Origin of the sequence: Porphyromonas bobii, from assembly GCF_943169685.1 — a bacterium.
GTDB lineage: Bacteria > Bacteroidota > Bacteroidia > Bacteroidales > Porphyromonadaceae > Porphyromonas > Porphyromonas pasteri.
Map to the genome: position 1 here is coordinate 230687 of NZ_CALPBU010000001.1, position 57671 is coordinate 288357.

Genomic DNA, 57671 nt, shown 5'->3' on the forward strand with positions numbered 1-57671 from the left:
CGAGGATGAGCATGACCGTCAGAAGCGTGTAGCCAAGCGCCTTGATGATCGTACCTTCGTCTTCAGCGGACGTATGGAGATCGATGATATCAACGAGAAGTTTGGTCTGACACTCCCCGAGGATGAGGACTTCATGACTATCGCTGGCTACATCTTGTACCACCATCCCAGCATCCCTTCGCAGGGGCAGATCCTTGAGATCGGTGACCTGCGCTTTGAGATTCTCCGCTCCACATCGACGAAGATCGTCTTGGTCAAGATGACCCTCCCCGAGGCATAGTGCCTCCCTCCCTTCGCAAGGGAAAGCCATCACCCTACCGCTCACATAATCCTGTGGCGGTAGGGTGATGGCTTTTATTATTGACTGCTTGAGGGGGCGATCAATGCATTCTTATGAGGAGACCATTGCGCAAGGCCATCTCTTCACAGCTTGCACTTTTCTCCTTCGAACTTCTCAGCCTAAAGCCTCCGATTTTTGAGGGAGGGAGGTACGAGTAATGAAGAGGAGGCCTTGCGCAATGCTCCCACATATAGGTATATGAGTACGTGGGTAGAGCTATATAGGATGGCGAAGAAAGCTATATAGCTTTGGATCGATCCTTATATAGCCTTGTGAAGTGACCTCTATTGGGTTGTTGCTCCACGTATGGATAAAAGTTGCGGACGAGTGGCAGATAAGTTTGGGCTACGTACGTAGCTCTAATATCTACGTACGTGGATATTTAGATTTGCGTGCATAGTCTTTAAGACTACGTGCATAGATGCGGAAAAAGCACTACGTGAAGATGCTTTTTCTTCGCAAAAACAACACTTTTCCTTCCGCTGGATAAGAAAAATACTCGCGATGAGGCGAAGGGCTTGCTTGACCACTTCGGAGAGGTATATCGGGGAGCTGGGCGTGCGACACCTTAGCACAATTAATAGCGGGCAGGACTCTCGGCAACAGTCTTATGAGGCCGTATTGTATGAGCTGGTGGAAGCTATATAGCTCTTCTTATATTTCTATATAGCTTCGTGAGCGTTCCTATATAGGATTGAGTTGATTCCTATATAGCTTCGTGATCATTCCTATATAGCTTTGCGCGCATTCCTATATAGGATTGCGCTGATTCCTATATAGGTCTACTTGTATTCTTATATGAGTCATAGTGCGGATCCGTATCGGTAGGGAGCCTGTCTATCGGTTGACTTTGTCTGATCCTCGGAGCTCTATGCTCACGGTCTATAGCGAGGAATAGGGCCTTTCAGCAGAAGGGTCATGCCTCCTTCTAAGCGGGGATGGGACTGTATTTGCCTGCAACGTGCCTGATATTATACCGTCTGCAGGGTTGCGGTATTGATGGAAATCACTATTTTTGCCGTGTAATCGATTTATTTATAATCAAACTACAATCAAAAATGATGGACCTTTTTAAGAAGCTTCAGGGGCTTTTCGGGGGAGATAACTCTGCCGAAGCTATCGAGAAGCAGATGCAGAAGATGCAGGAGCAGATGCAAGCTGCTTTCGGTGGTGAAGAGACCAAGCGCGGCTGGCAGCCCGATGAAGGCGTCTACTATGCCAAGGGTGAGTACGACAATGCCGTCGAGTACAACAATGAGCTCATTTGCCTTTCCAACTATGGTCTCGACCAGATGGCGAAGATGAATGATGCGATGGATGCCAAGGATTACAACCGCGCTGAGTGGGTTCGCCTGGAGTGGATCGAAGATCTCAAGGGCTTGAGAGAGCAGGCTGCTGCGCTCGGTGCCTATGATGGTGATGACCGTATGCTCAAGGCGCTCTATAAAGTCTTCGATGGCTGGGAAGCTCTGATGAAGGATGGCTACAAGACCCTCATCAAGATGCGTCTCGATGGTCTCCGTGGTACGCCTGAAGAACAGGCACAGCTCAAGAAGAATAATACCATCTTGGTGCGTCTCATCGACAACCTCAATGATGCGAGCGAGGAGTTCCTCGATGCTCACGGTGTCGGTGACTACGACTATGATGATGATGACGACGAGGATTAATCGTCGCTGAGCCACACGCTCACTTTCCTACTTTACTATATAAGAGCAGCCTACTGCATCCCCTCACTGAGGGCTGTGCAGTAGGCTGCTCTTCTTGTATCAAGGATAGCTTGGCTACCCCTTCACTTGTAGAATCTTGGGCGCTGGCTCATGGAGGTAGCAGAGATAGCCCGATACCTCTGTGTAGCCCATCTGACGAAGAAGCTCCATATACTCACGGACTTGGCGGTGGTGACCCTTACGCTCCTCCCCAGACTTATAGTCTACGACCTCGATATGGCCATCGGGGTAGAAGATCACTCGGTCAGGACGGCGGCTGGTCTCCAGCTCTCCACCGATGATCGCACGCTCGTTGAAGATCCTCCCTGTGCCGTCAAACCATCGGGCTGCTTCGGGGTGCTCTACGACAGCACGGAGCTGGGTGGAGAGTTCCTCCGCATGCTCTGCCTTGATATATCCATGATGTACGGCCTCGCTGATGGCAGGTGCTACATCGCTTGCGGTCTCGATCTCAGAGAGGATGAGGTGCAGGGTACGCCCATAGGCCCGCTGGCTATCCTCGGAGAAGTACTCGAGACCCTCACGAAGGATGGCTAAGCGCTGGTCAATAGGGTAGGAGCTTAGTGCACCTACTTGCAGAGCCGTAGCGCTATCCTCTCCGGAGTCGGAGTGCTTCTTCTTTGGTGCAGAAGTACTGTCACCTATGGGATCCTCCTTCGTCGTCTGATGAGCGGGGAGGATCTCATAGAGAGCCTTGTCTTCTTCTACGGTGGCCAGGAAGAGGTCTTCTATCTTGGAGATCTTCTCCTCAGATGTTTCTTTCTTCTTGGACTTCTTCTTCCCAGACTCCTCTTCCTGTCCCTTCTGGGCTTCCTCTCGGATCCAGATATGAAGCTCTTGCTTGGGGCGCGTGGTGGCGACATAGAGGAGGTTGAGCGAGTCCATCATGTTCTTGAGCTTTTCCACAAAGTAGGGCTTAGCGAAGTAGCTCATCTGCAGCGTGGCAGTGTACTTCAGAGGGACGCTCGTCACGTGCGTTGCCATAAGCTCTTCGGTCTCGCTGATATGGGGGATGGGGCACCATAGGATATTCTCCTTGTTGCCGCTCAAGGCTTCATCCAGCTTCCAGCTGATGTCGGGGAGTAGGACGACGGGGAAGCCAAGCCCCTTGGACTTATGGATGGTCATCAGGGTGATAGCATCCTCGGCTGAGTTGTTGACGATACTCTGCAGATGGCCTTTATCTTGCCAGTACTGGAGGAAGGTCGAGATATCTGCAGCCTCCTCTTGCTCCCAGCTATAGAGCATGTCGAGGAGCTTGACGAGGTAGGCGCCTTCGCTCTCGGGGAAGAGCTTCCCATAGCGTGAGTTGATGATCTCGACGACTTCGTAGAGCCCTTGGCGCCCGAAGTCACGCAGCTCTTGTAGCTCGGCTTCGGATAGGTCTTCTTCCGCTTGCCCCGAGAGGGCGAGGACTTGGTGATAGGCTTCTTGGAGGACTGCTAATCGTAGTGGGATGCTGGTATCTGCCAGATAGCTGAGGGCTGCGATGATGAAGCGTACGGAGTATGCGCGGTCGACGTGTAGAGCTTCCTCTGAGAGGAAGGGTAGGGAGTAGCCCTCCAGTACGTCATCGGGAGCGTTGAGGAGAGTCTCCGCTACATTGGCTGCATGCGCCTTCGTACGAACGAGGATAGCGATGTCGGAGCAGCGATAGCCTCGCTTGAGTAGGTCGACGAGGACAAGCGGGAGTTGATCTAAGGCACCGTTGGGTACTTCCTCTTCGGTGTCTGAAGTCTCTTCGCTGTCCTCTCCCTCTGTGGTGCTATCATCCTTCTTTTTGGGGGGAGCATAGCGATGGAGTACGACTTGCCCGAGGCCTCGCTGTTGCTTTGGCTTAGGAGTATTCTGCTCCACGTCTTCATAGGCCTTGAGGAGGATGTCCAGCTCTGCATCCAGTCGGCTCTTGACTTCCTCTTGCCCTTCGGGGAAGCCGTAGCCCCTGACCTCGCCCCAAAGTGAATCGAAGACACTGCGGATGAGTGAGCAGAGCTGTGGGTAGAGAGCGTTGTTGAAGTCTACGATCTCGGGGACACTACGCCAGTTGTCCTCAAGGTTTTTGCGCTCAGCGGAAGACTTAAAGTCCTCGGTGAGCTGTGTGGTCAGTAGGGTGCTGTCGGAGTTGCGGAAGCGGTAGATACTTTGCTTGGCATCACCGACGATGAGGCAGTCCTGACCTTGGCTCTGGGCATTATCAAGGAGAGGCTTGAAGTTCTCATACTGCATACGACTCGTGTCCTGGAACTCGTCGATCATGTGATGCTCGATGCGCGCCCCGATCTTCTCGTAGAGGAAGGGTGCATCATTATTGTCCTTCAGTAGCGCTTGGATGAGCGAAGGTGCATCAGAGATGAGCATGAGCTTACCCTCTCGCTTGAGCTCTTGGAGGGCATTGTCGATGTCGATCAGTATGCCATAGAGCCCCGCATATCGGTTGATCTGCTGGGCTGTGACGTAGATGGGGAGCTGCTGGAAGTTGTAGTCGCTGAAGGCTTTGAGGGCATCATAGATGCTGCTGAGGTGGGGCTCGATCTGCTCACGGATAGAGTGTTTGCCTTTACTTCCTACTAGCTTAGCCAGCCTCGTTTCTGTGTCTGTAGCAGCAAGGAACCCTTGTAGGTAGGAGCGCTCTGCAAGAGGTACTCCGTCTATGGTAAAAGCTCCTTGCACTCTTTGACAGGCATAAGTCGCTCCAAAGACTCCAGACCTCTTGTTGCTTAAATCTTCTATTGCTACCCCAGACCGCGCCAGTACATTGAGTGCTATTTCAGCAAGGGCGCTGAGCGCTTCCCTCTTATCCTTGATGATCTTACGAGCTGCTTCACGTAGCTTCTTGACCTGCGCTTGGGAGGGGAATTCCTTGCCCGCACGTAGCTGCTTGACGGCTTCGTTCTCGAGTTGCTTGGCGAACTTGCTGAGCTGGTCTTCGATATTGTAGCCCTTCCCATCTTCGATCGCCTCGGTAGTTAGCTCTTGGAGCCAAGCTTCGATCTTTTCGTCGCTCTTCTCTTGATCCTGTCGGGCTAAGACTTCGAGGACGGCCTGATGAAGGAGTTGGTCCGAGTCAAGCTGTACACGGAGGGCCCCAGCATGGCCCAGCTCATAGGCGAAGGAGCGGACGACCTCTTGGAAGAACGAGTCGATGGTACGCACACGGAAGTTCGTGTACTCAAGTAGCAGGGCATGCAGCGTCGCATTGGCTCGCTCCTGTAGCTTCGCCTCAGAGATACCAAGCTCCCTGCATAGATCATCTGTGAATAGGGACTCCTCTGGGGTGCGTGCGAGGGTAGAGAGCTCAGCGACGATACGCCCCTTCATCTCAGCGGTGGCCTTCTTAGTGAAGGTCACCGCTTGGATAGTCGAGAAGTATCTGGGGTCGCCATTGCTGAGCATCAGACGCAGGAACTCGCGTGTGAGCGCGTGCGTCTTCCCCGATCCCGCCGAGGCGGTATATATCTTGAGGGACATGAGCTTGGGGGGCGAAGCGTTAGTATTCGTCTGGGGTACTGGTCGTGTCGAGCTTCTCGTCGTCTCGCCCTCGATTGTGGTAGTGACGGCGGAGAGGATTGCGCGTAGCCTCGTCGTAGCTACGACGGTGGCGGTAGATGTCCAGTGCGCTGTAGATAGCCTCTCGCATCGAGGTGGGGTCAGCGATACCCTTACCAGCGATATCGTAGCCTGTACCATGGTCGGGGGATGTGCGTACGAAGCTGAGTCCCAGCGTGACGTTTACCCCTTCGTTCATATACAGCGCCTTGAAGGGAGCTAAGCCCTGATCATGATACATGGCGAGGATGCCGTCGAAGGAATCTACACGCCCGCTGCCCCAAAAGCCGTCCCCAGGGAAGGGACCAAAGGTGATGATGCCCGAGGTGAAAGCCTCCTCGATAGCGGGACGGATAATCGTATCCTCCTCGTTCCCCATAAGCCCCTTATCTCCTGCGTGGGGGTTAAGGCCAAGTACGGCGAGGCGTGGCTTCGTGATACCGAAGTCTCTCTGTAGGCCAGCCTCGAGGAGGCGGAGCTTGCGGAGGATCAGTTCGCTCGAGAGTCGTGAGGCAATAGCACTCACGGGGATGTGTGTCGTAGCTAAGGCCACACGACAGTCGCCCGAGGCGAGCACCATCAGTGATTCGCCAGGTGTGCGTGCTGCGATCGCCTCGAGGTAATCTGTATGCCCATTGAATGGGAAGAGGTCGCGTGGCATCACGGCCTTATTGATGGGGGCTGTGACGAGGACGTCGCAGAGTCCCATGCGGATATCTGCCGTAGCACGCTCAAGGGCTTCGAAGGCAGCGCGCCCAGCCGCGTCGGTGGGCTGGCCGATCTCTACCTGCTCACGTCCCGTGGTACAGTCGAGGATATTCAGCACGCCGTCCTTGGCTTCGCTTGCCTGACGGATGACCTGCCAAGAGACATGCTCGAGGCCGAGGTGCGCCTTCCAGAAGTTTGCTACGTGCGAAGAGCCGTAGAGAATAGGGGTGAAGAGCTCAAGGATGCGCTCATCCTCAAAGATCTTTAGTACGACTTCATAGCTGATGCCATTGATATCGCCGTGGGTGATAGCTACCCGTATCTTGCGTGTACTCATTGTCAGACTATGGATTAGAAGCCCTTGGTGTAGCGAGCCTTGAGTATGATCCCAGGGTCAAAGACCTTGATAGCGCTGGGGCGGAAGGAGTAGAGCGAAGACTCCATCATGCGGATGAGGTGGAGCTTGTCCTCGTTGGGGCGGTAGACGAAGCCCTCGAAGATGTAGACCTTGCCTGCAGCCTTGTCGACGACAGCATGGCTGACGAAGGGGCCACCCATCATCGCACCGCCTTCCATCTTCCACAGACCACGGAGTTCAGCACGCGCTGTCTCCTCTTCGGGGAGCTGTACACGGCGGTAGAGGAGGCCATAGTTCTGCTCGGTGCAGGGGTAGGAGCCTTCGAATTCCCCCGAGATATTAGCCTTGAGTACGGAGTCTCGCTTGGCGACCAGAGCATCGAGGCTGATATCCTTGGGGCTGTGGTAGGGGTAAGTGTAGACGAGGATGTCGTGGCGAGAGCGCATAGAGGAGTTGGACATCCAGAGGAAGTCCTTGCCGACACGCTTATTGCGAATATCCTCAGGGACATTGACGCGATGAGCGAAGAGGCTATCAACAAGCTCGGTAGCCTTCTGGCTGTAGGTCTTAGCGATAACCTCGCCGTAGAGGAAGAGTTCGTGGCGAATGAAGAGATTCATCAGCCCTTCACCCTGAGTCTTGAGGTAGTTCTGTACCGAGTCGGCGCTGGGTGAGGTCATACGCGCGACGATCTGCCCCTTGGCCCAGTCGTCATAGCTGTACTTCAGCGAGACCTTTGAGTAGCGCTGAGGGTCGATGTCGAGGAGGAAGACATTGCGTACGAGCTTCAGCGAGCCTTCGAAAGATGGGGTAGGGACGCGCGAGATGCGTAGAGAGGGCTCGCTCTGAGGAAGGGCAGGGGCATCTTCCTCGAGTAGGTCATAGAGCTGCATCGCCATAGGGGACTCGAAGTAGTCCTTCTCCATGACGAGCATCAGCTCGCCTGGCTTCCCGATGGCGCTCTGCTGGAGTACGGAGGAGTTCTTGGAGGACGATTTGCAGGAGCCGAAGGCTAATATGCTTGCGATGAGGGCGGGTAGGGCGAAGCCCATCCGATAGTTGATCTTCATAAGGCGTATGTTGCTTTGTCTATCGTGCTTATTTACAGTAAGGCAAAGATAACCAAAGTGGCACAGACTACCGCAGGGAGTAGCTCTGTGCTATGGGGATCCTTTCCATCCAGTACATGGGGCGGCTATACGTCGATTTTTATGATCACGAAGGGGCTATCCTATGTGTAAGTATATCCGTGTCTTATGCAAGGTGAAGAAGTGAACCTCCATAGCTGGGTAAATGAACCTATATAGGTCAGACCTCCGACCAATATGGGTACGGGGTCGGGCTATATAGGGATGGTGAAGCAAGCTATATAGCTTTGGACTGATCCCTATATAGCTTTGTGAAGTGACCTCTATTAGATTATTGCTCCGCGTAGGGACAAAAGTTGTGGACGAGTGCTAGAAATGTTTGGACTACGTACGTGGATTTAATATCTACGTACGTGGATATTTGGATTTACGTACCTGGTCTTTAAGACTACGTACATAGACAGAAGAAAACCACTACGTGAAGGTGCTTTCTCTTCACGGGAATGACGCTTTTCCCTCCGCAGGATAAGAGGAATACTTGCGATAAGGCGAAGGGCTTGTGTATCACTTTGGAGAGGTATATCGGGGAGCTGGTCGTGCGATGCCTTAGCACTCTAAATAGAGGGCAGGACTCGCGGCAACAGTCTCAATATGGGTCGCGAAGGGGGACAGTATAGCGGTGGTATGCACTCCCCATTGCGACGAAGAGATTCTCGATAAGGCTGCTTCCCCTCGCGTGCGTACATTCTCTCTATATGTGTAGAGGCGGGTAGTAAAGAGCTCTTGTGTGGTAGGGCTTCTACACTACCTATAAATACCGTACCTTTGCGGGACAAATAAAGTATCATATAATAGTAAGCAACAACGACACAATGACCTCTAAAGAGATTCGCGAGTCATATAAGTCTTTCTTCCAAAGTAAGGGCCACACGATCGTACCATCAGCTCCGATGGTGGTCAAGGGCGACCCTACCCTGATGTTCACGAACGCAGGGATGAACCAGTTCAAGGATATCATCCTCGGTAATGCCGAGATCAAGCATAGCCGCGTGGCGGACTCACAGAAGTGCCTTCGCGTAAGCGGTAAGCACAACGACCTCGAGGAGGTGGGCCATGATACGTACCACCACACGATGTTTGAGATGCTTGGGAACTGGTCCTTCGGGGATTACTTCAAGCACGAAGCTATTGACTGGGCTTGGGAATACTTGACGGAGGTACTTCACCTCTCCCCCGAGCGTCTCTATGTGACGGTCTTCGAGGGGGCTCCTGCTGAAGGCCTTGAGCGTGATGACGAGGCTGCTGCTATCTGGGCAAAGCACCTACCAGCTGAGCGCATCATCAACGGGAATAAGCACGACAACTTCTGGGAGATGGGTGATCAAGGTCCTTGCGGCCCTTGCTCCGAGATCCATATCGACATTCGCTCTGACGAAGAGCGTAAGGCTGTTGATGGCCTCACGCTGGTCAACCAGAGCCACCCCCAGGTCATCGAGATCTGGAACCTCGTCTTCATGCAGTACAACCGTAAGGCCGATGGCTCTCTCGAGCCACTGCCTAAGCGCGTCATCGATACGGGGATGGGCTTTGAGCGTCTCTGTATGGCTATGCAGGGGAAGACGTCGAACTATGATACCGATATCTTCACCCCGATGATCCAGGCTATCGCCACGCTCACGGGGATCGAATATGGCGCTGATCAGAAGTCCGATGTCGCTATGCGCGTCATCGCTGACCACATCCGTACGATTGCCTTCGCTATCACCGACGGTCAGCTCCCCTCCAACGCTAAGGCGGGCTATGTCATCCGCCGTATCCTGCGCCGTGCAGTCCGCTATGGCTATACCTTCCTCGGTCGTCGTGAGGCCTTCATGTATAGCCTCCTGCCCGTACTCATCGAGACGATGGGCGATGCTTACCCCGAGCTCATCGCTGGTCGCGAGCTCATCGCTAAGGTGATGCGTGAGGAGGAAGAGAGCTTCCTGCGCACGCTGGAGACGGGTATTCGTCTGCTGGATAAGCAGATCGAGGAAGCAAAGAAGGCTGGTAAGACCGTTCTTGATGGGCACGATGCCTTCGTCCTCTACGATACCTACGGCTTCCCCCTTGACTTGACCGCACTGATCCTCACTGAGCAGGGGCTGAGCGTCGACGAAGCGGGCTTTGACAAGGCTATGCAGGAGCAGAAGGAGCGTGCACGTAATGCCGCTGCTATCGATGCTGGTGACTGGCAGGTCGTCAATGATGGCTCTGCTGTACGCTTCGTCGGCTATGATACCCTCGAGTGTACCACGGAGATCCTCCGCTATCGTGAGGTGAAGCAGAAGAATGCTACCTTCTATCAGGTCGTCCTCTCTGAGACTCCCTTCTATGCCGAGATGGGGGGGCAGGTAGGTGATAAGGGCTTCCTCATCGCTACCGATGGCACGAAGTACGAAGTCTTTGATACCAAGCGTGAGAATAACCTCGCTATCCACCTGATGAAGAAGCTCCCCGCTACGCTGGAGGGTGACTTCCGTGCCGTGGTTGACGAAGAGCGTCGTCATCGCATCGAGGCTAATCACTCTGCTACGCACCTCCTGCATGAGGCTCTGCGTGAAGTCCTCGGCTCACACGTTGAGCAGAAGGGGTCATTCGTCTCTGATGAGGTCCTGCGCTTCGACTTCGCTCACTTTGCGAAGGTCGAGCCCGAGCAGCTCCGTGCTGTCGAGCGTATCGTCGCAGCACGTATCCGTGCCTGCATCCCTCTGCAGGAATATCGTGAGGTGCCTATTGACGAAGCTCGCGAGATGGGGGCTATGGCTCTCTTCGGTGAGAAGTATGGGGATCATGTCCGTGTCATTCGCTTTGGCTCTTCGACTGAGTTCTGTGGGGGGACGCACGTCGCCTCTACGGGTGTGATCGGTACGCTGCGCATCACGAGTGAGTCCTCCGTCGCCGCAGGTGTGCGTCGTATCGAGGCTGTCACGGGTGCAGCTGCTGAGAACTACCTCTATGAGCAGGCTGATATGATCGATGCTATCCGCCAGCTCTTCAATAATAGCCCCCAGCTGAAGACGGCTATCCGCAAGACTCTTGAGGAGAACGCCGAGCTCGGTAAGCAGGTAGGGGAGTACATCCGTGAGCAGATCGCTGAGAAGAAGCGTCAGCTGCTGGAGAAGCGTGTCGAGGTCGGTGGTGTCCGCCTCTTCCTCGTTGAGAGGGAGGCCCCTGCTGAGATCGTGAAGGATATCGCTTTCCAGATCGCAGGTGAGCTTCACGAGCCCTTCGTCTTCATCGCTGCTTGCGTAGAGCCCAGCTCTTCTAAGCCCAGCCTGACGCTAATGATCAGCAAGGATCTGGTAGAGTCAAGAGGCTGGAATGCTTCACAGCTCCTCCGTGCTGCTGCCAAGCATATCCAGGGCGGTGGCGGCGGTCAGCCTCACTTCGCTACGGCTGGTGGTAAGAATGCCGATGGACTCAACGCTGCTGTCGAAGAGCTCCTCACGGCTATGGAGCTGAAGGCATAAGCCTACCCACTGTCCGGATGATCATCGGTACACAGATACTCGATCGCAAGCTCCCCTCAGTCGCTGAGGGGCTGGCTTGCGATCGACTCTTTTTAGTCCTGGAGGAGCGTGTCGCAGAGCTCCATCCCGACCTCCTTCCACAGCTGCAGTCCGCACTTCCCGAGGCTATATGTCGTACGTTGCGAGGTGGCGAGGAGTGCAAGACGACGGAGTCGCTGGGGCTCCTATGGACTTGGCTCAGTGAAGAGGGGGCTACCCGCCGTAGTGCCCTCGTCCTCATCGGTGGGGGAGCCCTACTTGACTTAGGGGGCTTAGCTGCCTCGACCTATATGCGTGGCATAGCGACGGTCTATGTGCCGACGACACTGCTGGCGATGGTCGATGCCTCGGTAGGGGGGAAGACTGCGATTGACTTCCTCGGGGTAAAGAACCTTATTGGTTCCTTCCACCCTGCCCGTGAGGTCATCGTTGATATTGACTTCCTGCGTACCCTTCCCTTGGAGGAACTCCTCTCTGGCTATGGTGAGGTCGTCAAGCATGCCACCCTTATGGGCGGAGAGGCCTGGCGAGGGGTCTGTCATATTGGCGACCCGGTTGGCCTCATGGATGACGAATGGCAGGCCCTCATTGAGAAGAGTATTGCCTACAAGACTTCCGTTGTGGAGGCTGATCCTACGGAGCGAGGGCTTCGTCGTATCCTAAATATCGGGCATACGGTAGGGCATGCACTGGAGGCCTACTCGCATCAGAATGAATTTCGCCGCACACTCCCACATGGTGAGGCTGTAGTCTTTGGACTACTTATCGAGAGCTATATCACGATGTGCCAGCGTGGGACGAGCAAGGAGTACATCCGCCAGCTGATGACCTTGGCCCGTGAGCTCTACTCGCCCTTCTTCTATACCTGCAAGGATTATCCCGAGTTGCTGCGCCTTATGCGGCATGATAAAAAGAACTCTGTAGGCACCATTACGCTTATGGGCGTCATCGAGCCTGGAAATATCGAGGCGGTAGAGGTTGCGGATGAGGGAGTTATTAAGGAGGGGCTTGATTTTCTTCGCGAGACATTTGGTAGTTAGCCACCTTCTCCTTATCTTTGCAGCGCAAAAGGGACAAAGCCCAAGTGGTGAGTCTCCAAGAGCACTCGGGATGTAGCTCAGCCCGGTTAGAGTACTCGTCTGGGGGGCGAGTGGTCGCTGGTTCGAATCCAGTCATCCCGACTGAATATGATGCGAGTAGAAGTGAATCCACTTCTACTCGCATTGCTTTTATAGTCCCCTATACTAAGGTATAGCTATGGTGCTTCGCTCTGGGTGGAGGATCATGCTATGGTGCCTTACTCTTCTCTATCTATTACCTGCGCTATAAATCCCCCGTAATCTTTTGTATTTTTGTAGAGAGAACAAGCACTTATCACTCGGTGTGCAGGCCTCTGGCTGGCTACCGATCAAGGAAAAAGAATATATGTATCGCACTACTACCTGTGGCGCCCTGCGCCTCAGTAATGTCGGGGAGCAGGTGACGCTCGCTGGCTGGGTCCAGAAGGCACGCCGTATGGGCGGGATGACCTTCATCGACCTTCGTGACCGCTATGGTATCACTCAGCTCGTCTTCAATGAGGCTCACGTAGGCGAGGCTCTCGTCTCAGAGGCTGAGAAGCTCGGTCGTGAGTACGTCATCCAGATCACGGGTGAGGTCACTGAGCGTGAGAATAAGAATCCTAAGCTCCCTACGGGGGATATCGAGATATCGGTCAAGACACTGCGCGTACTCAATCCCGCAGAAGTGCCTCCCTTCACTATCGAAGATGATACCGATGGTGGGGACGACCTGCGTATGAAGTACCGCTACCTCGACCTGCGTCGTAGCTGCGTACGCTCCAACCTTGAGCTGCGTCACCGCTTTGCTCTTGCTGTGCGTCGCTATCTTGATGGTCAGGGCTTCCTCGAAGTAGAGACGCCTGTCCTCATTAAGTCTACGCCAGAGGGTGCTCGTGACTTCGTCGTGCCCTCTCGCATGAACCCCAACCAGTTCTACGCTCTGCCCCAGTCTCCTCAGACCTTCAAGCAGCTGTTGATGGTTAGTGGCTTTGACCGCTATTTCCAGATCGTCAAGTGCTTCCGTGACGAGGATCTTCGTGCGGACCGCCAGCCTGAGTTCACTCAGATCGACTGTGAGATGAGCTTCGTCGAGCAGGAAGATGTGCTGACGATTTTCGAGGGTATGACCCGCTATCTCTTCAAGGAGTTGCTCGATCTCGATATCCAGACGCCCTTCCCTCGTATGAGCTGGCACGATGCGATGAAGCGCTATGGCTCTGATAAGCCGGATACACGCTTCGGTATGGAGTTCGTCGAGCTCAAGGATGTGCTCTCGGGTCATGGCTTCTCTGTCTTCGATGATGCAGCCTATATCGGCGGTATCTGCGCTGAGGGTGCTGCAAGCTATACGCGTAAGCAGCTCGATGCTCTGACTGACTTCGTCAAGCGTCCGCAGATCGGTGCTAAGGGTATGGTCTATGCTCGTATCGAAGCTGATGGCTCTGTCAAGAGTAGTGTCGACAAGTTCTACAGTCAGGAGACGCTGCAGGAGCTGGCACGTGCGATGCAGGCTAAGCCCGGTGACCTGATCCTCATCCTCTCAGGTGATGACGCGATGAAGGTGCGTAAGCAGCTCTGCGAGCTTCGTCTTGAAGTGGGCAATCAGCTTGGTCTCCGTGATAAGACGAAGTTCTCCTGCCTCTGGGTGGTTGACTTCCCCCTCTTCGAGTGGGATGAAGAGACTCAGCGCTTCTACGCTATGCACCACCCCTTCACTTCTCCCAAGCCCGAGGATGTACCTATGCTCGAGACGAATCCAGGGGCTGTGCGCGCGAATGCCTACGACATGGTCATCAATGGTGTAGAAGTCGGTGGCGGCTCGATCCGTATCCACGACAGCAAGCTGCAGGCACGTATGTTCGACCTCTTAGGCTTCACTCCCGAGAAGGCACAGGAGCAGTTCGGCTTCCTTATGAATGCCTTCAAGTATGGTGCACCTCCTCATGGTGGTCTGGCCTATGGCTTGGACCGCTTTGTCTCCCTCTTCGCAGGGCTGGATAGCATCCGTGACTGCATCGCCTTCCCCAAGAATAATGCTGGGCGTGATGTGATGATCGATGCGCCTTCGCTGATCGATCAGGAGCAGCTTGATGAGCTTTATCTCAGCCTTGTAACCCCGACGAAGTAGCCTAATCCCTTAGACTTATGGTATATCGCCTATTAATGCTCTCCGATGAGAATGACTTCTTCAAGAGAGAGCTTCAGATCGACTCCGAAGCCACCTTCCTTGAGTTGAATGACTTTATCCTCGACTCGCTGGGCTATGCTCGCAACGAGCTGACGACCTTCCACATCTGTGATGAGGAGTGGCAGAAGGAGCTTGAGATCACGATGATGGATATGGGAGCTTCTTCGGATGAGGATAGCTACCTGATGGCCGACACACGCTTGGAAGATCTGCTGGATCATAAGGGACAGCACCTCTTCTTTGTCTTCGATATGCTGAGCGAGCGTGGCTTCTTCATTGAGCTGGCAGAGCTAATCCCAGGCAAGAGTCTTGATAAGCCTGTCGTCACGAAGGCTGAGGGTAAGGCTCCTAAGCAGCTGGAGAGCATTGAGGTAGCAGCCTCCCGTCTGGCAACGCCCGCTACGGGTGAGCCATGGGATGACGAACTCTTCTCCGACGAATCCGTCGATGAAGGGGATATCGACCTCGAAGGCTTCGACATCGCTGATGCAGAGAGCCTCTACTAAGCAGGAGGATCTCCCTACACTTATCGTGCTTGTTGGCCCCACAGGGGTAGGCAAGACGGCGCTTAGTATTCACCTCGCGCAATACTTCGGTTGCAGCATCCTCTCGGCAGACTCTCGGCAGATCTTCCGTGAGATCCCTATAGGCACAGCAGCCCCCTCCGATGAGGAGCGGGCTGCTGTGCCTCATTATTTTGTCGGGACAAGGTCGGTCACAGAGCCATATAGTGCCGCTACCTTCGAGAGTGAAGTCCTGGAGCTCTTGCCCCAAGTCTTTGCTGAAAGTTCTTCTTCCACGGCACTTCTCTCCGGAGGCTCTATGATGTATGTCGACGCTATCACGAAGGGAATTGATAGTATGCCAGATGTGCCCGAGGAGGTTCGCTCAGTCGTCTGGGAGCGCTATGCCGCGGAAGGGCTTGACGAAATCCTTGCGGAGCTGCATCTCTTGGATCCAGTCTATTATAAGGCGGTTGATCCGAAGAACTATAAGCGTGTGCTCCATGGCTATGAGGTGTGTCTTGCTACAGGGCGCCCCTTCTCCTCTTTCCATACGGGGCAGCAGAAAGCTCGTCCCTTCCGTATTGTCAAGGTCGGGCTCACCCGAGATCGCGAGGAGCTCTATGAGCGAATTGATAAGCGCGTCGAGCTGATGATCAAGGCGGGTATGGTGGAGGAGGCCCAGCGAGTCTATCCGCTTCGTAGCCTTAATGCGCTCAACACCGTGGGCTACAAGGAGCTCTTCTCCTACTTTGATGGCGATATTGACTTTGCCGAGGCGGTGCGACTTATTCAGCGAAACAGCCGGCACTACGCTCGCAAGCAACTCTCTTGGTGGCGACGTGATCCCGAGATACGGTGGTTCCATCCCGATGCCTGGGAGGAGATAATTGCTTACATCCAGCAATAGGGGCTTTGTTCCAATATAAGTATGGGGTGCGTACCACTATTGGTGTGCACCCCATACTTATATTGCTTTAGTGGTGAAGCAATAGGGATCAAGATCCCATACCAATAGGAGGCTGTTGCCGCGAGTCCTGTCCTCTACTTATTGTACTAAGGCATCGCACGCCCAGCTCCCCGATATGCCTCTCCGAAGTGATACACAAGCCCTTCCGCCTTATCGCTAATATTCCTCTTATCCAGCGGAGGAAAAAGTACCATTCTCGTGAAGAAAAAAGCACCTTCACGTAGTGGTATTCTTCTATCTATGCACGTAGTCTTAAAGACCAGGCACGTCAATCCAAATATCCACGTACGAAGATATTAGATCCACGTACGTAGTCCAAACTTATCTGCCACTCGTCCACAACTTTTATCCCTACGCGGAGCAATCACCTAATATAGCTCTGCGGGGCGACCAGTATTGGTCGACGCGCGAACCACTATAGGTTCATAGTAGTGACCAATAGTGGTTGACTCGTGAACCACTATTGGTTTACCCCCGTACCACTATTGGTTTGCACTACAAGCGAGTAGTGGTATGCATTCGTTTCTTCCACGAGTATAGAAAGTAAGCCCCTGACGTATGGCTATTTACATGCATCAGGGGGCTCTTTCTTTGCACCTTTCTTGTATGTATGTATGTATGTATGTATGTATGTATGTATGCATGTATTTTACTAAGTTTGTGGTAGACAACTGAATCTGAAGACATCGAGTCAACGCCACAAACGTCTTACCATAACTCACGATACCCTTATGAAGAAGCAAGCCCTTCATAGTCTATTCGCCTGTCTCTGTGAGAGCGCTCTCGCCTCATGCGGTAGTCAGCGAGCCCTCCACTTCGATCACGACGGAGCAAGGGAAAGTCCCGCAGTGGATACGAGCGACGTGCATCGGCTATGAGGTATTAAAGTTCCCAGTGGCATTACCATCTCTGAAATTCTAAATCACGTGTAAGTATGAATAAGATTATCCTGTGTATAGCCTTGTTGCTATGCCAACTACAAGCTATTGGTCAGTCTCAGTCTCGCTATGACTGCCTATATGAGTACACCGTCAAGGCATCCAATGGTAACCGAGAGGTTTATTCTACAATCCTCCAAATTGGAAGCACTTCGGCACTGTTCTCAGACTACCTCGCATTTCAGCTGGACTCCCTACGACAGACGAAGTCTCCTGATGAACAAATCAAAATGGGTGAAGCACGTCTAAGGAAGTCTGCTTACTTCTTTGACCAAACTGTATTTCAGAACACCCCGAAAGGAAAGCTCTCGGTCTATAGCACCATTATCCCAAACCACTATACTTATCAAGAGGATAAAGTCAATATGGTATGGGAGATAGACGACAGCAGTACTGATACAATAAGTGGCTATTCCTGTCGTAAAGCTACAGCAGAGTATGGTGGTAGGTCTTGGGTAGCATGGTATGCTCCTGATATCCCTCTACAGTTTGGACCTTGGAAATTTACGAGCTTGCCAGGTCTAATCCTAAAGGTTTACGATAGCGAGCAAGTACATTGCTTCGAAGCTATTCAGCTAAGGAAAGCAAACTTAAACATAGTAGAACCTCAGTATGGAGATGTAATCTCCACTACCCGTACAAAATTCCTCAAAGCAAAGAATAGCTTTGAAGAGAATCCAATGGCTAATCTTCCGCCAGAAAGTATCGCAGACATGGTCGTTATGAAAGGAGAGTCTGGGGGACGTTCTATACTAATCAACGGAATGCAATTACGCCTAAGAGAAAATGGATATATCCCGATAGAAAAGGAGTGATTATGAAGCCTTGGCCTCGTCTATTGCTGTCTTTCACTCTTGCTGTAGTCTGGAGTATCTCAGTATCTGCTCAGACTTTGCTAAGTGGGGTTGTTATGGATGCTAGCAAGAACCCCATAGAGGGTGCTAGCATCCAGCTATCTATTGGGCAAAAAAAAACAGTAGCCATCTCTATTACAGATGAGCGAGGACAATTTAGTCTCTCTACAAAAGGCCAGGCTGACAGTCTCTATATCATTGTTAGTCATATCTCCTTTGAAAAGAAGAGTATAAGACTAGAGGCGGAGGCAAAAGATATCACGATAATCCTCTCACCCAAACAGACAATCCTCAAGGAAGTGACCGTAAAGACTCCCTCTTTGACTCAAAGAGGAGACACTCTTACATATAGCCTACGGGCATTTTCAGGGGAGGGAGACTACAGGCTGAGGGATGCACTTAAGAAGCTCCCAGGGATAGATGTCGCAGAAAGTGGAAAAATAAAGTATCAAGGAAAGGAGATATCAAACTTCTATATCGAAGGTTTAGACCTATTGGGCGGTAAATATAACCTTGCAACTAATAATATTCCGTCGAGCTATGTGTCATCGGTACAAGTACTAAGCAATCACTCCGATGCCAAGATTGATAAAGATGTACTGACCGATGATGTGGCACTTAATATAAGTCTAATCAAGAAAGCCAAAATTAAACCTGTCGGGAGCTATAGCCTTGTGGCTGGCATTAGAGAGAGTGCTCTCTATCAAGCTTCTGGTTCGGGTATGATATTCAAGCCTCAAGTTCAAGTCATAGGGGTACTTAAGGCAGGGAATATTCAAGAGTTTGCAAACGATAATACTACAGATAATATAGCTGGTGAGAAGGCTTCAACCTTAGCATCAATGATTGTTGGTGACATATCGGGAGTTATCCCTCCTATCAAACGCGAGCGTTATATATTCCCTGGGGATTATTTGACAAGCCTTAGTACTATTGGTAAACTATCCGAAAATGCAACTTTGAGGGCTAATGTCGGCTATGGCTTCTCTCGAACACGCTATGAGTATGGTTACAACTTGGACTTTGTCGATTCTTCTCGCCCCAATATAACTATACAACAACAAACCACACCAACAGAACGAAGGCATACTCCATTCCTTGAGATAGAATACAAGAATAATGGCGATAGACGCTATGTCCAGAATAAGTTGTCGGTAAAGGCGAGTTGTCTTAGCTCGGATATAGCAGAGACCTCGCCCTCTGTCCTTGGGAATTCTGGTCTAAAAGGTCGCTATAGGGATATTAGTTTCTCAGATGCTCTCTCTTTACGTTGGCGAAAGGGCAATACTCAGTGGGGGGTATCAAGTTTAGTTGGTTATTCAACTGCACCGACAGCCCAGATTATGCTCTTATCAAATGGGCTCGAGCAGCTGGCAGCTAGTGAACAGTTTTTATCCAAGATTTCTTTATTTTCGTCCTATGAAGTAAAGAGGTCTCGTATAAGCTTCCCTATATCCATTCAGTACAAGAGAGACAAGCTCTCAACTCAATCTATCCATAGCACTATAGTCTCTAATGCTATCAATAACTTAAAGGGAGATAATCTTCTTCTGTCCTTCATCCCTGAATACGAGTACACGCATCCATTGCAGAAGTATGTATTTCGAGCGAGGTTGGACCTATCAAGTGATTATATTAATTATCGCAATATGGGAACTTGGCAGGCTCAACATAGGAAGACATATTTTAGATTCAACCCCTCGATTTATTTAAGCTACAAGCTTAATGCTCAGTCCGACCTCAGAGTGCAAGGTGCATACACTGAGGGGGTGGGTGCATTAACAGATTTGCTAACATCCGCAGTACAGAATAATATTATCTCGGCAAGTATAGGAAGTGGTATGCTTGCACAAAATAAAACTCTACATCTAAGTACAGACTATCGTTTTCGGTCACCTATAGAGATGTGGTTTTTCAATACGGGGGTCACCTATACCTACCAGCATAGGAATCTGATATCATCCCAAACGATATCTTCAGGTTTGGTAAACACTTCTTATATCCCTCAGGACAATGGGATCAGTAGCCTAAATATATTTGCCTCTCTCACCAAACAGATTCAAAGCCTTCACACAAAACTCTCATTGACGAGTATTTACAATCATAGTAATCAGTCGATGATGCAAAATGGGGTTATTTATGAGTATGAAGGTGGTAGTTTTAGTCTGATGCCATCTGTTGTCTCAAAGCCACTAAAGTTCATTGAGATTAACTATACGTATACACTCAATAAAGGGTTTAGTCGGATAAAAAACACGACACAATCATTAAGGGCACATACACACGACATACACATTGATTTAAAGCCTATGCCTAAGTGGAGCTTTAAGCTCGCCGCCGAGATGAACTCCAAAGAAATATCCCCAGGTCATTGGGCGAAACTTTGTATGTTCGATATTGGACTTACTCACAGCAATAAGTCTCTACGCTATACTCTTGAACTCAATAATATCTTCAATGAACAAAGCTATAATTACTCTGTTTTCAGTGGGATAAATACCTATTCTTACTCTTATTCATTAAGAGGACGCGAGCTGCTATTATCAATTACTCTGACAATTTAAAGTCAAGTGAAAAAGATTCGGCTTGTCAAGCAATACGATGCAATGCAATGTGGTGCCGCTTGCCTAACCATAATCTGCCATTTCTCTTGAACTATCATATATGCTTGTTTGATTTCAAAGTGCTGTTATATATATGAGGACATTGCGCAAGATCACCTTTTCATTGCACGTACCTTCTTCCACCGAAAAATCGGAGTCTTTAGGCTGAGATGGCTGAGAAGTTCGGGGGAGGAAAGTGCAAGCTGTGAAGAGATGGCCTTGCGCAATGGGCTCAATAGTGTTTCATACCACGACCCTATATTGGAGCCTGCAGATATGCTCCGAAGGATAGCTATATAATTCGTATCTTTGCCACTACTTGTAGCCATTGTATAGATATGGAAGGTCTACAAGTAAATGTTCACTGTACAACAATGATGAGAATCAGCCATTCCGTTATATATCGACTGAGCTTGGCTCTTGCTGTGGTTCTCCTTTCCGGAGGCCTTGAGGCTTTTGCCCAGGTGCTACGCAAGCCAACCTTTATGGATTATATCCGCACTTACGAAGCCGAGGCCAGACGTCAGATGAGTCGTCATGCGATCCCTGCCAGTATCACCTTGGCCCAAGGGCTTGTAGAAACGGGTGCTGGGACGAGCACCTTGGCCCGAGATCACAATAACCACTTCGGTATCAAGTGTCACTCGACCTGGTCAGGTAAGCGTACCTACCGACGAGATGACAACCCCAATGACTGCTTCCGTAGCTACCCTTCGGCGAAGGAGAGCTATGATGACCACTCCCAATTCCTCAAGGCGCGTCGCTATCAGCGCCTCTTCGCTCTTCGCTACGACGACTATCGCGGTTGGGCTAAGGGCTTGCAGCTCTGTGGATATGCTACGAATAAGGGCTATGCAAATATGCTGATTAAGGTCATCGAGGACTATGAGCTTTATACCTTTGACCGAGGCGAGTATCCCACGTGGTACTCAGGTCGTCCTGCGCCTGCTCGTCGTCCTGCAGAGGCACAGCGCAGCTATGACAGACCTATGCGCCCCTCCTATATCAGCTATGGCCTCCTCTATGTGCTCGCTGACCAGAACGATACCTATGAGCGTATCGCAGCAGACATGGGGATCTCCGCAAAGAAGCTGGCTAAGTACAATGATACTCCTGAGGACTATCCTCTCAATGAGGGAGACGTCGTCTACCTTGAGCCAAAGAATAAGGAGGCTTCTGCTCGCTACACTACCTATACCGTCCGCGTAGGGGACTCGATGCATGACATCTCCCAGCGCTATGGTATCCGACTTGATCGACTCTACAAACTCAATAATAAGGATGCTGACTACGCCCCCGAGGAAGGGGATGTGCTCCGCCTCCGCTAACCTTCACTCGGCACCAGACCCGACAAACTTATGAACGAGCGCTATATGCAGCGCGGCGTCTCAGCCTCCAAGGAGGATGTGCATGCTGCCATCCGCAACGTAGACAAGGGCCTTTATCCTAAGGCTTTCTGTAAGATCATCCCCGATATCCTCGGGGGAGATGAAGCCTATTGTAACATCATGCATGCAGATGGTGCGGGCACGAAGTCTTCGCTGGCCTACATCTATTGGCGTGAGACGGGTGACCTCTCTGTCTGGAAGGGTATAGCACAGGATGCGCTGATTATGAACATTGACGACCTGCTGTGTGTGGGGGCTGTCGATGGCATCCTCGTCTCCTCGACGATTGGGCGCAACAAGCATCTCATCCCGGGTGAGGTCATCGCTGCGATCATCAATGGTACAGAGGAGCTCCTTGCTGAGCTTCGTGCTCAAGGTATTGGTGTCTATGCCACGGGTGGTGAGACGGCTGACGTCGGTGACCTCGTACGTACGATCATCGTAGATAGTACGGTCACCTGCCGTATGAAGCGCAGTGATGTCATCGACAACGCTCATATTCAGGCTGGTGATGTCATTGTTGGGCTGGCTTCCTTTGGGCAGTCCTCGTATGAGACCTCCTACAATGGGGGGATGGGGAGCAATGGGCTGACTTCTGCTCGTCATGATGTGCTGGAGCACTCACTCTCAAAGCGCTACCCTGAGAGCTACGACGCTGCTACGCCCGATGAGTTGGTCTACAGTGGCTCCAAGGCTCTTACCGAACCCATCGCTGGTACGCCACTGGATGCGGGTCGCCTGATCCTCTCTCCTACGCGTACCTATGCTCCGATCATCAAGGCGATCCTTGATGAGCTTCGTCCTGAGATCCATGGTATGGTACACTGCTCAGGTGGTGCTCAAACTAAGGTGCTACACTTTGTCGAAGGCAAGCACGTGATCAAGGATAATATGTTCGCTATTCCACCACTCTTCGAGTTGATCCAGAAGGAGAGCGGTACGCCTTGGGCAGAGATGTACAAGGTGTTTAATATGGGCCATCGTATGGAGCTCTACGTCTCCGCTGAGCATGCAGCCCGTATCATCGAGATCTCCGAGAGCTTCGGGGTACCAGCCCAGATCATCGGGCGTGTCGAAGCTGCAGAGAAGAATCACCTCACTATCCACTCCCCATTCGGAGTGCTTAACTACGAATAATAGCTACTCAATAGACCTAAATGGCAACGGAAAACGACCTGCTTAGCCGGATCGAAGGCTTGGAAATACGCTTCCAAGAGATCACTTCGCTTATCACCGCACCAGATATCATCGCCGATCAGAAGCGCTTCATGAAGCTCAGCAAAGAGTATCGTGATCTGGAGCGCATCCTTGATAAGGGTAAGGAATATCGTAACCTCCTCGGGAATATCCAGGAGGGGCGCGATACGCTGGAGGCTGAGAGCGATCCAGAGCTCCGTGCTATGGCGCGTGAGATGATGCAGGAGGCTGAGCAGCGTATCCCTTCGCTCGAAGAGGAGATCAAGCTTCTCTTGATCCCTGCGGACCCAGAGGATGCGAAGAACGTCGTTATGGAGATCCGCGGCGGTACGGGCGGTGATGAAGCGGCTCTCTTCGCAGGTGACCTCTATAAGATGTATGTACGCTACTGCGAAGGCCGTGGCTGGACTACTGAGGTCACGAGTATGAGCGAGGGCACTGCTGGTGGCTACAAGGAAATCATCTTCACGGTCACGGGAGATGGCGTCTATGGGATCCTCAAGTATGAGAGCGGTGTGCACCGTGTGCAGCGTGTCCCAGAGACTGAGACTCAGGGACGTGTGCATACCTCAGCTGCTTCGGTAGCTGTGCTCCCAGAAGCAGAAGAAGTAGACGTCGTCCTTAATCCTGCTGATATCGAGATGCAGACTGCTCGCTCAGGTGGTGCTGGTGGGCAGAACGTCAATAAGGTCGAGACTAAGGTCCAGCTGACCCACAAGCCTACGGGTATCGTCGTCGTCTGTCAGCAGGCGCGTACGCAGCTGGCAAACCGAGAGCTCGCTATGCAGATGCTCCGTACGAAGCTCTACGATATCGAGCTTACCAAGCATAATGAAGAGATCGCGGCACGTCGTAAGACGATGGTCTCTACGGGGGACCGCTCAGCCAAGATCCGTACCTATAACTATCCTCAGGGGCGTGTGACCGATCACCGCATCAATCTCACCCTCTACAATCTCTCCGCTATTATGTCGGGAGAGATCCAACCCATCATTGACGAACTTATCATCGCCGAGAATATCGAGCGAATGAAGGAAGCCGCCCTCTAACACATCATCATTAGTACAGGTTAGAAGGGGGCTACCTCCTTATTTCTAACTCCATAGCATACCGAGATTATGACAAGAGACGAACTATTTGAGAACATCAAGAGGAAGAAGTCCTTCCTCTGTGTCGGGCTGGATACGGATGTCCGTAAGATCCCTCAGTTCCTCCTCGACGAGGATGATCCTATCTTCGCCTTCAATAAGCGGATCATCGATGCCACTGCGCACTTGTGCGTAGCCTACAAGCCCAACCTTGCTTTCTACGAAAGTATGGGTTCCTTCGGCTTGCAGGCCTTTGAGAAGACCGTTGCCTATATCCAGTCAGAGTATCCCGATCAGTTCATCATCGCTGATGCTAAGCGTGGTGATATCGGGAATACGAGCGATATGTATGCCCGCAGCTTCTTTGAGCACCTCAAGGTCGACGCCCTGACTGTGGCTCCCTATATGGGAAGTGACAGTGTCTTGCCCTTCCTCAAGTATGCTGGACGCTGGGTTATCCTTCTTGCTCTTACCTCTAATGCCGGAGCAGTAGACTTCCAGATGCTTCCCGTCGATGGCGGTGAAGAGGCCCTCTTTGAGCGCGTCTTACGTACCAGTACCGAGTGGGGCAATAGCGATCAGCTGATGTATGTCGTCGGTGCTACTAAGGCTGATATGCTGGAGCGTGTACGTGCCATCGTACCCGATGCCTTCCTCCTTGTCCCTGGCGTTGGCTCGCAGAACGGGAGCCTTGAGGATGTAGCTCGCTTTGGTCTGAATAGCCAGTGTGGCCTCCTTGTGAATGCCTCACGTAGCATCATCTATGCTGACAATACCGAGGCCTTTGCCAATGCAGCAGCTGCTGAGGCTGAGGCTCTACGTCGCCAGATGGCTGAGATCCTTATTAAGAACAAGCTTATCGAGGCCTAAGCCCAGTCCGAGACAGACCGTATATGCAGTTTAGTGCCTCACAGATAGCCCCACTCATCTCAGGCGTCATCGAAGGTGATGCCTCCGTCCTCGTTTCGAACTTCGGGAAGATCGAGTCGGCTCAGCCAGGAGATCTTGCCTTCTTGGCTAACCCTAAGTACGAATCCTTTGCTTACACGACGAAGGCCTCGATCCTGCTGGTGGCAAACACCTTTGCTCCCAAGCAGCCTGTTGCCTCGACACTCATCCGAGTAGAGGATCCCTACGCTGCCTTAGCTCAGCTGATGCAGCTGGTCGAGCAGCAGAGTGCTCCTCGTCTTCAAGGGATTTCGCCCAAGGCTCATATCGCTGATGATGTAGAGCTGGGTGAAGATGTCTATGTAGCTCCCTTTGCTGTCATTGAGCCCGGAGCTAAGATTGGTCGGGGCTGTCAGGTCCACTCCTTCGCCTATATTGGTCGTGGTGTCACGCTTGGTGAGGGGACGGTGATCTATCCTCAGGTTACCCTCTATCACGGAGTACAGGTAGGTGCGCGCTGTATCATCCATGCAGGTGCTGTACTTGGATCAGATGGCTTCGGTTTTGCTCCCGAATCTGATGGCTATCATAAGATACCGCAGCTGGGTAGCGTCTTAGTAGAGGATGATGTCGAGATCGGTGCCAATACGTGTATCGACCGAGCTGTTATGGATAATACGGTCATCCGTCGTGGGGTCAAGCTGGACAATCTCATCCAGATAGCTCACAACTGTGAGGTCGGTGAGCATACTGTGATGGCTTCGCAGGTTGGCTTGGCTGGCTCCTCGGCAGTGGGGAAGTGGTGTCGCTTTGGAGGTCAGGTCGGTATCGGTGGACACCTCACTATTGGTGATCGCGTAGAGATGGCGGGGCAGACAGGCGTACTTGGCAATGTAGCTTCGGGTACGGCTCTCATGGGCTCTCCTGGGATGCCACTTCGCGAGGCGATGCGTAGCTTCGTCATCCAACCTAAGCTTCCCGATATGTACCGCCGCCTACAGGCACTTGAGAAAGAACTTGCAGAACTCAAACAACAACTATAAGAGCACGAGTATTATGACTAAGCAAAAGACATTAAAAGCTCCCTTCTCTCTCTCTGGGAAGGGCTTACATACAGGCCTTGATATTCAGATCACTTTCCTCCCTGCTCCTGCTGGGACGGGGCGTGTCATCCGTCGTGTTGACCTCGAAGGCACTCCTGAAATCCCTGCACTCTCTGAGTTCGTCAAGGGTACAGAGCGCGGTACTGTCTTGGTCAAGGGTGATGCCTCGGTAAGTACGGTAGAGCATGCTATGGCAGCCCTCTATGCTAAGGGGGTAGATAACTGCTACATCGAAGTCAATGCGCCTGAGTTTCCTATCCTTGATGGGAGCGCTCGTCTCTATGTTGAGGGTATTGATGCCGCTGGTCTTGAAGAGCAGGACCTTCCAGTAGAGCACTACATCGTCAAGCGTCGCCAGGAGGTCGTATCGGCTGATGGTCGCTCACGTATTGTCCTGCTTCCCGATAGTAAGTTCGGTGTCGACGTACATATCTCCTTTGATTCGCCCGTGCTGAGCAACCAGTTTGCTTCACTAGAAGACCTCGCTGACTTCGACAAGGAGATCGCTTCTTGCCGTACGTTCGTCTTCGTCCGTGAAGTAGAGATGCTTCTCGCAAATAATCTGATCAAGGGTGGTGACCTGGACAATGCGCTTGTCATCTATGACGAGCCGATGGCTCAGGAGAACCTCGACAAGATATGTGATCTTATGAAGGTCACACGTCGTACGGATCTCTCCCTTGGGTATATCAATAATGCTCCTATCATCTTCCCCAATGAGCCTGCGCGCCATAAGCTTCTCGATGTGCTTGGTGACCTCGCGCTCATCGGTCGTCCTATCCGTGGTCGTATCTTGGCTTACTGCCCAGGGCATAAGATCAATAATGAGATGGGAGCTAAGATCCGTAAGGATATTAAGCTCAACGAAGCTCAGGCTCCTCTCTACGATCCTAATGCGACACCTATTCTCGATGTCAACCGTATTCGTGAACTCCTCCCACACCGCTATCCCTTCCTGATGGTCGATAAGATCATCGAGATCGGTACGGACTATATCGTCGGTGTCAAGAGTGTTTCGGGCAACGAACCCTTCTTCCAGGGACACTTCCCGACGGAGCCTGTGATGCCTGGTGTTCTCCAAGTGGAGGCGATGGCACAGGTCGGTGGTCTCCTGGTACTTAATACGATTGAAGATCCCGAGAAGTACTCGACTTACTTCATGAAGATCGACAACGTGAAGTTCCGTCAGAAGGTCGTCCCAGGTGATACCCTTGTCTTCAGGCTCCGTCTGCTCGGTGAGATCCGTCGTGGTGTAGCCAACATGCGTGGTCTTGCTTTCGTCGGCGAGAAGCTTGTCTGCGAGGCTGAGTTCATGGCGCAGGTCGCAAAGAATAAGTAAATACATCCACAAGAGCCTGCCACTCCTTACCTCTAAATGAGAGGATAGGGTGTGTGCGGCTCTTGTCTATATACATATATGTCTATGTCACATCCTAACATAAGCCCACTGGCGAGCGTTCATTCTGAAGCTAAGCTGGGTGAAGGTGTTATCGTCCATCCCTTCGCCGTCATCGAAGAGAATACCGAGATCGGGGAAGGTTGTATCATCGAGAGTCATGCCGTCATCAAGAGCGGAGCTCGTCTCGGTAAGCATTGCCATATCCATTCGGGGGCAGTCATCGCTGGTATCCCTCAGGACCTCAAGTTCGTCGGTGAAGACAGTGTCGCTATCATCGGTGATCACACGATGGTGCGCGAGTGCGTGACGGTCAATCGTGGTACAGCTTCTCGCGGTAAGACGGTCGTCGGGAGCTACTGCCTCCTGATGGCTTACTCACATGTCGCTCACGACTGTGTCCTTGGTGACCATGTCATCCTCGGTAATGCTACCCAGCTGGCTGGTGAAGTAGAGGTCGATGACTATGCTATCCTCAGCGGTGGCTCACTCGTCCATCAGTTCGTGCGCATCTCTAAGCACGTTATGATCCAAGGGGGATCTCGCGTGAACAAGGATATCCCACCCTACACGCTCATTGGTCGTGATCCCATCGTCTACTGCGGTATCAATATCGTTGGGCTGCGTCGCCGTGGCTTTACTAATGAGCAGATCTTCCGTATCAACGATATCTACCGTACGCTCTACCAGCGTGGGCTCAACAATAGTGAGGCCTTCCGCGTCATCGAGGAAGAGATCCCCGAGAGCTACGAGCGTAGTCTTATCCTCGACTTTGTCCGTACCTCAGAGCGTGGCATCGTTCGCGGGACGATGGACTAATTGCTGCCACCAAGTCAATAGGATATACTTATAAGCTTTCTCTACTCTCATGCAGAAGATTTATTCGGGCAAGCAGCTGGACATCCTCTATGCTCAGGCTGCTCAGTTGGATAAGCTAAGTGCGCAGGATCATATCGAGCGTGCTGCTGTAGCTTTTGAGCGAGAGCTCCTACGCCACTATTCTCTCGGTGGTCGCTCGATTTATGTCTTTGCTGGTGCAGGTCGCTGTGGCGCCTATGCCTTGAGTATTGCTCAGACACTTTCACGTAGAGGGCATACGGTCTTCGCCTACCTCTTCTATCGTGGAGGGAAGCTCTCGCCCGAATGTGAAGCTGTTCGTGAGCGCCTCCCAAGGGATACCTTCCGCTTGGAAGAGGTATTTACGGACTTCACACCTCCTAAGATCGCCAGCGGAGACCTGATCATTGATGGGCTCTTCGGTGCAGATCTGCAGACACCTCTCTCAGCTGGCTATGTAGGGCTGGTGAAATTCCTCAATGAATCCAGTGCTCCTATCGTGAGTATTGAGATCCCTTCAGGGCTCTTCGCTGAGGATAATTCGGGGAATAAGCTGGATAGCGTCATCTGTGCAGAGCGCACGATCGCTTTTGACAGCCCGAAGCTCGCCTTCTTCTTTAGAGAGAATGAGCCTTATGTAGGAGCTTGGTCGTGCCTTTCGCTGGGGATTAGTCCGCAGGCACAGCATGGGATTGATACGGCTTATTACCACGTGCAGGATGTTGCACTCTCGCTGGCTCTGCAGAAGCGTCCTCGCTTCAGCATCGAGCTTCCACGAGAGAAGGCACTTCTCTTGACTTATGTGAAGGGGCATATTGGGAAGACGCTCCTATCTGCTCGAGCTGCTTTCCGTGCGGGATGTAGCGAGCTTCATGCCTTAGTACCTACAGAGGAAGCACTGTCTCTCTCTCTTACCCTGCCTGAGCTTACAGTCCATACGCCGTCTGACGAGGCGAAACTGCTCACTGGAATCAATGCTTATCGGACGGTCGTCATTGGGGAGGGCTTTGGTACAGATGAAGAAGCGCTCCATCTTTTAGAAAGTCTGCTTACGCCTTCGTATTCGCGACCTTTCCTCTTGGAGGGAGATGGCATTGCACTACTCTCAAGTGATCGTAAGCTACTGAAGAAGCTCCCGAAGAATAGTATCTTGATCGCTTCGCACCTGGAGATGGATGCTATGTTCGGAGACTTCCGCTCCGATCGTGAGCGTCTGGAGCGTGCTCTCGAACTGGCTCGGGAATGCGATATCTATGTCATACTGCGTGGCACTTACTCCGCAGTATGTGCTCCGACGGGAACGGCTTTCTTCGATACAACGGGGAATACCGGTCTCCAAACTCAAGGCGCTTCCAACGTCCTCGCTGGTGTCATCGCAGGGCTTCTGGGACAAGGTTACCAGTCGATCACAGCAGCTGTCCTTGGACTTCACTTGGTCGGGCTGTCGGCAGAGCTTTATGCCGGCCGCTATTCGGAGCGCAGTCTCACGGCGACGAGCTTGATCGACCTCCTGGGAGAAGCTTATCATCAGCTCGAGGCTAAGTAAGCTTTCTCTTCCGAGTCATCGGACTCCGGATCATAACATAAGAAAGGGCGTGATGCTATCTGCATCACGCCCTTCTCTATTTGCGGGTGAATGGTCAGCCTTTAGTCAAGGGGATGGACCATATCTTCGGGACGAACCCACTTGTCGAAGTCTTCTTCGCTGACATAGCCGAGACGAAGGGCTTCTTCCTTGAGGGTAGTACCGTTGCGGTGTGCAGCGTTAGCGATCTCAGCAGCCTTGTAGTAGCCGATGTGGGTATTCAGAGCCGTGACGAGCATCAGGGAGTTATTGAGAAGCTCCTTGATACGTGGGTGGTTGGGCTCGATACCAGATACGCAGTGGATATCGAAGGATACTGCAGCATCACCGAGGAGCTGTGCGCTCTGCAGGAAGTTAGCTGCCATGACAGGCTTGAAGACATTCAGCTCGAAGTGGCCCTGCATACCGCCGACAGCGATAGCAGCATCGTTCCCGATCACCTGAGCGCAGACCATCGTCATCGCTTCGCACTGGGTAGGATTGACCTTACCTGGCATGATAGAAGACCCGGGTTCGTTGGCGGGGATAATGATTTCGCCGATACCGCTACGAGGACCTGAAGCGAGAAGACGAATATCATTGGCGATCTTATTGAGCGAAACGGCGATCTGCTTGAGTGCGCCGTGAGCTTCTACGATAGCATCGTGAGAGGCGAGAGCCTCGAACTTGTTCTGAGCTGTGACGAAGGGCAGGCCGGTGAACTCTGCGATGTGGCGAGCTACTACGACATCATAGCCCTTAGGCGTATTCAGACCCGTACCGACGGCAGTACCACCGAGAGCGAGTTCGGAGAGATGAGGAAGGGTATTCTCCAGTGCGCGGATGCCGAAAGCCAGCTGTGCAGCGTAGCCACTGAACTCCTGTCCGAGGGTCAGAGGCGTTGCGTCCATGAGGTGTGTACGGCCGATCTTCACGACGTCTGCCATTTCCTTGGCCTTCTTGTCGAGGGCTTTCTGGAGCTGGCGAAGGCCTGGGAGGGTCACTTCTACTACCTTCTTGTAGCAAGCGATGTGCATGCCGGTGGGGAAGGTGTCGTTGGATGACTGAGACTTATTGACGTCATCGTTGGGGAGGAGCGTCTTTTCGCCTTCGCCGATCTTCTTACCAGCGAGCTGGTGTGCGCGATTAGCGATGACTTCGTTGACGTTCATATTGCTCTGCGTACCTGAGCCCGTCTGCCAAATCACGAGAGGGAACTGGTCGTCGAGCTTGCCTGCGAGGATCTCATCACAGACAGCTGCTATGAGGTCACGCTTCTCTACGGGCAGCACGCCAAGCTCATGGTTGGCGAAAGCGGCACCCTTCTTGAGGTAAGCGAAGCCACGGATGATGTCAAGTGGCATAGATGCGGGTTGACCGATCTTGAAGTTGTTGCGAGAGCGTTCGGTCTGCGCTCCCCAGAGCTTGTCTGCAGGCACCTGGACTTCACCCAGGGTGTCTTTTTCGATTCTGTAGTCCATACTATGATTGTATCACTAATGATGCGGGGGTGTCTACAGCGTGGCTATAGACTAAGACAAAAATACAAATAGATTTCTGTATTTCCTGCCCGAGAGCCGAATTTGATGGCACCCGCGAAGGCTCCTCTTCGGGCGGGAAGGAATAAGGCTTTGCGTCAGGAGTAAAATGCCTTTCAGCGGGAAGTCATTGGCACTCGCAAGATGGGTCATATAGCCCTCCACAGAAAGTAATATAACTTCCGACCAAAAGTAATATAACATTCGTCGAAAAGTAATATAACATTTGACCGAAAGTAATATAACATTCGGCAGGAAGTAGAGGTACTTCTTCCGAGAAGTTAAGGTACTTCCTTTTAGAAGTAGAAGTACTTCCTCTGAAAAGTAGAGGTATTTCTTCCGAAAAGTAGAGGTATTTTCATTGAAAAGTAGAGGTATTTTCTGGAGCACCTCAAGACGCCCTTGGACAAAGGCTCTTTGTGCCCCGTCCGAATGAGCTTGAACTGCCCCGACAAAATGAAGGTAGCCCCCCAACTCCAAGCGGTGAGTTGGGGGGCTACTTGCGCTGAGTCCCGTCGGGTGCTGCAGCGTTTATTAGCTCTTGAAGGTCTTACTTGTGAAGCCTTCTGCAGGGAATACTCCGTCTAAGACGAAGTACGTCCCGAACTTGAATCGGAAGTTATACTCGCCACGCTTGGAGAAAGACCAGGTGAACTTAGTGGTATCGATGCCGTCCCCCGTGATCCAGGCAGCCGATGAAGTGAGTTCTGTCCCGTATCTCAGGATAAAGAGGTAGTCTGTAGAGGAAGGATCGAACTGAGCTGCCTTGAGAGCCTGCGCCACATCAGCGTAGGAGAAGTCCTTATTGGCATCAAGCACGACGTCGAACGGAGCTTGCCCCTCGAAGATCGCAGGCTTCAGGCTGACCTTACTCTGCTTGATCGAGCGGTCATAGTCTTCTGCGTCCTTCTTGCGTGGCCCCAGAATGGCGTAGGTCCAGATGCAGGCCGCGGGCGTCAGGCTATTATAGCTCAGGTCAAGTGTCTCCAGTGCGGGGTAGCTTTCGCCCTCGACGAAGACGCTCTTGATGCTATTATTGGGCACGCGAAGACTCTCAAGCTGCTTGAGACCTTCGATGCGCAGCGTGGAAAGCTTGCCACGCTGGTCGTGGTCTTGAGCTGTAGCACCGCGCTTCAGCCCGATGATGAGGACGGACTGCAGGGAAGTGTAGGGGCGAAGATCAGCTTCGGCGAGCTCTTCATTCCCGCTGAGGTTGAGCGATTCGATACCAGAGGGGAGCTTGACCGAAGCCAAATTCGTCAGACGGTTGTGCGCCAGGCTGACGGTCTTGACCGAAGTGAAGGCCGAGAGATCGAGCGAAGCGATCTCATTCTCCTCAAGAGTGAGGCGCTTGAGCGAAGGAAGGGCGGAGAGGGTAGGGGCAGTTACCTTCGTGCCTTCGATAGTCAGTGCGCTGAGCTGCGAGCATTCGCTGATCTCAGCCTTAGTGATCCCCTCGGCATGACTGATGTCAAAGAGGCTGAGCTTCGGCAGAGCAGAGAGCTGAACGGAGGTAGCTGACGAGGCTTCTATATGATGAAGCGTCAGATAGCGTAGGTTGGGGAAGTCCTTTGCGGAGAAATTCAGGTTGGCGAACTTCGCATGGCTGGCCTTGAGTAAGTCGAGATTCGTGAGGCCGCTCAAGCTCACACCGCCCTGAAGTGTCGTGTGAAGGGGCTCGATGTAGAGGTCCGTGATGGCGGGAAGGCCTGAAAGCTCGAGCGAAGAAAGCTTCGGCAGGCGGTCAATAGCTTCGCCGGCGGCATCGCGCATTTCTACAGGGAGCTTGAAGGAGCCATTATCATCGTTGGTGGTGGCGAGCTTGGGGAAGTCCTTTATGACGACACGCTCGAGCGACTCGAGAAGCTCATAGCTGAGCTGGCTGAGTGTGGCGGCCTGGCTACCAGCTGTACCCGTGAGGCTGAGATCAGTGAGCTTCGGTAGGTGCTGCAGCTGTACCTTCTCGAGCTTGGGGGCAATGAGGGTGATATGTGTGAGCTCAGGCAGGAGATCCGTCGAGAGGAAGTCGAGGGAAGTGATGGGCGAGAAGCCCTGCGTACCAGTCAGAAGCTGGAGAACGTGGTACTTGCCGTCGGTGCCTTTGATGAAGTTCACCGCCAGATGTGTCTGCGTCCACTTCGTCGGGTCGTTGGAGGCGATGTCGGCTTCGAGGCCATTTCGCGAAAAGAGCTTACGAAGCGTCTCCAGCTCCGAGGGCACGATCTCATCGGTACTACTGGGCAGGGTGAGCTGATAGCTGATAGTTGGCATCACTTGCTCCTGCTTCTTGGTGTCTGGCTCATTGCCGTTCTCCTGCTTACAGGCGGGGAGTCCGAGGCAAAGTGCTAAGGCCAGACTCGTGAGGTAAGTATTGGTTCGTTTCATCCGTAGGATAGATATGTATTGAGGTAAAAGAGACCGCTGCGGAGAGTGCCTCCACAGCGGGGCTACAAAGGTAGATGAAGTCCTCCCTCGGTGTCTATATCCGCAGGAAAATACCGATATGTGGTGACCCTAATGCCTCCAAAAGCCTCCCCTTCCTCCCCTCGAATGAGTAGGAAGTACCTCTACTCTCGGAGCGAAGTCGAGGTACTTCCGAGAGCTTTCTCAGGTACTTTCGTCTGCATTCTTAGGTACTTCTGCCTGCTTCTTCAGCTTCTTCCCACCGAGAGTAATTGGCAAAAGATGGGTGCTCTGCACAAAAAGCGTATCTTTGTGCTATATATCATTAATGGTTATTTAACAGATAAAGGAATCACAACTATGAGCTATAATCTCTTAGCAGGAAAGAAGGGGATCATCTTCGGTGCTCTCAACGAACAGTCCATCGCATGGCGCGTCGCAGAACGTGCTGTAGAAGAAGGTGCAGAAATCATCCTTACCAACACGGCTGTGGCTGTTCGTATGGGTCAGCTGAATGAGCTGGGCCAGAAGCTCAATGCTAAGGTCGTCCCCGCTGACGCTACGAAGGAAGAGGAACTCGAAGTAGTCTTCCAGGAAGCTATGAAGAGCTTCGGCAAGGTTGACTTCGTCCTCCACTCCATCGGTATGAGCCCCAACGTCCGTAAGGGCCGTGCTTACGATGACCTCGACTATAAGATGCTCCAGACGACCTTCGATATCTCGGCTGTATCTTTCCACAAGATGCTGCAGGTAGCTAAGAAGCTCGACGCTATCGCAGAAGGTGGCTCTGTCGTCGCTCTTACTTATATCGCTGCACAGCGTACCTTCGTCGGCTATAACGATATGGCTGATGCCAAGAGCCTCTTAGAGTCTATCGCTCGTAGCTTCGGTTACATCTACGGTCGTGACAAGGGTGTCCGTATCAATACCGTCTCTCAGTCTCCTACGGTCACGACTGCTGGTAGCGGTGTCAAGGGTATGTCTGGCCTGCTCGACTTCGCAGAAGACCTCTCTCCTCTGGGTAACGCCGACGCTAACGACTGCGCAGACTACTGTATCACGCTCTTCAGCGACCTGACGCGCAAGATCACGATGCAGAATCTCTTCAACGATGGTGGCTTCAGCTCTATGGGTATGAGCGCTGCTGCTATCGAAGCCTTCGCTACGGGTCGCGCAAACCGCGAGAAGTAGTCCCCACAAATCGAAGAGGCTTTATACAGCTTTAGGCAATGATACTTCGCACAGAGAACCTCGTCAAGCGCTATCGCTCGCGTACGGTCGTCAACCACGTCTCGATACAAGTCGGACAGGGAGAGATCGTCGGGCTACTTGGCCCTAATGGTGCAGGGAAGACGACGACCTTCTATATGACGGTCGGGCTGGTCGTCCCCAATGAAGGGCGTATCTATCTCGATGACCAGGATATCACGAAGTATCCCGTCTACCGCCGAGCACAAGCAGGTATCGGTTATTTGGCTCAAGAAGCTTCGATCTATCGTAAGCTCAGCGTAGAGGACAATATCCTCTCGGTGCTGGAGCTGACGAATCGAACGAAGCAGGAGCAGCAGGCGCGTCTTGAGGAGCTCATCGCTGAGTTCCGATTAGAAAAGGTACGAACGAACGCTGGTAACCGCCTCTCGGGTGGAGAGCGTCGTCGTGCTGAGATCGCTCGCTGTCTGGCTATTGACCCGAAGTTCATCATGCTTGACGAGCCGTTCGCTGGTGTCGACCCTATCGCTGTGCAGGATATCCAGAGCATCGTAGCTCAGCTTCGCCACAAGAACATCGGCATCCTCATCACTGACCACAACGTCTACGAGACGCTCAGTATCACCGACCGTGCCTATCTCCTCTTCGAGGGGAAGGTGCTCTTCGAAGGGACTGCTGAGGAGTTGGCCGAGAATGAGATCGTGCGTGAGAAGTACTTGGGTAAGGACTTCCAGCTACGACGTCGTACTTTCGATATCGATACGACGAAGGAATAGCCTTCGGCTTCTTCAGAAGTAGAAAACGATTAGCCCCCGATTCCAAGACATTGGATCGGGGGCTAACTGCTTTTATATACCACCCATTTTGAGGGCTTTGATTTCCCTCCCATAGGTCTACTTAGCCGACTTCACTATGGGCTACGAAACGAACCAGTACTGCTCCGCATTGCGACCAGTACTGGTAACTAATATCGACCAGTACTGCTCACGCTTCGGATCAGTACTGGTCGCTTCGCTGACCAGTACTGGTTCGTTTTTCCTCCTCTCTGTGACGCACACAAGTAAGCCCTATATCGCCAGCTTAGATGCTGCTGGTGATATAGGGCTTGCTTTATTAGAGAGGGGGGAGTCTTACCTCTTGAGAAGCTTCTTTCTTAGTGCGACGAGGGCACCCTTAGGTACTTCGTAGCGGTAGACGATCCCGATGAAAATAAGTAGCAGGAGTGTATTGACTGCCATGCGAAGTATGGGGGCATCGGGGAGGGCTTGTGCGATGGCCCATTCAGCAGCGTAGAGTACGCCTGTAAGGAGTGTGTATAGTCCAAGTCGAGGTAGGTCGTAGGCCACGGGGTAGTAGTACTGGCCGAGGGCGTAAGAGAAGAGCATCACGCCACCATTGGCTACTACTGATGCCCATGCGCAGGCCATGAAGCCGTAGCGGGGAGCCAGCAGGACGATGAGTAGTACTGTCAGTGCACAGCCTACGATCGAGAGGATAGCCCCCCAGTGTGTGCGGTCGGTGACCTTGTACCAGAGTGAGAGATTGAAGTACACGCCGAACATTAACTGCCCTGCCATGATCCAAGGCACGACAGAGAGCCCAGGGTAATAGGCTGGTGCGATGAGAAGCTTCAAGATATCCATATAGCTCATCACCGCCAGGAAGATAAAGAGCGTGAAGAGCACATAGTACGTCATCGACGAGGAGTAAGCTCGGCGAGCAGCATCCTCACCCTTCTTCTTCTCGGCGAAGATGAAAGGGTCATAAGCGTAGCGGAAGGCCTGCGTGAAGAGGACCATTACGACAGCCAGCTTGTAGCATGCTCCGTAGATACCCAGCTGTGCATTAGCGTAGTGGGAGTCCTCAAAGAGTAGAGGGAAGAGAATCTTGTCTGCTTGGTTGTTGAAGTTGCCCGCTAAGCCTAAGAGGAGCATTGGCAGGGCATAGCGAAGCATGGAGCGAAGGAGCTTGCTGTCGAAGCGTCCCGTAGCCTTACGCAGGGTGGGGAGGAGCAGGAGAAATTGCAGACCATTGCTCACCAGATTGATCCCGAAGATATACTGCAGTGCGTGCTCTCTGGGATGGAGTTCTCCAAGGATAGGGATGTACTCACTAAGAGCAGGGACGCCGTAGAAGGCGAAGAGCGTCAGGAGGATGGTCGCCCCGACGAAGCTCATACGCACGGTCATAAACCACCAAGGGCGCTGCTCATAGCGGAGGTAGCCCAGCGGAATGGCCATGAAGGCATCGCTAGCGACGATGATGAGGAGATAGCTCAGGAGATCCTTGTGCTCTGCGACGTGGAGCACTGTCGCTAAGGGATCGAGGAAGAGCCAGCCGAGTAGTACGAAGAGCGTGGAGGTTACCCCAAGTGACCATAGGGTCGTCGAATAGACGTCAGCAGGCTGCTCATGCTTGTTCGCAAAGCGGAAGAATGCTGTCTCCATCCCATAGGTGAGGATGATCATCAAGATAGCGGTCCAAGCATAGAGGTTAGTCATCTGTCCGAATTCCTCGGTGATGAGTACGCGGACGTAGACGAAGGTAAGGAGCCAGTTCAGGAAGCGCCCGAACATGCTGCTCAGGCCATAGACTGCTGTATCCTTGATTAGTGAGGTAAGTGTACTACTCATTGTGGTGGTCGTATGCCCTTAGTAATTGTCGTCATCGAAGAAGCTCCCCGCTTGGCGGATGCGGGGCTTCCTCCCCAGATGACTATAAGCTAAGTCCGTGGCTTCACGACCACGGGGCGTGCGCTTGATGAAGCCTTCCTTGATGAGGTAGGGTTCGTAGACTTCCTCCACCGTGCCAGGATCTTCGCCCAATGCGGTAGCGATCGTCGTCAGTCCTACGGGGCCACCAGCGAACTTATCGATGATCACCCCGAGGAGCTTATTGTCTATGTAGTCAAGCCCATAGCGGTCGATGTTCAAGGCTTCGAGGGCATAGCAAGCGATCTCCTTGGTGATACGCCCATCGCCCTTGACTTGGGCGAAGTCACGTACACGGCGGAGTAGCGCATTAGCGATACGTGGCGTCCCACGGCTACGGGAAGCTACCTCGACTGCAGCACTGGGTACGCAGGGCGTCTGCAGGATATCCGCCGAGCGATGGACGATGTCTGCGAGCGTCTCGATGTCGTAGTACTCCAGATGCAGATTGATACCGAAGCGAGCGCGCAGGGGGGCGGTCAAGAGCCCACTACGAGTCGTGGCGCCCACGAGTGTGAAGGGATTGAGGTCGATCTGTATGGAGCGTGCGCTGGGACCTTTATCCAGCATGATGTCGATGCGGTAGTCCTCCATAGCCGAGTAGAGGTATTCCTCCACGATGGGACTCAGGCGGTGGATCTCATCGATGAAGAGCACGTCATTGGGCTCAAGTGAGGTAAGAAGCCCAGCTAAGTCCCCAGGCTTATCCAGCACTGGGCCTGAGGTGATCTTGATACCGACACCGAGTTCGGCCGCGATGATGTGGGATAGGGTAGTCTTTCCGAGGCCTGGAGGGCCGTAGAGGAGGACGTGATCCAGTGCATCGGAGCGCATCTTCGCAGCCTGTACGAAGATCTTGAGGTTCTCTACCGCCTTGTCCTGCCCACGGAAAGTGTCGAAGGAGAGAGGGCGGAGTGCACGATCGATATCTTGCTCTTCTGTGGAGAGCGTAGACTGATCACGTATGTCGAAGCTATCGAGATCCGGCATGAGGCTATGGATGTGATGTGGAGTGAAGTGAGTCGAGGAATGTGAAGAGCGTGCGGTAGACCGTGGCGTAAGCGGTGGAGTCACTCGAGAGAAAAAGGTCGTGGAGGCCGTTGGGGATGCGGTGTGCCTCGACTTGAGGGCCAAGCTTCTTCCCGTAGCGCTGTATATCCTCTACGTCCAGCACGAGGTCAGCCTTACCGAAGGCTTCTTGCCATACGCCCTTAGCGCGGATACTCTTATCTGAGCTCATCAGGAGGATAGGCATCGGGAGTTGTAGACCACGCTGCACGCGCTTATGCCCACGACGAATAGCACGAAGCCAACCGAGGCGGATGGGGTGTCCGTAGTCCTTCTTGAGATGCGTGTCGTAGTCCCATGGCCCGTGGTATCGGGAGAGTAATGACTGAGCATATAGGTCGGGCGACTTAGATACCCCACTGATGACCTTGCTTGGAGCTATACCCGCTGAAGCGGTCAGTAGGGGAAGGACGATCTTCTCCTCAGCCTTCGAGAAGTTGAAGTCAAAGAAAGGACTATTGAGGATGAAGGCACGGATGCTATCTTGATTCTTCGTGTCAGCAAGATAAAGGGAGGTGATGAGCCCACCTGTCGAGTGTGCCATCAGATAGACCTCCTCGGCACCTTCCTCACGGATGATCTTCAGTGCTGCCCCCAGTTCTTCATAGTACTCCCGTAGGTCTCGTACCTCGAAGGCATCTTGATGAGGGAGGATAGAGCGCCCATATTTGCGTAGATCGAGAGCATAGAAGTCAATCCCATGCTGAGCGATACTATCTCCCATAGCGGCCTGGAAGAAGTAATCATTGTATCCGTGTACGTAGAGTAGGGCCCGCTTAGAGGGAGTAGTACGGTCGTGTCGTATGAGTGTAGCGGTGACAGCTCCTGCGTAGTCATCTCGCATCTGTAGTGTGCGCTGGCTGTAGCCTGAGATGCTATCAGCACGCCATTGTGCGGAGAGCTCCAGACCAAGTAGACTGCACGTGATGAGAAGGAGGAGGATATAAAGTCGTCGTTTCATACTATCTGTTTGTATTGACTTGAATGCAAAGATAACTTAAATCACGCCATCCCGTGGCGGTAGGTCCTGTCGGAGTATGGGCTTTGCGCTAAAATAAAGCGAGCTATCCAGCCTCTGCTGGACAGCTCGCTATGGGAGTGATGTGCACTTCTTTAGACCGGTGGTTACGCCTTCTTGTTGATGAAGATGTGACCGAGAAAGCCGAGGACGACGAGTGTAAGCCCCGTGCCGAGGAAGAGGTTGGCATTCTCTACCTGGTCCGTGAAGTAAGTGAAGAGCTGAAGAAGAGCCCCGATGAGCATCACGATGATACCGATATACTGCTTCATAATGTCTCTATGTACTATGGTTATGTGTATGTTCTCTATATGCAAAGTACGCAATAATTCCGTACATAACGAAACGCTTACAGAAGATAGCCCCCGATACCCCATCTCTGTGGAGATATCAGGGGGCTACTCTTGTGAAATTGCGACTCTGTGAAGGGGAGGGCTCAAGCCTCCTCTATTAGATGCTAATTAGCGAGGACGACGCTCACCACGGTCAGGGCGGGGACGACGCTCGGGCTCCTTATAGCCTTCGGGCTTGGGAAGCAGGGCACGACGGCTGAGCTTGAACTTACCCGTCTTCTGGTCGATGTCGATGAGCTTGACTTCGATCTGCTGACCTTCTTCGAGGCCCGTGTCTTCGATCTTTTCGTAGCGCTTCCAGTCGATCTCAGAGATGTGGAGCAGACCGTCCTTACCGGGGAGGAACTCTACGAAGCAGCCGTAAGGCATGACCGAGGAGATCTTACCCTGATAGACTTCGCCTACCTCAGGCATAGCGACGATGCCCTTGATGAGGCCAACAGCCGTGTCGATAGCATCCTTGTTGGATGCGCTGATTTCGACTACGCCGACGCCATCCACTTCTTCGATGCTGATAGAGGCACCGCTCTTCTCCTGCATACCCTGAATGATCTTACCACCAGGGCCGATGACAGCACCGATGAATTCCTTGCCGATACGCAGGGTCACGATGCGAGGAGCATGGGGCTTGAGGTCTTCGCGAGTCTCGGGCTGAGCTTCGAGAATCTTGCCGAGGATGTGCAGACGACCTTCGCGAGCCTGTGCCAGAGCACGCTCGAGGATTTCGTAGCTAAGACCATCGACCTTGATGTCCATCTGAGTAGCGGTGATACCGTCAGCGGTACCCGTTACCTTGAAGTCCATATCACCGAGGTGGTCTTCGTCACCGAGGATGTCGGAGAGGATCGCGTAGTTCGTACCCTTGTTCTCAGAGATCAGACCCATGGCGATACCCGATACGGGCTTAGCGATGGGCACACCAGCGTCACGCAGAGCGAGCGTACCAGCACATACCGTAGCCATAGAAGAAGAGCCGTTAGACTCGAGGATATCGGAGACGACACGGACTACGTAGGGGTACTGAGCGGGGAGCATGCGCTTGAGGGCGCGGTGAGCGAGGTTCCCATGACCGATCTCACGGCGGCCGACACCACGCTGTGGGCGAGCGTCACCGGTAGAGAAGGGAGGGAAGTTATAGTGGAGGAGGAAGCGTTCCTTACCGTAGTTAAGTACGTCGTCGACGAGCTTCTCATCGCTCTTCGTACCCAGCGTGACCGTCGTCAGAGACTGCGTCTCACCACGGGTGAAGACTGCAGAGCCGTGAGGTCCGGGCAGGTAATCCGTTTCGATCCAGATAGGACGGATCTCGGTGGTCTTACGACCGTCAAGGCGCTTGCCTTCGTCGAGGATAGCACGGCGCATAGCTTCCTTCTCGACGTCGTGGTAGTAACGAGCGATGAGGGGAGCCTTCGTCTCGAGCTCCTCTTCAGTGAACTTAGCCTTGTATTCCTCTACGATAGCATCGAAGGCCTCAGCACGAGCGTGCTTGTCGGTGCCCGATACAGCTACGGCATAGGCCTTAGCATAGCAGGATTCGTGTACATCCTTGCGCAGGTCTTCGTCGTTCTCTTCGTGGCAATAGGTGCGCTTGACGAGCTTACCTACAGCTTCGCTGAGCTCGAGCTGAGCCTGGCATTGTACCTTAATGGCTTCGTGGGCTACCTTGATAGCCTCGAGCATTTCAGCTTCCTGGACTTCCTGCATTTCCCCTTCGACCATCATGATGTTATCGAGGGTAGCCCCTACCATGAGCTCGATATCAGCAGACTCAAGCTGCTCGAAGGTGGGGTTGATGATGAATTCGCCATTGACGCGGGCGACGCGGACCTCACTGATAGGACCGTTGAAGGGGATGTCCGATACGGCGAGGGCTGCAGAAGCAGCGAGCCCAGCCAGAGCATCAGGCATATCTACACCATCCGTAGAGAAGAGAATGACATTGACGAAGACTTCGGCATGGTAGTCATCTGGGAAGAGGGGGCGCAGGGCACGGTCTACGAGACGGCAAGTAAGGATTTCATAGTCAGAAGCCTTGCCTTCGCGGCGCGTGAAGCCACCAGGGAAGCGACCGAAAGCGGCATACTTCTCCTTGTACTCGACCTGGAGGGGCATAAAGTCAACCCCAGGATTGGCATCCTTGGCTGCGCATACAGTGGCCAGCAGGACGGTATTCCCCATACGGAGGGTTACGGAACCGTCAGCCTGCTTGGCTAATTTCCCTGTCTCGATGACGATCTCTCTACCATCGGGCAGTGTGATTGTTTTGCTAATTGGCTGTAGCATTATTGTTCTTTAATTGATTGATAACACCTTTAATAGTCGGGACAAAGGTAGTCAAATAAACGGTACCAAGCGCCCCAGCTCTGCGATGTAGCCATACTTTGGAGGGAATTCTTATCTGCTACCTTCCTGCTTACCTTTATTCAGCTCCTCGAGGTCGGGCAATTTTGCCATAACGGAAGGGGATCCAGTATGCCATGGAGGCTCTTTATGAGCTTGATCAAAGAAGACTCATCTGCTGCTCAACTTCGGCTGTCGTATAGGCCTATGATATGAACCCATATTGGTCGCTGCTCTGACCTATATTGGTCTACACTCCGAGCTATATTGGTTCGCGCTCGGACCAATATAGGTTCACTCGTGGACCAATATAGGTTTATACCCCTTACCTCTATTGCTTGGGAGGACTCCCTCCAAGAGTCGGTCATTCATCCCTCCCGTTCATCCCGCTTGGAGGTAATGGTAGTTGCTTCTCTCAAACGAAATCCCCCGCTTAGAGTTCGGCTTCTAAGCGGGGGCTATTCTATGCTAATAGTCGTGGTGAATGAAAGAACTATTCCTCGTCCTTTCCTGCGAACTCCATCAAGTAGGCCTTGATGAACTCGTCGATATCTCCGTCCATGACAGCGGTGACATTTGAGGTCTGGTAGCCTGTGCGGTGGTCCTTCACACGGCGATCATCGAAGACGTAGCTGCGGATCTGGGCACCCCATTCGATTTTCTTCTTACCAGCCTCGACCTCGGCCTGCGCCTTGCGGCGACGCTCAAGCTCCTTGTCATAGAGCTGCGAGCGTAGAAGGCGAAGGGCATTCTCTCGGTTGTCAGTCTGCGATCGGGTCTCAGTATTCTCGATGATGATCTCCTCTTCCTCGCCCGTGTCGGGGTCCTTGTACTTATATCGTAGGCGTACCCCAGTCTCGACCTTGTTGACGTTCTGCCCACCGGCACCACTGGAGCGGAAGGTGTCCCAACTCATATTGGCGGGATTGACCTCTACCTCGATGGTATCGTCTACCAGAGGTACGACGAAGACGGAGGCAAAGCTCGTCATACGCTTCCCCTGCGCATTGTAGGGGGAGATACGTACGAGGCGGTGTACGCCCGTCTCGCTCTTGAGGAAGCCATAAGCCTGATCACCCTCGACCTGCATAGTCATGGTCTTGATGCCAGCTTCATCGCCGTCCTGCCAGTTGGTGATTGTGGTCTTATACCCTTGCTTGTCGCACCAGCGGCTATACATACGGGCAAGCATTGAAGCCCAGTCTTGGCTCTCGGTACCGCCAGCTCCAGCGTTGATCTTGAGTACGGCTCCAAGGTTGTCTTCCTCGGCACGGAGCATATTCTTAAGCTCGACCTCTTCGAAGAGGTAAATGGCACGCCCGTAGGCATCATCAACTTCCTCCTCGGTCGTGATCTCCTCCTTATAATACTCAAGTGCGAGGGCTACCTCCTCGACGAGACGCTCAGCTTCGTCGTAGTAGGCGATCCACTTGCGAAGGTCCTTGACCTTACGCATCTGGGCTTCGGCGCGGGTGCGATCTTCCCAGAAGGAAGGGTCTGCCGTACGAAGCTCTTCTTCTTCTAATTGGATACGTCGGCTATCGACGTCAAAGATACCTCCTCAGCGCAGTCTTGCGCTCCAGCAGGGCATTGAGCTGGTCTGTCGTTATCATAGACTTCTATGTGATTAGTGAATAAATAGTCGGGGGTATGTTAGGCCTCCTTCTCCTCCAGCTCGAGCTGGCGCAGAGTAAGTAGGTCCATCTCTTCGATGAGCTCACCGATACGCTCCGAGGCCTTCATCAGCTCTTCGTGTGAGAGTGTGCCTGTGGAGAGCTTGGCCTCGAGGGATGTCTTCTCCTCATCAAGCTGGGGAATACGCGCTGTGATCTCCTCAAGCTCTCGTCGCTCAGCATAGGTGAGGCGTGCAGGGCGGTTTGCTGTGCGACGTGATTCTGCTGGCTGGGGGGCTGCTTTACGGGGCTGTGAAGCCTCAGCCTTTTGACGCTCTTCCTCCTCACGCTTCATACGATAGAGGGTGTAGCTCCCAGGGAAGTCACGTACGACGCCTGCCCCCTCAAAGGAAAAGAGATGGTTCACGACCTTGTCCATGAAGAAGCGGTCGTGGCTGACAATGAGTACGCAGCCTGCGAAGTCCGCGAGGTACTCCTCGAGTGCTTGTAGGGTGAGGATGTCAAGGTCATTGGTAGGCTCGTCGAGGACGAGGAAGTTCGGGCACGTGACGAGCACGGTGCACAGATAGAGTCTGCGTAGCTCGCCACCGCTGAGCTTCTCAACAGGGGTGTATTGGCGCTCGGGAGGGAAGAGGAAGCGCGTAAGTATCTGGGAGGCGGAGAGGCGCTCTACTTGGGCGCTTCCTGCGGGAAGCTCAAAGTTCTCTGCGATCTCCTGCACGATGTCGATGACGCGCTTCTCGGGCGAGAAGGTCGGAGGCTCTTGGCTGTAGTAGCCGAAGCGTATAGTCTCTCCGATGTCGAAGTGCCCTGAGTCAGGCTCGATCTCGCCGAGGAGCATACGGAGGAAGGTGGTCTTACCGACACCGTTCTCGCCGATGATACCGACCTTGTCATAGCGACTGAAGACGTAGTTGAAGTCCTGCAGGAGTACCTTGTCGCCAAAGCGCTTATTGACGTGGTGTGCCTCGAAGATCTTCTTCCCGATGCGGGTCGATGAGGCGCCGAGCTGTACTTCGTCCGTGCGCTGAGCAGGGCGGGTCTTAGCCTCTAACTCATGGAAGGCATCGATGCGGTACTGTGCCTTCGTCCCGCGAGCTTGGGGCTGACGGCGCATCCACTCGAGCTCTCGTCTGTAGAGGTTGAGTGCGCGCTGACGAGACTGCTCCTCCTGCTCGTGACGCTCTTCGCGCTTGGTGAGGTAGTAGTCGTAGTTCCCCTTATAGCGGTAGAGACGCCCACCATCGAGCTCGATGATCTGGTTGCAGACGCGGTCGAGGAAGTAGCGGTCGTGGGTGATGAGTAAGAAACCCATCGTGGAGCGGGCGAGGTAGCTCTCGAGCCACTCGATGCTCTTGAGGTCAAGATGGTTCGTCGGCTCATCGAGGAAGAGGAGGTCGGGCTGGCTGATGAGCGTACTCCCGAGGGCGATGCGCTTAGCCTCTCCACCCGAGAGGCCCTTGACGGAGCGCTGGTAGTCGTGGATGCCGAGTGCACCCAGGATCTCCTTAGCACGCTGCTCATAGTGCCATGCTCCCTTGGCCTCCATCTCGGGGAGGAGGCGCTCCATCGTCTGGCTATCTCCCGACTCTACGGCTATCTCCCAAGCGAGGGTGAGCTGTGCTACGGGATCGTAAGGGCTGAAGCACGCTTCGAGTATAGTCCCCGTCTCGGGGAGATCGGGGAGCTGTGGTAGGAAGGCTTGCTTGATGTCACGCTCGTAGGTGATGGTCCCCGAGTCTTGTGGCTCTCTGCCGAGCAGGATACGCATGAGGGTGGACTTACCCGTACCATTGGGTGCGATAAGCCCGACCTTCTGCCCACGCTCAATGGAGAAGGAGATATCAGAGAAGAGGACGCGATCCCCGAAGCTCTTGGTGAGTTGCTCGACCTGAAGCATACTTAGTCTAAGGATTCAGGGGCCATGGGGACACCCTTCCAGTGCTCCTTGACTTCGGGTAGACGGCCAGCGCCTACATAGCGTGAGGTGTAGTAGGCGTTGTTGTTGAGGTTCTCGATGACGATACCACGGCTACAGCTGCTGTGCATCATCTTGATGTTGCCATCCTCATTGCTGATGACCATAGCCACATGACCTACACGGTTGGCACTGCGGTTACGCCCCTTGAAGAAGAGAAGGTCACCGGGCTGAGGATCCTTGATATTATTCGCATAGACGGCGAGACCACTCGAGGAGCGAGGGATCTTGATGCCTTCGAGAGAATAGATGTAGCTGACGAAGCCTGAGCAGTCGAGGGGCCACTTAGCGACGCCTGAGGTGCGATAGCGTAGACCTAAGAGCTGCTGCCCGTGGTCTACGACGGACTTGATGAGAGCGGGGGTGGAGGAGGCTATCTCCATCTTATCGTAGGAGAAGCCACTGCCGCCACTGCGACGGCGATAGTGTGAGCCATAGCTGCGACTCCTTCCTGCAGCGTATCGTCTGCTGGAGCGCTTATGTCTTGATTTTCTGGGGGCGGGAGCTGGTGCGGGGGCTTGTAGCTCAGTGGTGAGCTCTAAGAGTGAAGCCTCCGTGTGCTGGGTGTGTGTCTCTGTGGTCAGAGCTCCGTCGCGGGTGGAGCTGAGGTCGGTGGCTCCTGCGGGTAGGGCAAGGAGGGTAGTGAGGGCTGCTACTACGAGTGTAGTGCATGACTTCTTGAATCGAATCATCCTGTCTTAACTTAGGTGAGGCAGGCTATCTCCCCCGTGTGGGAAGGACCTTAAACACCCGAGGTGGAGGGAGTCAGTACTTTACTTTGACTCCCTCCACTTCGGATGGGCTGTAGGCAAAAGATGTCTACAAGCAGAGAACGCTTTCGTTAGCAAAGATAGTATAATCTGCTGAAATAGACTTTGTTCGCTGCTTGAGGTGCGTGGAGAAGTGCCCTATCGGCGCTTGCTGATGATGATGGAGAAGTAGGGGAACTCCCGCTGGAGAATCTCATCCGTAGAGGAGGTGATGTACTCCTTCGGCATGCCTACGAACTCGAAGTAATGCCACTTGCGATCGGAGTGCTGGGCGACGGCTGACTTGATCTCCGCTTCGCAGAGCGAACCCTTCATTACGACGATGGTATGACGGCTCTGCCAAGCGCGGTCCCACTCCTCACGAGTAGCTTCGCCTGGGATGACAGTACACTGCTCCTCGAGCTGCACGAGCTGACCACCGAGCCGGCCATTGCAGGCGATGAAGGCGGGGACACCGCAGATCTGCTCTGTGGTGAAGCCCTCTTGCTCGATATGCTCCCCGATATAGGCGGAGGAGGAGTAGAAGCCACAGTCACCCTCAGCGACGATGGCGATACGGGCATTGGGCTCGGCCTTCTGCTTCTCGCAGGCCTCTCGAGCGACGATCTCATAGGCCTCAAGGGCACCATCGCGGTCCTTGCTCATCGGGAGGTCGTAGAGTTGGATCTGCTCCTCGCGTATGCCTAGTGAGAGCATCATCTCGGCGGCCTTCGAGGCATGGCGTCCCTTGCGAGAGACAGGGACGGGCGTGTAGATATAGTCGGCCTCGCGTAGGGTGCGAAGGGCCTTGAGGGTGATGAGCTCTGGATCTCCAGGGCCCAGCGATACGAAGTGAATCATAGTTGGGGTAATGGGTTGCTATTGTCTGTAAGTAATCCAGCGCCATACCTCACGCATCGATGGCTTCTTGCCATACATGAGGATGCCGGTACGATAAATCTTCCCTGCGAGGGCACTCGTCAGGAAGACGGTGATATATAGTATAGCGAGGCTTAGAAGGGGCTGCCAGAGAGGTACATCGTAAGGCAGTCGTACCATCATCACCACGGGGGACGTTAAGGGGCAGAATGAAGCCCAGAAGGCGAGGGTGCCATCGGGATTGTCTACACTCCCCATACCTGCATACATAGAGAGGATGAGGAGGAGGACGACAGGCATCATCATCTGTGATGCCTCTTCATCCGAGCTTACCAGCGAACTCAGTGCTGCGAGGATGGATGCATAGAAGAGGTAGCCACCCACGAAGAAGAGGATGAAGAATATCAGAATCTTTGAGAAGTTCACACCCTGCAGTACAGCGAAGAAGGTCGTGGCCTGGCTAAGGAATGAAGTTCCTCCTATGGCTTCTGATTGGAAGAAAGCCTGGGCGATCTGTGCTCCTACAAAGAACAAGATGGCCCAAATGGCGATCTGTACGATACCTAAGAGACCTATCCCGATGATCTTGCCCAGCATAAGCTCTTGAGGGCGTACCGAGGAGATGATGACCTCGACGATACGATTCTTTTTCTCCTCCAGGACACCCTGTAGCACCATGCCTCCATAGGTCATCATGAAGAGGTAACTGAAGAATGAAAGGGCTACGCCGATGATGCTGGCTACAGTACTGGACGACGCATCGACATCACCAGATTCGCCCCACTTATATGTGGGGACGCGGAGCTGGACTTGGCTCTCCTGTATAGCTTCTTGTAGCTGGGGGATGTTGTACGAGCGGATCTTCTCCTCGGTGAGGTAGCGGGAGAGCACCTCATTGATATAAGTTTCCAGCCCTTGTGGTAGCTGCTTGAAAGAGAAGAGGCTGATAGCTTTCGGGTCCTTCAAGAGATCGTCTCGGATCTCGAGTATAGCGGTAATGGACTCTTGGGAGGCCTCGCTGCGTAGGCTGTCTAAGGGACGGTCCGAATTGACGAAGCTATAGCTGCCATTGTCTTGGAAGAGGGCTGCATAGCGACCCGTATGGTCGAGGATAGCCACCTGCTGCTGGTCCACCTCATTGACAGAGGATACTAAGACGGGTACAAAGCCAATGAAGAGCATCAGGAGAGGCATGACGAAGGTCATCACCCAGAAGGACTTCTTGCGGAGGCGCGTGGTGAATTCGCGCTCGATGACGAGGTGTAGCTTATTCATACCCGATACTATTTAGCTTGGACTGTTTCGAGGAAGATCTCATGCATTGAGGGGTATTCCAGCTCGACACTCTGGAGCTGGATGGTAGAGGGGAGCTGGGCGATGATCGAGCGAAGCTCCTCATCGGGCTGCAGCTGTACTCGCAGGATCTTGGAGTACTCGCGCTCTTCATGCTCCAGTATATTCAGACGAGATAGGTCAGTAGGGGAGATCTCGCCCTCATAGACGACACGTGCGGTATGAGAGCCGTGTGCTCGGCGTATCTCAGCTGTCTGACCCGAGAGGACGACTTCGGCACGGTTGATGAGCGTGATGTCATCACAGAGCTCCTCGACGCTCTGCATATTGTGGGTGGAGAGCATGAGGGTCGTTCCCTTGGCCTTGAGGGCAAGGATCTCACGCTTGAGTACCTCGGCATTTACGGGGTCAAAGCCACTGAATGGCTCATCGAAGATCAGCAGGCGGGGCTCATGCACGACGGTCGTGACGAACTGGACCTTCTGCTGCATCCCCTTCGAGAGCTCTTCGACGCGCTTGTCCCACCATGATGTGATCTCCAGACGCTCAAACCATTCCTTGACTCGCTGCTGAGCATCTGCCTTGCTGAGCCCCTTGAGGCGTGCTAAGTAAATGGCCTGTTCGCCGACCTTCATCTTGGGGTAGAGACCACGCTCCTCGGGGAGGTATCCGATATGGAAGAGGTCTTCCTCTCGCAGGGGGCGACCTTCGAGACGCACCTCTCCACTGTCGGGGGCTGTGATACGATTGATGACACGGATGAGCGAACTCTTGCCTGCACCATTCGGCCCTAATAGCCCGAAGATGCGTCCTTCATGGGCACTCAGCGAGACCTCATTGAGGGCGGTATGCTCGCTGTAGCGCTTCGTCACGTGATCTACTTCTAAGTATGCCATAGTATACTGGGTTGTGTGTAAGAGGAGAGGAGCTTTGAATCCTCGAGGCTCCATGGTCCGATAGCAAAGATACGATATGGAGCGAAAGCTTGAACAGAGGCATCTTCTCCACTCAAGCTTTGCTTTTTGCACGCTACTCCTGCTTCCTAGCAGAGGAGCCTAAGTTTATTCTAGGTCCTCGTCTGGGAATAGAGAGTAGGTCTCTTTAGGGTGCTTAGAGTCCTTTGATTTTTTCTTTCCAATTTGCAAAGGTGATTCAATTGTTGGTGATGTGAGCTTTTTTATATCAGCTTGCGATTGGATAGACTTATTGAACTTCTCTTGAAAATCCTTCCAGTTATCAGACACCTCCATAATTGCTATGACTCGCTGTATCTGGTTAGATAAGTGGGGGTTACCTATGTCTTCTGTTAGATGCTGGTGATAACGTTCCGTTGTATTACCTCGCTCTGATCTAGGCGTTATGCGTTTAAGCTCATCAAGTACTCCCTCAGGTAGTTGCTCGTATATAAGTTTGTTAGTCCATTTACCGACAACACCAGGTCTTTTTTTTATGCCTTGTAGGGTATAATCCCAGCCATGAAGACGGAATAGTTGCTGATAGAATGCATCAGGAAACTTCTTTTGCCAGGGGAGAAGGGCCTCCGAAACGTAAGCCTTAAGTAACTTTTGAAGTTCATCCCGCTCTCTGGTATACTGATACCCCGTAGCCTCATCAACAAGCGCTGTGATACCAACGTCTGCTAGTGCGTAGAGTAAAGCATCCGCAGTTACAGCAAAGCGCTCTTGGTTTGGTTGTAGTGCGCCAGCTCGTTTTGCATCTATGTATACTTTGCAAAGCCCTCGCAGTATACGAGCATCATAACCGGTTTTTGTGCTTCCAGATAGGGGCTGGTATTCAATAAGTTTAGTCCATTCTTTAATGTCTTCACTTATGAATGGTTGCAGGTTATTTGCATTGATGAAGCTAGGCATTTGCTTAGCCCTATATACTTCGCTAGATGCGCCTTTTCGAGGTCGATCAAATGCTTGAAAGATAGCAGTGGCAGTGAGTACTCGCGTACCATTACTTAGTACTGCACAGGAAAATTCCTTATCTCCAATCTTTAAAATCCCTTCATGCGTAGCTTTTATACTTCTCATGTGTTTGCCTTTAAAGGTGGTGTAATATTGGCTTATTAGACAAATTCGGTCCGCTCTCTGTGAGGTATGAAGAAGATTTCTATTCTCTTTTAGTGGTAGTGGATGTTTCCGTATGAAATGACCCATATTTCATGTTTGCTATCACATTGTTGCTTGCTCTCAGAAAGCTTTCAAAAGGCAAAGTAACAATAAATAGTTGATAAGTATAGCTGGAAGTGTCAAATGTCAAGGCCGACGCAAAGTGGTAGCGTGAGCCCCTCACTCCAATACGAGGATTTTTCTTATCCAGCAGAGGAAAGAATGGTCTTTCTGTGAATAAAGCGCAGCCGCCTGCAGTGGTTTTCCTCCGTCCACGTACATAGTCTTAAAGACCACGTACGCAAATCCTAATGTCCACGCACGTAGATATTAGAGCCACGTACGTAGATCGAACTTATCAGCTATTCGTCCGCAACTCATTCTCGTACGCATAGGAGGTCATACCACTACAGCTTCCAGCTTTTCACTCCGAAGGAATGATCTTCTTACAGCCCCAATAGGGGGCAGGGATTTCGATGCGGTAGCTTCATCCACCTATTCTTATCAGTGATTAGCGCGCTAATAATTCGTATTTTTGTAAGAATAGTTAAGCGTCCTTTGCGAGGGGTATAAGCCCCTCCTTCGCCCCGTATATTGCCTATTACTCAGCTTCGATGGCCCGTAAACTAAATAAGAAGACTTCTCCCACCACACCCGCCGACCGCCAAGATACGGCCGAGCATATCCTCCTGCACCACGTACGTGTCAATAATCTCAAGGATATAGACCTCGAGATTCCCCGCGGGCAGCTTGTCGTCGTCACAGGCGTGAGTGGCTCGGGGAAGAGTTCGCTGGCCTTCGATACACTCTATGCCGAGGGGCAGCGCCGCTATGTAGAGAGCCTCTCCTCGTATGCGCGTCAGTTCGTCGGGCGTATGGCAAAGCCCGAGGCCGACTGGATACGTGGTCTGCCACCCGCGATCGCTATCGAGCAGCGTGTCGTCAGCCGTAACCCCCGCTCTACCGTAGCTACCTCGACGGAGATCTACGAATATCTCCGTCTGCTCTATGCTCGCGTAGGGCATACAATCTCCCCCACGACAGGAGAAGAGGTGCGCAAGCATACGGTGAAGGACGTCTTGGCCTACATCAAGTCGCTCCCCATAGGTAGCCGCGTCTATCTCATCGTCCCTCTGCATATCCCCTCAGGGCGCTCACTCGCGGCTCATCTGGAGATCCAGCTGCAGCAGGGGTATAGTCGTCTCTGGACGGAAGACGGCATCGTAGCTATTGAGGATGCGCTGCTGTGGAAGGATGATCGTGCCGAAGGGCTTTACCTGCTCATTGACCGCTTGGCTCTCAGTGAAGAGCTGGAGGCCGTGGATCGCCTTGGCGAATCCGTAGAGACCGCTTTCTTCGAGGGGCGAGGCATCTGCTCTCTGGCTATCGAGGAGATGAAGGATGGAGTGCGCCAACCCGTGCGCTTGCAGGAGTTCAGCAATATCTTCGAGGCTGACGGGCGAGTCTTCCAAGAGCCCAGCCCCGAGATGTTCAGCTTCAACAATCCTATCGGCGCTTGCCCCGAGTGCGAAGGCTTCGGGAAGGTCGTGGGTATTGACCACCGCTTAGTAATTCCCGACCCTACACTCTCGGTCTATGATGATGCCGTCGCCTGCTGGCGTGGGGTCGTCTCGTCGGAGTGGAAGCAGTTCTTCATTCGCTATGCAGAGAAGCTACACTTCCCCATCCATCGCCCCTATGAGGAGCTGACTGAGGAGCAGAAGACCCAGCTGTGGGAGGGCGTCCCGTCGAAGGAGTATGGTCCTATCGGGATCACTCCCTACTTTGACTATCTGCGTAGCCAGCTCCATAAGATTCAGAATCGCGTGCGTATCGCGCACTTCACGGGGAAGACGGTCTGCCCCTCTTGCCGTGGTGGCCGACTCAAGCCCGATGCTCTTTGTGTCCAGGTCGGAGGGAAGAATATCTCCGAGGTCGTCTCGATGACGCTCTGGGAAGCCCGTGACTTCTTTGATAATCTCCAGCTCCCCGAGGGAGACGCTTTCATAGCAAAGCGCCTACTGCATGAGATCCGCTCTCGCTTGACCTTCCTCGATGAGGTCGGCTTGGGTTATCTGACCCTTGACCGACTCTCCAGCACCCTCTCCGGTGGAGAGAGCCAGCGAGTGACCCTCGCGACGCAGCTCGGAAGTAGCCTCGTAGGCTCGCTCTACGTCTTGGACGAACCGAGTATCGGTCTGCACCAGCGTGATACTGAGCGCCTCATCCGTGTCGTCCATCGCTTGAGAGACTTGGGGAACACGGTTGTCGTCGTCGAGCATGATGAGGAGATGATGCGTGCTGCCGACTACATCATCGACATCGGCCCCGATGCTGGGCGCTATGGTGGTGAGGTCGTCTATGCTGGACCTGCCTCCGAAATAACGAAGGAAACACCAGGCTATACGGCTGCTTACCTCACGGGGCGTGAGACCATTCCTCTGCCCTCGGTGCGCCGTCCATGGAATAGCTATATCGAGGTCGAGGGTGCGACGATGCACAACCTCAAGGATCTCACTGTGCGCTTCCCCCTACATACACTCACTGTCGTCAGTGGGGTCAGTGGCTCGGGGAAGAGTACCCTGATGCGTGAGCTCTTCTACGAAGGTGTCTCTCGCTTGCTGAACAAGGAGCCGATGGACAACCTCGAGCTTCGTGGCATCTCGGGAGACCTGAGTGCCATCAGCCAGATCGAGTACGTTGACCAGAATAATATCGGCCGTAGCTCCCGCTCCAACCCCGTCACTTACGTCGGCGCCTTTGATACGATTCGTGAGCTGTACGCAGGCCTTCCCCTCTCGAAGCAGATGGGCTTCAAGCCCTATTACTTCTCCTTCAATAAGGAAGGCGGACGATGCGAGACGTGCCAGGGGGCAGGCGTCATCACCATTGAGATGCAGTTCATGGCGGACATCACCTTGCCCTGTGAAGCTTGTCGTGGCTTGCGCTTCCGCAAGGAGCTCTTGGAAGCCGAGTACTGCGGTGTGAATATCTCCCAGCTCCTGGATATGAGCGTCGATGAGGCGGTTGAGTTCTTCGAGGCGAATAGTGCGTCCTCCAAGCTGACGTCGAAGATCATCGATCAGCTCCGTCCTCTGCAGCGTGTAGGCTTAGGCTATATCAAGCTGGGGCAGTCGGGCTCTACGCTCTCTGGTGGGGAGAACCAGCGTGTCAAGCTTGCTTACTATCTCGGGAAGGGGAAGAAGCTCCCCACGCTCTTCATCTTCGACGAACCGACGACAGGGCTACACTTCCACGATATCCGTACCCTGCTGGATGCTCTGCAGGCTCTCATTGATCAGGGGCACTCGGTGATCGTCGTCGAGCACAACCTTGAGGTCATCCAAGCTGCCGACTGGGTCATCGATATGGGCCCTGAGGGTGGTAAGGCGGGGGGCTACATCGTCGCCGAAGGCACACCCGAGGAGGTCGCCTCTTGCGCAGAGTCCGCTACGGGGATGTATCTCAAGGAACTTCTCAAGCAGAAGGTGAAGCAACACACTCGCAAGAAGTAGCGCTCTGCTCCGTAAAGACAAAGAAAAGGCTCGCCCCCTATCTCAGGTCACCGCATGGGTGCCTCAGATAGGGGGCGAGACTTTATGGATATGTGATTACTTAGAGCTTGCCGCCCATAGATCTCGCAAGCTTTTCGAGAGTATCCTCGGCATCCTCTCGGGGTACATTGGTATTAATGCAGTTCCCCTTGGGGTCGAAGAGAATTAGGCGAGGGATATACTTGACCCCGTCTACACGCTGATACTTATCGAGGAATACTTGAGGCCACAGGATAGCTTGGCGCTCTGCTTCGTTGCAGAGGGCAGCATAGTCATCGTTCATGCCTACGCCTACGATCTGCAGTCCCTGCCGGCCGTAGGTGATGTAGTATGCTCGGAGCTCAGCCATCTCTTCTCTGCAAGGAGGACACCATGAGGCCCAGAAGTGCACGAGGGTATAGTGCCCCTTGCCGAGGTAGTCACGGAGTGCGGCGGGCTGTCCCTTCATGTCCGTTCCTCGTAGCATATAGATGGCTGGATCAAGATCTGAGCCTGGAGGGGTGGCATTCTTTTGAATGCGCTGCAGATGTTCCTTGACTTCCTCATCTTGTGTAAGCCTCTTGGAGACCTGAGATACAAGATTCTTGGTCGCTTGAGTATCGTCGTCTATCGTGCGTAGTGCGGCTCGGAGACAGAAGAGTCCTACGGCATCGTCGGGATGCTCCTTGAGCTGGGACGCATAGACAGCTGCCAACGAGGCATCGTAGTCGGAGAGCAGGCTGTCGGCCAGCATGGCGAACTCCAGCTGGGAGATACTCTTGTCTCTGCTCAATGTACGCTCCTTCTCCTCCCGGCGCTTAAGCAGCTCATTCTTCTTGTCCATCAGTTGGGCGAACTTATCATTGAGAGGAGTGCCTAAGGCCACCTCGCGCTCAAAGGATATCTTGAGTGCACCTGGCTCTGGGAAGAGATAGACGCGACTGCCTGCATCGGTGCATAGCTCATAGTAAGGCTCACTGGTCGGGAGGCGTAGGACCTTCTCAAAGCGACGCGCCTTGAGAGGTACGCTATCTATGACAACTCCATCAGAGACGCGTATGAGGCGCATCTGCTGGTCTTTATCGAACTCTGTGGCTTCTCCCGTGATCTTGAGTTCGATGATCTCGCTTTGCTGTGCAAGGAGATGCTGAGGAATGAATGTGAGTAGAAGAAGGGCGGAGTAGAGTAGTAGTCTTGTCATCATATATCGGTATCTAACGTGGTAGGTGTGAGGTGTGCTTCATGCAGGGGTATATAGCAGAAGCCCCCAGCTACGTCTCCGAAGAGATATAGCTGGGGGCTTCTGCTTAGAGGTCTGGTGCCAAGCGCTTAGAGCTTGCCGCCATTATCCTGGAGTGCCTTGTCGAGGAGCTTATTGATCTCCTCACCACGGAGGTCACGAGCGACGATCTTACCTGCGGGATCGAAGAGGATGATCTGAGGAATCCCTGCGATGCCATAAAGCTCTGTAGCTTCGGTCTTATTGAAGATCTGAGGCCAAGTGATCTCAAGTTCCTTCATAGCCTTGAGGTGATCTTCCATCTCATCCCATACGACCGTACCGAGGATGACGAGCCCCTTGTCGGTGTAAGCATCGCGCACCTTCTTCAGGTGAGCGATCTCACGACGGCAAGGACCGCACCATGAAGCCCAGAAGTCAACGAGGACATAGTGACCCTTGCCCACGTAGTCGCTAAGGCGAACGGCCTTGTTAGCGTCATCTACTCCCTCGAAGTCTACGAACTGTGCACCTGCCTGCGTAGCTTCTACACGGCGAAGACGTGCGACCATCTTCGTAATGCTTTCTTCTGCACGGAGGCGATCACCAGCCTGCTGCAGGAGTGCTTCTGCCTTAGCGACGTTCACGTCTTCCATCCCGAGGAGGGTCTGAAGAGCAATGAGACCGATAGCATCGTTGGAGTGCTCCTTGAGGTCAGCTTCGGCGAGGGGCTTGATCTTGCCGTAGAATTCATTGACGATCTTCTCTTGGGCTTCTTCCTTGGCCTTGTCGTCCAGGTTCTTGTCTGCACGGATAGCCTTGAGCCGTCCTCTGGTCTCTGTCTCGAGGGCTTCGCGTGCCTTGGCCTTCTGTGCGTGCAGGTCATTCAGTGCCGTCCCTGTAGCAGCGATCGCAGCGAGGTCAGCCTTGATGATCCCTTCTTCGGGGATGAAGGAGAGGTTGTACGATCTGGGGATGACCAGATGTGCGATGAGACCGTCTTCGGCTACAGCACGCTCCAGCGTGAATCGGCCATTGGCGATCTGGACGCTATCCGAAGCACCCTGACCGCTGGGCTTATAGAGGTAGACCCACTGACCATTGGCATCTGCGGGAGCGATCCCATCGATACGGTAGTTACCAGCCTTAGGCTGCGTGATGGTGACCTTAGTTACCTTTCCCTTGGCGGGGCGCTTACGTTGAGCTACGGCGGGTAGGGCGACAGTCGTAGCCAGGGCAAAGAGCCCGAGGCGTATCCATTGATTTGTCTTCATATACTTGAGATTTGTCTTGTATTACAGGGAATGATTTTGCTCTTATCCTTAGGCTAAGATAGCGATAATCCTGCTATGTACGGAGGGTGCCTCCACAGGGATGTGTACTGATTTTGCTATCGGCGGACCTTGACAATGAGCTTACTGATGGGACTTCCGTCCCCGATGAAGGGAGCATGACCATCCTCGGGGAAGAGGATGACGAAGTCTCCTGGGAGCAAGTCGACGTAGCTCGTCGGCTGATCATGGTAGAAGATGATGTCCTTCGACTCATCATAGGGGGCACGGGGGCTAAGGCATTTAGCACGGGGGAGCCAGCCGATGCGCTCGCGGCCCTCAAGGAGGACCTGGATGTCGATGTAGGATTCGTGCGCTTCGATCGGCTGCTCATCTTGGGGATTGGATGGGGCGTCTATTCGGTTGATGAAGAGTTCTTCGCCTCGGAGCTCCAAGCGCTGG

The 57671-nt window shown here is 53.1% G+C and carries 40 protein-coding genes and 1 tRNA gene (2 of these 41 running past the window's edge); 21 read left to right on the forward strand and 20 right to left on the reverse strand.

Annotated features, from left to right (window positions below; all coding sequences use genetic code 11):
* Positions 1–280 carry the end of a hemolysin family protein gene (locus tag KO088_RS00985; RefSeq protein ID WP_215492954.1) on the forward strand. Its footprint begins 974 nt before the window's first position, so only the last 280 of its 1254 coding nucleotides appear in the window; the start codon falls outside the window, past its left edge; its stop codon occupies positions 278–280.
* Between the two features lie 1118 nt (positions 281–1398).
* Positions 1399–2010 (forward strand): LIC11966 family surface protein, encoded by a 612-nt coding sequence (locus KO088_RS00990; RefSeq protein WP_229770757.1) that lies wholly within the window; start codon positions 1399–1401, stop codon positions 2008–2010.
* 114 nt (positions 2011–2124) lie between these two features.
* Here the strand turns inward: KO088_RS00990 and KO088_RS00995 are convergent, their stop codons facing one another.
* The 3 genes from KO088_RS00995 to KO088_RS01005 are packed head-to-tail and all read right to left on the reverse strand — an operon-like array spanning position 2125 to position 7752.
* Positions 2125–5538, reverse strand: coding sequence for a UvrD-helicase domain-containing protein (locus KO088_RS00995; RefSeq protein ID WP_215492955.1), 3414 nt, complete (start codon positions 5536–5538; stop codon positions 2125–2127).
* A 19-nt stretch (positions 5539–5557) separates the two neighbouring features.
* Positions 5558–6661: a 4-hydroxythreonine-4-phosphate dehydrogenase PdxA gene (pdxA, locus tag KO088_RS01000; protein ID WP_215492956.1), complete on the reverse strand. Its 1104-nt coding sequence runs from the start codon at positions 6659–6661 to the stop codon at positions 5558–5560.
* Between the two features lie 14 nt (positions 6662–6675).
* On the reverse strand, positions 6676–7752 hold the full coding sequence (locus tag KO088_RS01005) for a DUF4837 family protein (RefSeq protein ID WP_215492957.1): 1077 nt from the start codon (positions 7750–7752) through the stop codon (positions 6676–6678).
* Positions 7753–8642: 890 nt separating this feature from the next.
* Between KO088_RS01005 and alaS the strand changes: the two genes are divergently transcribed.
* The 16 genes from alaS to KO088_RS01085 all read left to right on the forward strand — a co-directional run bounded on the left by alaS (position 8643) and on the right by KO088_RS01085 (position 29878).
* The gene (alaS, locus tag KO088_RS01010) at positions 8643–11279 is read left to right on the forward strand and encodes an alanine--tRNA ligase (RefSeq protein ID WP_215492958.1); all 2637 of its coding nucleotides are present in this window, start codon (positions 8643–8645) and stop codon (positions 11277–11279) included.
* Positions 11280–11296: 17 nt separating this feature from the next.
* Positions 11297–12358 (forward strand): 3-dehydroquinate synthase, encoded by a 1062-nt coding sequence (aroB, locus tag KO088_RS01015; protein WP_215492960.1) that lies wholly within the window; start codon positions 11297–11299, stop codon positions 12356–12358.
* Positions 12359–12424: 66 nt separating this feature from the next.
* Positions 12425–12499, forward strand: a tRNA-Pro gene (locus KO088_RS01020).
* A 244-nt stretch (positions 12500–12743) separates the two neighbouring features.
* Entirely contained in the window at positions 12744–14507 is a 1764-nt protein-coding gene (gene aspS, locus KO088_RS01025) for an aspartate--tRNA ligase (RefSeq protein WP_215492962.1), read from the forward strand.
* A gap of 17 nt (positions 14508–14524) precedes the next feature.
* Complete coding sequence (locus tag KO088_RS01030) at positions 14525–15073, forward strand: IS1096 element passenger TnpR family protein (protein WP_251419702.1); 549 nt, start codon at positions 14525–14527, stop codon at positions 15071–15073.
* The gene (miaA, locus tag KO088_RS01035) at positions 15054–15980 is read left to right on the forward strand and encodes a tRNA (adenosine(37)-N6)-dimethylallyltransferase MiaA (protein ID WP_215492964.1); all 927 of its coding nucleotides are present in this window, start codon (positions 15054–15056) and stop codon (positions 15978–15980) included. Before KO088_RS01030 ends, miaA begins: the two co-directional genes overlap by 20 nt.
* Positions 15981–16974: 994 nt before the next feature.
* Positions 16975–17793, forward strand: a complete 819-nt coding sequence (locus tag KO088_RS01040; protein ID WP_215492965.1) for a GLPGLI family protein — start codon at positions 16975–16977, stop codon at positions 17791–17793.
* A 2-nt stretch (positions 17794–17795) separates the two neighbouring features.
* A complete protein-coding gene (locus tag KO088_RS01045; RefSeq protein WP_215492966.1) occupies positions 17796–20396 on the forward strand; it encodes a carboxypeptidase-like regulatory domain-containing protein in 2601 nt (866 codons plus the stop codon).
* Between the two features lie 413 nt (positions 20397–20809).
* Positions 20810–21763 (forward strand): glucosaminidase domain-containing protein, encoded by a 954-nt coding sequence (locus tag KO088_RS01050; protein WP_421957752.1) that lies wholly within the window; start codon positions 20810–20812, stop codon positions 21761–21763.
* A gap of 45 nt (positions 21764–21808) precedes the next feature.
* A complete protein-coding gene (locus KO088_RS01055) occupies positions 21809–22960 on the forward strand; it encodes an AIR synthase related protein (RefSeq protein WP_215493332.1) in 1152 nt (383 codons plus the stop codon).
* A 20-nt stretch (positions 22961–22980) separates the two neighbouring features.
* Positions 22981–24069, forward strand: a complete 1089-nt coding sequence (gene prfA / locus KO088_RS01060) for a peptide chain release factor 1 (RefSeq protein ID WP_009432978.1) — start codon at positions 22981–22983, stop codon at positions 24067–24069.
* Positions 24070–24138: 69 nt separating this feature from the next.
* Positions 24139–24978: an orotidine-5'-phosphate decarboxylase gene (pyrF, locus tag KO088_RS01065; RefSeq protein WP_060936194.1), complete on the forward strand. Its 840-nt coding sequence runs from the start codon at positions 24139–24141 to the stop codon at positions 24976–24978.
* A gap of 23 nt (positions 24979–25001) precedes the next feature.
* Positions 25002–26039, forward strand: a complete 1038-nt coding sequence (gene lpxD / locus KO088_RS01070; protein ID WP_215492967.1) for a UDP-3-O-(3-hydroxymyristoyl)glucosamine N-acyltransferase — start codon at positions 25002–25004, stop codon at positions 26037–26039.
* A gap of 13 nt (positions 26040–26052) precedes the next feature.
* A complete protein-coding gene (locus tag KO088_RS01075; protein ID WP_215492968.1) occupies positions 26053–27438 on the forward strand; it encodes a bifunctional UDP-3-O-[3-hydroxymyristoyl] N-acetylglucosamine deacetylase/3-hydroxyacyl-ACP dehydratase in 1386 nt (461 codons plus the stop codon).
* An 84-nt stretch (positions 27439–27522) separates the two neighbouring features.
* Positions 27523–28314 (forward strand): acyl-ACP--UDP-N-acetylglucosamine O-acyltransferase, encoded by a 792-nt coding sequence (lpxA, locus tag KO088_RS01080; protein WP_215492969.1) that lies wholly within the window; start codon positions 27523–27525, stop codon positions 28312–28314.
* 49 nt (positions 28315–28363) lie between these two features.
* Positions 28364–29878 carry an NAD(P)H-hydrate epimerase gene (locus tag KO088_RS01085; RefSeq protein WP_215492971.1) on the forward strand — a complete coding sequence of 505 codons (1515 nt, stop codon included), beginning with the start codon at positions 28364–28366 and terminating at the stop codon, positions 29876–29878.
* Between the two features lie 101 nt (positions 29879–29979).
* On the opposite strand, the gene fumC is transcribed toward KO088_RS01085, so the two are convergent.
* Positions 29980–31377, reverse strand: coding sequence for a class II fumarate hydratase (fumC, locus tag KO088_RS01090; protein ID WP_009433143.1), 1398 nt, complete (start codon positions 31375–31377; stop codon positions 29980–29982).
* Between the two features lie 591 nt (positions 31378–31968).
* Positions 31969–33819 (reverse strand): leucine-rich repeat domain-containing protein, encoded by a 1851-nt coding sequence (locus tag KO088_RS01095; RefSeq protein WP_215492973.1) that lies wholly within the window; start codon positions 33817–33819, stop codon positions 31969–31971.
* A 378-nt stretch (positions 33820–34197) separates the two neighbouring features.
* On the opposite strand from KO088_RS01095, the gene KO088_RS01100 reads away from it, so the two are divergent.
* Together KO088_RS01100 and lptB are read left to right on the forward strand one after the other, a co-directional pair.
* Positions 34198–35028 (forward strand): enoyl-ACP reductase FabI, encoded by an 831-nt coding sequence (locus KO088_RS01100; protein WP_215492974.1) that lies wholly within the window; start codon positions 34198–34200, stop codon positions 35026–35028.
* Between the two features lie 38 nt (positions 35029–35066).
* Positions 35067–35822, forward strand: coding sequence for an LPS export ABC transporter ATP-binding protein (gene lptB, locus KO088_RS01105; RefSeq protein WP_009433088.1), 756 nt, complete (start codon positions 35067–35069; stop codon positions 35820–35822).
* Between the two features lie 354 nt (positions 35823–36176).
* Here the strand turns inward: lptB and KO088_RS01110 are convergent, their stop codons facing one another.
* From KO088_RS01110 to KO088_RS01165, 12 genes are all read right to left on the reverse strand, one after another.
* Complete coding sequence (locus KO088_RS01110; protein ID WP_215492975.1) at positions 36177–37679, reverse strand: oligosaccharide flippase family protein; 1503 nt, start codon at positions 37677–37679, stop codon at positions 36177–36179.
* Positions 37680–37697: 18 nt separating this feature from the next.
* Positions 37698–38747, reverse strand: coding sequence for a Holliday junction branch migration DNA helicase RuvB (gene ruvB, locus KO088_RS01115; protein ID WP_060936187.1), 1050 nt, complete (start codon positions 38745–38747; stop codon positions 37698–37700).
* Positions 38748–38751: 4 nt separating this feature from the next.
* Positions 38752–39786, reverse strand: coding sequence for an alpha/beta hydrolase (locus tag KO088_RS01120; protein ID WP_188807293.1), 1035 nt, complete (start codon positions 39784–39786; stop codon positions 38752–38754).
* A gap of 164 nt (positions 39787–39950) precedes the next feature.
* On the reverse strand, positions 39951–40115 hold the full coding sequence (locus KO088_RS01125; protein WP_009751898.1) for a hypothetical protein: 165 nt from the start codon (positions 40113–40115) through the stop codon (positions 39951–39953).
* A gap of 189 nt (positions 40116–40304) precedes the next feature.
* Positions 40305–42479 (reverse strand): polyribonucleotide nucleotidyltransferase, encoded by a 2175-nt coding sequence (locus KO088_RS01130; protein WP_215492976.1) that lies wholly within the window; start codon positions 42477–42479, stop codon positions 40305–40307.
* A 550-nt stretch (positions 42480–43029) separates the two neighbouring features.
* Positions 43030–44149 (reverse strand): peptide chain release factor 2 gene (gene prfB, locus KO088_RS01135; protein ID WP_215492977.1). Its coding sequence is split into 2 segments (ribosomal slippage): positions 43030–44085 and positions 44087–44149, totalling 1119 coding nucleotides; the frame shifts between segments, so codons are not numbered across the junction.
* A gap of 40 nt (positions 44150–44189) precedes the next feature.
* Positions 44190–46070, reverse strand: a complete 1881-nt coding sequence (locus KO088_RS01140; protein ID WP_215492978.1) for an ABC-F family ATP-binding cassette domain-containing protein — start codon at positions 46068–46070, stop codon at positions 44190–44192.
* 2 nt (positions 46071–46072) lie between these two features.
* On the reverse strand, positions 46073–46840 hold the full coding sequence (locus KO088_RS01145; protein WP_215492980.1) for a C40 family peptidase: 768 nt from the start codon (positions 46838–46840) through the stop codon (positions 46073–46075).
* A 216-nt stretch (positions 46841–47056) separates the two neighbouring features.
* Positions 47057–47758, reverse strand: coding sequence for a precorrin-2 C(20)-methyltransferase (locus KO088_RS01150; protein ID WP_060936182.1), 702 nt, complete (start codon positions 47756–47758; stop codon positions 47057–47059).
* An 18-nt stretch (positions 47759–47776) separates the two neighbouring features.
* Positions 47777–49051 carry an ABC transporter permease gene (locus KO088_RS01155; protein WP_215492982.1) on the reverse strand — a complete coding sequence of 425 codons (1275 nt, stop codon included), beginning with the start codon at positions 49049–49051 and terminating at the stop codon, positions 47777–47779.
* A gap of 8 nt (positions 49052–49059) precedes the next feature.
* Positions 49060–49965, reverse strand: a complete 906-nt coding sequence (locus tag KO088_RS01160) for an ABC transporter ATP-binding protein (protein WP_215492984.1) — start codon at positions 49963–49965, stop codon at positions 49060–49062.
* A gap of 165 nt (positions 49966–50130) precedes the next feature.
* Complete coding sequence (locus KO088_RS01165) at positions 50131–50940, reverse strand: P63C domain-containing protein (RefSeq protein ID WP_215492986.1); 810 nt, start codon at positions 50938–50940, stop codon at positions 50131–50133.
* 860 nt (positions 50941–51800) lie between these two features.
* Between KO088_RS01165 and uvrA the strand changes: the two genes are divergently transcribed.
* Positions 51801–54701: an excinuclease ABC subunit UvrA gene (gene uvrA / locus KO088_RS01170; RefSeq protein WP_285814627.1), complete on the forward strand. Its 2901-nt coding sequence runs from the start codon at positions 51801–51803 to the stop codon at positions 54699–54701.
* A gap of 100 nt (positions 54702–54801) precedes the next feature.
* Here the strand turns inward: uvrA and KO088_RS01175 are convergent, their stop codons facing one another.
* The 3 genes from KO088_RS01175 to KO088_RS01185 form a co-directional block, all read right to left on the reverse strand.
* Positions 54802–55923 (reverse strand): TlpA disulfide reductase family protein, encoded by a 1122-nt coding sequence (locus KO088_RS01175; RefSeq protein WP_215492988.1) that lies wholly within the window; start codon positions 55921–55923, stop codon positions 54802–54804.
* 125 nt (positions 55924–56048) lie between these two features.
* The gene (locus KO088_RS01180) at positions 56049–57212 is read right to left on the reverse strand and encodes a TlpA disulfide reductase family protein (RefSeq protein WP_215492990.1); all 1164 of its coding nucleotides are present in this window, start codon (positions 57210–57212) and stop codon (positions 56049–56051) included.
* A gap of 116 nt (positions 57213–57328) precedes the next feature.
* Positions 57329–57671, reverse strand: partial view of a NanQ anomerase/TabA/YiaL family protein gene (locus KO088_RS01185; protein WP_215492992.1) — the 3' portion only. 107 nt of this gene lie beyond the right edge of the window; 343 of the gene's 450 nt are visible here — the last part of the coding sequence; its start codon lies beyond the right edge, outside the window; it ends in the stop codon at positions 57329–57331.

Excerpts from the sequence above, each read along its gene's own strand:
- KO088_RS01175 (WP_215492988.1), bottom strand. The coding sequence starts at position 55,923 with ATGATGACAAGACTACTACTCTACTCCGCCCTTCTTCTACTCACATTC.
- KO088_RS01165 (WP_215492986.1), bottom strand. The coding sequence starts at position 50,940 with ATGCCTAGCTTCATCAATGCAAATAACCTGCAACCATTCATAAGTGAA.
- pdxA (WP_215492956.1), bottom strand. The coding sequence starts at position 6,661 with ATGAGTACACGCAAGATACGGGTAGCTATCACCCACGGCGATATCAAT.
- KO088_RS01085 (WP_215492971.1), top strand. The coding sequence starts at position 28,364 with ATGCAGAAGATTTATTCGGGCAAGCAGCTGGACATCCTCTATGCTCAG.
- KO088_RS01125 (WP_009751898.1), bottom strand. The coding sequence starts at position 40,115 with ATGAAGCAGTATATCGGTATCATCGTGATGCTCATCGGGGCTCTTCTT.
- miaA (WP_215492964.1), top strand. The coding sequence starts at position 15,054 with ATGCAGAGAGCCTCTACTAAGCAGGAGGATCTCCCTACACTTATCGTG.
- KO088_RS01055 (WP_215493332.1), top strand. The coding sequence starts at position 21,809 with ATGCAGCGCGGCGTCTCAGCCTCCAAGGAGGATGTGCATGCTGCCATC.
- KO088_RS01145 (WP_215492980.1), bottom strand. The coding sequence starts at position 46,840 with ATGATTCGATTCAAGAAGTCATGCACTACACTCGTAGTAGCAGCCCTC.
- KO088_RS01130 (WP_215492976.1), bottom strand. The coding sequence starts at position 42,479 with ATGCTACAGCCAATTAGCAAAACAATCACACTGCCCGATGGTAGAGAG.
- KO088_RS01075 (WP_215492968.1), top strand. The coding sequence starts at position 26,053 with ATGACTAAGCAAAAGACATTAAAAGCTCCCTTCTCTCTCTCTGGGAAG.
- prfA (WP_009432978.1), top strand. The coding sequence starts at position 22,981 with ATGGCAACGGAAAACGACCTGCTTAGCCGGATCGAAGGCTTGGAAATA.
- KO088_RS00995 (WP_215492955.1), bottom strand. The coding sequence starts at position 5,538 with ATGTCCCTCAAGATATATACCGCCTCGGCGGGATCGGGGAAGACGCAC.
- KO088_RS01040 (WP_215492965.1), top strand. The coding sequence starts at position 16,975 with ATGAATAAGATTATCCTGTGTATAGCCTTGTTGCTATGCCAACTACAA.
- lptB (WP_009433088.1), top strand. The coding sequence starts at position 35,067 with ATGATACTTCGCACAGAGAACCTCGTCAAGCGCTATCGCTCGCGTACG.
- KO088_RS01050 (WP_421957752.1), top strand. The coding sequence starts at position 20,810 with ATGATGAGAATCAGCCATTCCGTTATATATCGACTGAGCTTGGCTCTT.
- aspS (WP_215492962.1), top strand. The coding sequence starts at position 12,744 with ATGTATCGCACTACTACCTGTGGCGCCCTGCGCCTCAGTAATGTCGGG.
- KO088_RS01005 (WP_215492957.1), bottom strand. The coding sequence starts at position 7,752 with ATGAAGATCAACTATCGGATGGGCTTCGCCCTACCCGCCCTCATCGCA.
- fumC (WP_009433143.1), bottom strand. The coding sequence starts at position 31,377 with ATGGACTACAGAATCGAAAAAGACACCCTGGGTGAAGTCCAGGTGCCT.
- lpxA (WP_215492969.1), top strand. The coding sequence starts at position 27,523 with ATGTCACATCCTAACATAAGCCCACTGGCGAGCGTTCATTCTGAAGCT.
- aroB (WP_215492960.1), top strand. The coding sequence starts at position 11,297 with ATGATCATCGGTACACAGATACTCGATCGCAAGCTCCCCTCAGTCGCT.
- KO088_RS01045 (WP_215492966.1), top strand. The coding sequence starts at position 17,796 with ATGAAGCCTTGGCCTCGTCTATTGCTGTCTTTCACTCTTGCTGTAGTC.
- KO088_RS01100 (WP_215492974.1), top strand. The coding sequence starts at position 34,198 with ATGAGCTATAATCTCTTAGCAGGAAAGAAGGGGATCATCTTCGGTGCT.
- KO088_RS01030 (WP_251419702.1), top strand. The coding sequence starts at position 14,525 with ATGGTATATCGCCTATTAATGCTCTCCGATGAGAATGACTTCTTCAAG.
- uvrA (WP_285814627.1), top strand. The coding sequence starts at position 51,801 with ATGGCCCGTAAACTAAATAAGAAGACTTCTCCCACCACACCCGCCGAC.
- KO088_RS01160 (WP_215492984.1), bottom strand. The coding sequence starts at position 49,965 with ATGGCATACTTAGAAGTAGATCACGTGACGAAGCGCTACAGCGAGCAT.
- alaS (WP_215492958.1), top strand. The coding sequence starts at position 8,643 with ATGACCTCTAAAGAGATTCGCGAGTCATATAAGTCTTTCTTCCAAAGT.
- pyrF (WP_060936194.1), top strand. The coding sequence starts at position 24,139 with ATGACAAGAGACGAACTATTTGAGAACATCAAGAGGAAGAAGTCCTTC.
- KO088_RS00990 (WP_229770757.1), top strand. The coding sequence starts at position 1,399 with ATGATGGACCTTTTTAAGAAGCTTCAGGGGCTTTTCGGGGGAGATAAC.
- ruvB (WP_060936187.1), bottom strand. The coding sequence starts at position 38,747 with ATGCCGGATCTCGATAGCTTCGACATACGTGATCAGTCTACGCTCTCC.
- lpxD (WP_215492967.1), top strand. The coding sequence starts at position 25,002 with ATGCAGTTTAGTGCCTCACAGATAGCCCCACTCATCTCAGGCGTCATC.
- KO088_RS01110 (WP_215492975.1), bottom strand. The coding sequence starts at position 37,679 with ATGAGTAGTACACTTACCTCACTAATCAAGGATACAGCAGTCTATGGC.
- KO088_RS01140 (WP_215492978.1), bottom strand. The coding sequence starts at position 46,070 with ATGCTTCAGGTCGAGCAACTCACCAAGAGCTTCGGGGATCGCGTCCTC.
- KO088_RS01120 (WP_188807293.1), bottom strand. The coding sequence starts at position 39,786 with ATGAAACGACGACTTTATATCCTCCTCCTTCTCATCACGTGCAGTCTA.
- KO088_RS01150 (WP_060936182.1), bottom strand. The coding sequence starts at position 47,758 with ATGATTCACTTCGTATCGCTGGGCCCTGGAGATCCAGAGCTCATCACC.
- KO088_RS01180 (WP_215492990.1), bottom strand. The coding sequence starts at position 57,212 with ATGAAGACAAATCAATGGATACGCCTCGGGCTCTTTGCCCTGGCTACG.
- KO088_RS01155 (WP_215492982.1), bottom strand. The coding sequence starts at position 49,051 with ATGAATAAGCTACACCTCGTCATCGAGCGCGAATTCACCACGCGCCTC.
- KO088_RS01095 (WP_215492973.1), bottom strand. The coding sequence starts at position 33,819 with ATGAAACGAACCAATACTTACCTCACGAGTCTGGCCTTAGCACTTTGC.